Origin of the sequence: Massilia sp. CCM 8734 (assembly GCF_011682155.1) — a bacterium.
GTDB lineage: Bacteria > Pseudomonadota > Gammaproteobacteria > Burkholderiales > Burkholderiaceae_D > Telluria_A > Telluria_A rubra.
The window spans coordinates 113,422-169,977 of the sequence record NZ_WHJI01000006.1 but is presented as its reverse complement, the minus strand read 5'-3'; the positions used below and the strand labels follow the sequence as shown (position 1 = coordinate 169,977).

The 56,556-nt window shown below is 63.8% G+C and carries 52 protein-coding genes (1 of these 52 only partly in view); 23 read left to right on the top strand and 29 right to left on the bottom strand.

Translation table 11 applies throughout. The annotated features are described in order from the left end of the window. Positions 1–65: 65 nt before the first annotated feature. Both F2P46_RS08300 and F2P46_RS08295 read right to left on the bottom strand, forming a co-directional pair. Entirely contained in the window at positions 66–371 is a 306-nt protein-coding gene (locus F2P46_RS08300; protein ID WP_166887397.1) for a hypothetical protein, read from the bottom strand. Next, a complete protein-coding gene (locus tag F2P46_RS08295) occupies positions 365–1,126 on the bottom strand; it encodes a hypothetical protein (RefSeq protein WP_166887396.1) in 762 nt (253 codons plus the stop codon). Before F2P46_RS08295 ends, F2P46_RS08300 begins: the two co-directional genes overlap by 7 nt. Positions 1,127–1,501: 375 nt before the next feature. Between F2P46_RS08295 and F2P46_RS08290 the strand changes: the two genes are divergently transcribed. After that, positions 1,502–1,960, top strand: coding sequence for a hypothetical protein (locus F2P46_RS08290; protein ID WP_166887393.1), 459 nt, complete (start codon positions 1,502–1,504; stop codon positions 1,958–1,960). A 290-nt stretch (positions 1,961–2,250) separates the two neighbouring features. Here F2P46_RS08290 and F2P46_RS08285 read toward each other — a convergent pair whose 3' ends face one another. The 6 genes from F2P46_RS08285 to yjgA all read right to left on the bottom strand — a co-directional run bounded on the left by F2P46_RS08285 (position 2,251) and on the right by yjgA (position 5,880). Then, entirely contained in the window at positions 2,251–2,448 is a 198-nt protein-coding gene (locus tag F2P46_RS08285; protein ID WP_054268373.1) for a hypothetical protein, read from the bottom strand. A 48-nt stretch (positions 2,449–2,496) separates the two neighbouring features. Further along, a complete protein-coding gene (locus F2P46_RS08280) occupies positions 2,497–3,597 on the bottom strand; it encodes a saccharopine dehydrogenase (RefSeq protein ID WP_166887391.1) in 1,101 nt (366 codons plus the stop codon). A 10-nt stretch (positions 3,598–3,607) separates the two neighbouring features. Next, positions 3,608–3,874 carry a hypothetical protein gene (locus F2P46_RS08275; protein WP_166887388.1) on the bottom strand — a complete coding sequence of 89 codons (267 nt, stop codon included), beginning with the start codon at positions 3,872–3,874 and terminating at the stop codon, positions 3,608–3,610. Between the two features lie 80 nt (positions 3,875–3,954). After that, positions 3,955–4,623, bottom strand: a complete 669-nt coding sequence (locus F2P46_RS08270; protein ID WP_166887386.1) for an alpha/beta hydrolase — start codon at positions 4,621–4,623, stop codon at positions 3,955–3,957. Next, positions 4,620–5,282, bottom strand: coding sequence for a molybdopterin adenylyltransferase (mog, locus tag F2P46_RS08265; RefSeq protein WP_166887383.1), 663 nt, complete (start codon positions 5,280–5,282; stop codon positions 4,620–4,622). The genes F2P46_RS08270 and mog overlap by 4 nt, the downstream gene beginning before the upstream one ends. Continuing rightward, entirely contained in the window at positions 5,260–5,880 is a 621-nt protein-coding gene (gene yjgA, locus F2P46_RS08260; protein WP_166887380.1) for a ribosome biogenesis factor YjgA, read from the bottom strand. The genes mog and yjgA overlap by 23 nt, the downstream gene beginning before the upstream one ends. 92 nt (positions 5,881–5,972) lie before the next feature. On the opposite strand from yjgA, the gene pmbA reads away from it, so the two are divergent. The 3 genes from pmbA to F2P46_RS08245 all read left to right on the top strand — a co-directional run bounded on the left by pmbA (position 5,973) and on the right by F2P46_RS08245 (position 9,350). Then, entirely contained in the window at positions 5,973–7,325 is a 1,353-nt protein-coding gene (gene pmbA, locus F2P46_RS08255; protein WP_166887377.1) for a metalloprotease PmbA, read from the top strand. A gap of 213 nt (positions 7,326–7,538) precedes the next feature. Further along, complete coding sequence (locus F2P46_RS08250) at positions 7,539–8,624, top strand: TRAP transporter substrate-binding protein (RefSeq protein ID WP_166887374.1); 1,086 nt, start codon at positions 7,539–7,541, stop codon at positions 8,622–8,624. A 78-nt stretch (positions 8,625–8,702) separates the two neighbouring features. After that, complete coding sequence (locus F2P46_RS08245) at positions 8,703–9,350, top strand: glutaredoxin family protein (RefSeq protein WP_166887371.1); 648 nt, start codon at positions 8,703–8,705, stop codon at positions 9,348–9,350. A 79-nt stretch (positions 9,351–9,429) separates the two neighbouring features. Here F2P46_RS08245 and F2P46_RS08240 read toward each other — a convergent pair whose 3' ends face one another. Then, a complete protein-coding gene (locus tag F2P46_RS08240; protein ID WP_166887368.1) occupies positions 9,430–10,044 on the bottom strand; it encodes an OmpW family outer membrane protein in 615 nt (204 codons plus the stop codon). A gap of 113 nt (positions 10,045–10,157) precedes the next feature. Further along, on the bottom strand, positions 10,158–11,288 hold the full coding sequence (locus F2P46_RS08235; RefSeq protein ID WP_166887365.1) for a M14-type cytosolic carboxypeptidase: 1,131 nt from the start codon (positions 11,286–11,288) through the stop codon (positions 10,158–10,160). 149 nt (positions 11,289–11,437) lie between these two features. Here F2P46_RS08235 and F2P46_RS08230 point away from each other — a divergent pair, with 149 nt between their 5' ends. Beyond that, positions 11,438–11,722, top strand: a complete 285-nt coding sequence (locus F2P46_RS08230) for a GFA family protein (RefSeq protein WP_306667677.1) — start codon at positions 11,438–11,440, stop codon at positions 11,720–11,722. Positions 11,723–11,960: 238 nt separating this feature from the next. Here F2P46_RS08230 and F2P46_RS08225 read toward each other — a convergent pair whose 3' ends face one another. The 3 genes from F2P46_RS08225 to paaX form a co-directional block, all read right to left on the bottom strand. Beyond that, positions 11,961–12,221: a DUF2442 domain-containing protein gene (locus F2P46_RS08225; protein ID WP_166887362.1), complete on the bottom strand. Its 261-nt coding sequence runs from the start codon at positions 12,219–12,221 to the stop codon at positions 11,961–11,963. A 101-nt stretch (positions 12,222–12,322) separates the two neighbouring features. Further along, on the bottom strand, positions 12,323–13,408 hold the full coding sequence (locus F2P46_RS08220; protein WP_166887359.1) for a TRAP transporter substrate-binding protein: 1,086 nt from the start codon (positions 13,406–13,408) through the stop codon (positions 12,323–12,325). Positions 13,409–13,499: 91 nt separating this feature from the next. Beyond that, on the bottom strand, positions 13,500–14,462 hold the full coding sequence (paaX, locus tag F2P46_RS08215) for a phenylacetic acid degradation operon negative regulatory protein PaaX (protein ID WP_166887356.1): 963 nt from the start codon (positions 14,460–14,462) through the stop codon (positions 13,500–13,502). Positions 14,463–14,662: 200 nt separating this feature from the next. On the opposite strand from paaX, the gene paaA reads away from it, so the two are divergent. The 12 genes from paaA to paaZ are packed head-to-tail and all read left to right on the top strand — an operon-like array spanning position 14,663 to position 26,416. Further along, the gene (gene paaA, locus F2P46_RS08210) at positions 14,663–15,649 is read left to right on the top strand and encodes a 1,2-phenylacetyl-CoA epoxidase subunit PaaA (RefSeq protein ID WP_166887353.1); all 987 of its coding nucleotides are present in this window, start codon (positions 14,663–14,665) and stop codon (positions 15,647–15,649) included. Between the two features lie 24 nt (positions 15,650–15,673). Further along, complete coding sequence (paaB, locus tag F2P46_RS08205; protein WP_054268390.1) at positions 15,674–15,958, top strand: 1,2-phenylacetyl-CoA epoxidase subunit PaaB; 285 nt, start codon at positions 15,674–15,676, stop codon at positions 15,956–15,958. A gap of 20 nt (positions 15,959–15,978) precedes the next feature. Next, the gene (gene paaC / locus F2P46_RS08200; protein ID WP_166887350.1) at positions 15,979–16,731 is read left to right on the top strand and encodes a 1,2-phenylacetyl-CoA epoxidase subunit PaaC; all 753 of its coding nucleotides are present in this window, start codon (positions 15,979–15,981) and stop codon (positions 16,729–16,731) included. Continuing rightward, positions 16,731–17,249: a 1,2-phenylacetyl-CoA epoxidase subunit PaaD gene (gene paaD / locus F2P46_RS08195; protein WP_166887347.1), complete on the top strand. Its 519-nt coding sequence runs from the start codon at positions 16,731–16,733 to the stop codon at positions 17,247–17,249. The genes paaC and paaD overlap by 1 nt, the downstream gene beginning before the upstream one ends. An 18-nt stretch (positions 17,250–17,267) precedes the next feature. Beyond that, positions 17,268–18,344: a 1,2-phenylacetyl-CoA epoxidase subunit PaaE gene (gene paaE / locus F2P46_RS08190; RefSeq protein ID WP_166887344.1), complete on the top strand. Its 1,077-nt coding sequence runs from the start codon at positions 17,268–17,270 to the stop codon at positions 18,342–18,344. Positions 18,345–18,382: 38 nt separating this feature from the next. Then, a complete protein-coding gene (gene paaG, locus F2P46_RS08185; RefSeq protein ID WP_166887341.1) occupies positions 18,383–19,174 on the top strand; it encodes a 2-(1,2-epoxy-1,2-dihydrophenyl)acetyl-CoA isomerase PaaG in 792 nt (263 codons plus the stop codon). A 2-nt stretch (positions 19,175–19,176) separates the two neighbouring features. After that, positions 19,177–20,724 (top strand): 3-hydroxyacyl-CoA dehydrogenase PaaH, encoded by a 1,548-nt coding sequence (gene paaH / locus F2P46_RS08180; protein ID WP_166887338.1) that lies wholly within the window; start codon positions 19,177–19,179, stop codon positions 20,722–20,724. 3 nt (positions 20,725–20,727) lie between these two features. Then, positions 20,728–21,165, top strand: coding sequence for a hydroxyphenylacetyl-CoA thioesterase PaaI (gene paaI / locus F2P46_RS08175; protein WP_166887335.1), 438 nt, complete (start codon positions 20,728–20,730; stop codon positions 21,163–21,165). 11 nt (positions 21,166–21,176) lie between these two features. After that, on the top strand, positions 21,177–22,493 hold the full coding sequence (gene paaK / locus F2P46_RS08170; RefSeq protein ID WP_166887333.1) for a phenylacetate--CoA ligase PaaK: 1,317 nt from the start codon (positions 21,177–21,179) through the stop codon (positions 22,491–22,493). 26 nt (positions 22,494–22,519) lie between these two features. Continuing rightward, positions 22,520–23,734, top strand: a complete 1,215-nt coding sequence (gene pcaF, locus F2P46_RS08165) for a 3-oxoadipyl-CoA thiolase (RefSeq protein ID WP_166887330.1) — start codon at positions 22,520–22,522, stop codon at positions 23,732–23,734. A gap of 10 nt (positions 23,735–23,744) precedes the next feature. Beyond that, complete coding sequence (gene paaY, locus F2P46_RS08160) at positions 23,745–24,353, top strand: phenylacetic acid degradation protein PaaY (protein WP_166887327.1); 609 nt, start codon at positions 23,745–23,747, stop codon at positions 24,351–24,353. 11 nt (positions 24,354–24,364) lie between these two features. Beyond that, positions 24,365–26,416, top strand: coding sequence for a phenylacetic acid degradation bifunctional protein PaaZ (gene paaZ / locus F2P46_RS08155; RefSeq protein WP_166887324.1), 2,052 nt, complete (start codon positions 24,365–24,367; stop codon positions 26,414–26,416). A 143-nt stretch (positions 26,417–26,559) separates the two neighbouring features. On the opposite strand, the gene F2P46_RS08150 is transcribed toward paaZ, so the two are convergent. The 6 genes from F2P46_RS08150 to argH form a co-directional block, all read right to left on the bottom strand. After that, complete coding sequence (locus tag F2P46_RS08150; protein WP_229509161.1) at positions 26,560–27,963, bottom strand: DUF1501 domain-containing protein; 1,404 nt, start codon at positions 27,961–27,963, stop codon at positions 26,560–26,562. An 8-nt stretch (positions 27,964–27,971) separates the two neighbouring features. Then, positions 27,972–30,101 carry a DUF1800 domain-containing protein gene (locus F2P46_RS08145; RefSeq protein WP_229509160.1) on the bottom strand — a complete coding sequence of 710 codons (2,130 nt, stop codon included), beginning with the start codon at positions 30,099–30,101 and terminating at the stop codon, positions 27,972–27,974. Between the two features lie 228 nt (positions 30,102–30,329). Further along, positions 30,330–31,571 carry a Xaa-Pro peptidase family protein gene (locus tag F2P46_RS08140; protein ID WP_306667676.1) on the bottom strand — a complete coding sequence of 414 codons (1,242 nt, stop codon included), beginning with the start codon at positions 31,569–31,571 and terminating at the stop codon, positions 30,330–30,332. After that, positions 31,568–33,256: a TRAP transporter large permease subunit gene (locus tag F2P46_RS08135; protein WP_166887321.1), complete on the bottom strand. Its 1,689-nt coding sequence runs from the start codon at positions 33,254–33,256 to the stop codon at positions 31,568–31,570. Before F2P46_RS08135 ends, F2P46_RS08140 begins: the two co-directional genes overlap by 4 nt. 62 nt (positions 33,257–33,318) lie before the next feature. Further along, a complete protein-coding gene (locus tag F2P46_RS08130) occupies positions 33,319–33,903 on the bottom strand; it encodes a TRAP transporter small permease subunit (RefSeq protein WP_166887593.1) in 585 nt (194 codons plus the stop codon). A 110-nt stretch (positions 33,904–34,013) separates the two neighbouring features. Beyond that, positions 34,014–35,411 carry an argininosuccinate lyase gene (gene argH / locus F2P46_RS08125; RefSeq protein ID WP_166887318.1) on the bottom strand — a complete coding sequence of 466 codons (1,398 nt, stop codon included), beginning with the start codon at positions 35,409–35,411 and terminating at the stop codon, positions 34,014–34,016. A gap of 145 nt (positions 35,412–35,556) precedes the next feature. Between argH and F2P46_RS08120 the strand changes: the two genes are divergently transcribed. Beyond that, positions 35,557–35,994: a GNAT family N-acetyltransferase gene (locus F2P46_RS08120; protein WP_208296550.1), complete on the top strand. Its 438-nt coding sequence runs from the start codon at positions 35,557–35,559 to the stop codon at positions 35,992–35,994. A gap of 135 nt (positions 35,995–36,129) precedes the next feature. On the opposite strand, the gene F2P46_RS08115 is transcribed toward F2P46_RS08120, so the two are convergent. Then, positions 36,130–37,515, bottom strand: coding sequence for a putative basic amino acid antiporter YfcC (locus tag F2P46_RS08115; protein WP_166887315.1), 1,386 nt, complete (start codon positions 37,513–37,515; stop codon positions 36,130–36,132). Further along, positions 37,512–38,588: a succinylglutamate desuccinylase/aspartoacylase family protein gene (locus F2P46_RS08110; RefSeq protein WP_229509159.1), complete on the bottom strand. Its 1,077-nt coding sequence runs from the start codon at positions 38,586–38,588 to the stop codon at positions 37,512–37,514. The genes F2P46_RS08115 and F2P46_RS08110 overlap by 4 nt, the downstream gene beginning before the upstream one ends. A 230-nt stretch (positions 38,589–38,818) precedes the next feature. On the opposite strand from F2P46_RS08110, the gene F2P46_RS08105 reads away from it, so the two are divergent. Continuing rightward, positions 38,819–40,060, top strand: a complete 1,242-nt coding sequence (locus tag F2P46_RS08105; RefSeq protein ID WP_166887309.1) for a cyanophycinase — start codon at positions 38,819–38,821, stop codon at positions 40,058–40,060. Between the two features lie 3 nt (positions 40,061–40,063). Here F2P46_RS08105 and F2P46_RS08100 read toward each other — a convergent pair whose 3' ends face one another. The 3 genes from F2P46_RS08100 to F2P46_RS08090 form a co-directional block, all read right to left on the bottom strand. Next, positions 40,064–41,209, bottom strand: coding sequence for a DUF1624 domain-containing protein (locus tag F2P46_RS08100; protein WP_166887307.1), 1,146 nt, complete (start codon positions 41,207–41,209; stop codon positions 40,064–40,066). A gap of 8 nt (positions 41,210–41,217) precedes the next feature. Beyond that, positions 41,218–43,323 carry a TonB-dependent siderophore receptor gene (locus F2P46_RS08095; RefSeq protein ID WP_166887304.1) on the bottom strand — a complete coding sequence of 702 codons (2,106 nt, stop codon included), beginning with the start codon at positions 43,321–43,323 and terminating at the stop codon, positions 41,218–41,220. 153 nt (positions 43,324–43,476) lie between these two features. After that, on the bottom strand, positions 43,477–43,905 hold the full coding sequence (locus F2P46_RS08090; RefSeq protein ID WP_166887301.1) for a transcriptional repressor: 429 nt from the start codon (positions 43,903–43,905) through the stop codon (positions 43,477–43,479). 108 nt (positions 43,906–44,013) lie between these two features. Here F2P46_RS08090 and F2P46_RS08085 point away from each other — a divergent pair, with 108 nt between their 5' ends. Then, positions 44,014–45,438, top strand: coding sequence for an IgA Peptidase M64 (locus F2P46_RS08085; RefSeq protein ID WP_208296541.1), 1,425 nt, complete (start codon positions 44,014–44,016; stop codon positions 45,436–45,438). 240 nt (positions 45,439–45,678) lie between these two features. Further along, the gene (locus tag F2P46_RS08080; RefSeq protein WP_166887298.1) at positions 45,679–46,155 is read left to right on the top strand and encodes a hypothetical protein; all 477 of its coding nucleotides are present in this window, start codon (positions 45,679–45,681) and stop codon (positions 46,153–46,155) included. A gap of 163 nt (positions 46,156–46,318) precedes the next feature. Here F2P46_RS08080 and parC read toward each other — a convergent pair whose 3' ends face one another. The 4 genes from parC to F2P46_RS08060 all read right to left on the bottom strand — a co-directional run bounded on the left by parC (position 46,319) and on the right by F2P46_RS08060 (position 53,702). Beyond that, positions 46,319–48,640 carry a DNA topoisomerase IV subunit A gene (parC, locus tag F2P46_RS08075; RefSeq protein ID WP_166887295.1) on the bottom strand — a complete coding sequence of 774 codons (2,322 nt, stop codon included), beginning with the start codon at positions 48,638–48,640 and terminating at the stop codon, positions 46,319–46,321. A 79-nt stretch (positions 48,641–48,719) separates the two neighbouring features. Continuing rightward, complete coding sequence (locus F2P46_RS08070) at positions 48,720–49,790, bottom strand: hypothetical protein (protein ID WP_166887292.1); 1,071 nt, start codon at positions 49,788–49,790, stop codon at positions 48,720–48,722. Further along, positions 49,787–51,496, bottom strand: a complete 1,710-nt coding sequence (locus F2P46_RS08065; RefSeq protein ID WP_166887289.1) for a molecular chaperone HscC — start codon at positions 51,494–51,496, stop codon at positions 49,787–49,789. Before F2P46_RS08065 ends, F2P46_RS08070 begins: the two co-directional genes overlap by 4 nt. Before the next feature lie 208 nt (positions 51,497–51,704). Continuing rightward, positions 51,705–53,702, bottom strand: coding sequence for a DNA topoisomerase IV subunit B (locus F2P46_RS08060; RefSeq protein WP_166887286.1), 1,998 nt, complete (start codon positions 53,700–53,702; stop codon positions 51,705–51,707). A 196-nt stretch (positions 53,703–53,898) separates the two neighbouring features. On the opposite strand from F2P46_RS08060, the gene F2P46_RS08055 reads away from it, so the two are divergent. Beyond that, a complete protein-coding gene (locus F2P46_RS08055) occupies positions 53,899–54,690 on the top strand; it encodes a PleD family two-component system response regulator (RefSeq protein ID WP_229509158.1) in 792 nt (263 codons plus the stop codon). Between the two features lie 68 nt (positions 54,691–54,758). Further along, on the top strand, positions 54,759–55,769 hold the full coding sequence (locus tag F2P46_RS08050; RefSeq protein ID WP_229509157.1) for a type 1 glutamine amidotransferase: 1,011 nt from the start codon (positions 54,759–54,761) through the stop codon (positions 55,767–55,769). Positions 55,770–55,872: 103 nt separating this feature from the next. Here F2P46_RS08050 and F2P46_RS08045 read toward each other — a convergent pair whose 3' ends face one another. Further along, a protein-coding gene (locus F2P46_RS08045) for a YbdK family carboxylate-amine ligase (protein ID WP_166887281.1) crosses the window boundary here: on the bottom strand, positions 55,873–56,556 show its 3' portion. Its footprint extends 438 nt past the window's final position; 684 of the gene's 1,122 nt are visible here — the last part of the coding sequence; its start codon lies off the right edge, out of view — the gene reads right to left on this strand; it ends in the stop codon at positions 55,873–55,875.

Sequence of the window (56,556 nt, the reverse complement as noted above, 5' to 3'; positions counted from 1 at the left end):
AGCGCCTGTCCTGGGGACGCGCCGCAGCCAGCCTGCAATGGCAGCCAAGGCGGGCAGCGCCGATTTCAGCTGCCGTCGTCGGCAAGTTCCCGCATCACCGAGGGGGAAAATGCCGATTCGCCGAACAGGGCTTTTTGCTGATCAGCATTTAAGGGCTTGCCGGTCAGGGTCAGGTGAATTCTTCCGTTCACAGGAAGGATTTCGCGCCCGTCAGGAACTGCGGCGGCGGCAATTTTCTTTCGTAGTGTCGCCGATGCACGCTTGTATGTAGCAAGCTCATCTGCTTGCTGTTTACCTGGTGTCTTCATGGTATTCACTTTAAGTGTCGTTGCAGGAATAGTTGCTTTTATGTTTGTAAAAGCGGCTAACATGCTGCCAGTGTCTTCCAAATATAGTTTAGCAAAATTGACCATGATGGACTGTTCGCGCGCAAATGGAACTGCATTGGCCGCGCGCTACCGTATGTTTCCCACCACTCGGGACAGTGCGCAAGGACTTCTTGGACCGTGCGCAGGCCGTGCATCGTAGTATCCCGATGCCGGGTCATTTCCGCAACATGGACCGGGGCATCGAAACCGAGCTTGGGCCAGACCCAGTAGCCGATCAGCGCATCCGGATCGCCGGGCCGTAAAGGCCCGCGTCCGGCGCCATACAGGTGGATGCCGGAGAAGCCGAACCGATAGGCCGTGACCGCCATCAATCCGAACGCAACAGTACAAAACCTGGGCGGCGTTTCCGGGGACAGCATCATGCTGCCGATATGCAGCGCATCACACCAGACGCCCGGCGCTTGTTCCGATCGAAAAGCAATCACACTGTTCTGCTCGCCGTCCTTGACGAACGAGTTGATGAACTGAACGTTCATGCCGGGTGGTGCATTGCCATGTTCGTTCACTCGCAACGCCCATGCCGCCGACCCATCCGGAATCATGAAAAGGTGTGCGCTCTGTTTTTCAATGAGTTCAAGTATCGTGCCATCGTGTCGCTCCAGCGTGAAGCCATCGGACCGTTGCCCCCGCTTGTCATACAGTTCGCCCTGGAAGTAGTCGCGTGCGATGGGGTGGCCGAGCAGGATGGTCTCGATTTTCCTGATATTGTGTTCGTCGAACCGTGGCTCGATAATCATGATAGGGCCTCTGATGTGGTGTCGATGGGTGAGTTCATCAGCGCAGTACCGTAACGCTCGGGCGCGAATTTCAGAGTGGGAAAGTGAGTTCGCGGCAGCGCCGATTGCAGGGATGAGTTCAGCCAGCGTACTCGCCATTGGCGCGGGCGCACAGGGCGCTTTTGGGGAAACGGGCGGTCACTGTATCGTGGTCAATGATTGCCCGATCATATTGAACTTTCGTCGTGCGAGGCCCGATACGCCATCATCCGGACCCGGCAGTTCGGCGGATCCGTGATAGCAAAAAACCTGCGCATCGAAGGCACTTGGCAATCATGTCGGGAGTCGCATTCCCTGGCACTGGAGGCCCATGGGCAAGCCAAAAGAAGGAGATAAATGAGATTGGATCATCTTCTGACCGTCAACGCATATTATGACGGCGCACTGCTGGGTATCGCGGAACTCGACGGGGTCCCGCACATCTACCAGAATGGATCCATGTACGCGCTCGATGACGACGAGGCGGTGTATTTTCTGTCGCCGGTCGCGCCCGAGTTGCTGGCGCTGGTGATGGAAGACTGGGCCATCTGGCGCCGCTATCTCGCGGCGAGCGGAGCACCGGAAGCGGCCGATGCGCGGCACCCGGCGCTGGCCTGCGACCGTGAACGGCATGATGCTCTCGAACTGGCCATTGGGGACCGTCTCACGACCGATCCGCACAATCACAAGCGCTTCAAGGCCGATTTCTGGCCGCCGGCATCGCCAGCGGACCCGGGTGCCTTGTGGGACGGCCAGCGCGTCCGGTGGACACCGTGTGGCACGCCAGACATGCCGAAGCATCCGGTGCCTCGTTAAGCGAGCGCATGTTCCGCAGCGTCATCGGACTCAGGACAACGCAAGCTGATCGGTGAAGCAGCCGGCATGGCGCGTGCATGCAGTGCGCGGTGAGAGTCCGGACAGCGTACGCGGCGTCATGACGCGAACACAGAGCGCGCGCACGCCAAGTGGCGACGGCTGGAGATGGCTCAACGATTGAGCGGGGATAGTGAACTTATGCGGCCTGCGGGTCGCCGTCTTGCCGTGGAAGGGAACGGACCAGGCGGCCGATGCGTGGCACCGGCCGCGTCAAACAAGGAAGCGCCGCTTTAAGCGAGCGCTTCCTTCGCCGCTTCTTCCGGCGTCAAGCCATCGTAGAACTGGTCGGTAAACCACTCGACCTGTTCCTCGATATGGTCCTGCGCCTGCTTCTGGGTTGCGCCGCCGGCGACCAGGAAGCCTTCCACCTCGATGCACCAGTGAATCAGCGCCAGGGTTTCTTCGTCGAGTTCTTCTTTCTTGGCCATGTTGGCACCTCTTTCAGCATTTGTTGTCCGAGAAAGGATGATAACCGATCACTCGCCCAGGTCGGTGACCATGCCCCACTTGGCAAACTCCGGTTCGAACTCCGCCAGGGTCAGCTGGCCGACGCTGGTATGCGCCCCGACCGCCTCCAGCGTGCCCGCCTCCAGGCGACGCGCCAGCAGCACCGCCGCCATGCACGGAATTTCCGGCCCATGGTCGTTGTCGGCCGCGATATGCCAGGCGCGCTGCGCGGGCGCTCCGGCGGCGTCCACGCCATGCACGCGCACCACCATCCCGCCCAGCGCCGAGCCGAGGAAATTGAGGCCGTCGGCGGCGCGGTTGAGCAGGCCGGCGAAGCGCTCCGGATGGCGCACCAGCCCGAGCCGGCGCAGGCCCGCCAGCGCCGCCATGCCGCGCTGGCTGATGCCGGTTTCCAGCGCGGCGCGAAACATCACCGTCCGCACCCCTGCATAGTGGGCCGGAAACAGTTCGAGATCGGGAATGTCGCACAGCGACCCCAGGCGCGGGCGCAGGCGCGCATAGGCCACCATGACCGGCGCCGCCCAGCCCAGCTGGGTGGTCCAGCGCCCGTCCTGCCAGACCTGGATCGGCGCGCCACAATAGCTCAGCACGGCGGACATAGTCGCCACCCCGCGCGGCGCGGTCTGGGCCGGGGCGATGCACATATCGATCGAAGCAATGCTGCGCCAGCCCGCGCTCAAGTGGTCGACCACGGCCGAGGACATGGCCGGCACGCTGCTCGCGCCGGTGATCGCCGTGCGCTGCTGGCGGCGGAATGCATCGTCCAGCGCGGCCGGGAAGTCGCACACGAAGCGGCGGCCGTCGGCCAGGTCGATGTAATGGGCGCCGGCCGCGGCCGTGGCCAGGGCGGTGCCGTAATCCTGTTGCTGGAACGGGCCGGCGGTATGGATGACGAGCTCGGCCCCGAGCGCGCGCAGCGCTTGTGTCAGTTGAGGATCGTGGATGTCGATGCGGGCGGCTGCCGCGCCGTGTGCGCAGGCGCGGGCCAGGGCGCCGGCCTTGTCCAGGTCGCGCCCGGCGACGATCAGTTCGATGCCCGGGCTGGGCGCCAGGGCACGGCAGATGCGGGTCCCGAAGTTACCGTATCCGCCGAGAACGACCGTTTTCATGCTGGGTGGATCAGGCTGCGAGGGCCTTGGCCAGTAATTCGGCGACGACTTCATTGAGGTCGGCGTCGCGTTCCTTGGCCAGGGTTTGCAGTTGCAGCACCAAGTCGCTGTTGAGCTTGACGGCGAAGGGAACCAGGCCGAGCGCCTGGTCGCGCTTGCGCTGTTCGCGGCGGTCGACGATGGCGTTGTCGGCGTTGCCGAAGCCGGCCGCGCCGGGGGCGACCATCTTGCCCATCAATTTTTTGGCGTCACTCTTTGCCATGCCGGTTTTTTTCATTGTCTGCCTTTGCTATCAAAGAACGCATTCTACGCGCTCTTGGGGGTGCGGACGACGGCGCAGCCGATGGCGCGCGAAAATCAGCCCAGGACTTTCTTGAGCCAGACGCCGATATGGTCGACTTCTTCCTGGCACAGCGAATGCTGCATCGGGTAGTCGTGCCATTCGACCTGGTAGCCCAGCGCGGTGAGCAAGTCGCGCGAAGCCACGGCGCGGGTCATCGGAATCACGCCGTCGTACTGACCATGCACCTGGAAAATCGGGGTCGCCAGGCTCGCTTCCGAACGCTCGGCGGCGATCTTGTCGGCCAGCGGCACATACCCGGACAAACACATCAGCCCGGCCAGCTTTTCCGGATGGCGCAAGCCGGTCTGGAGCGTCATCGCGCAACCCTGCGAAAATCCCGCCAGGATGATGCGCGAGGCGGGAATGCCACGCGCTTTTTCACGCGCGATCAGCGCTTCGATCTGCACTTGCGAAGCGCGCAGGCCGGCTTCGTCTTCGCGCCGGCCAATGTCGGCGTGGACGATGTCGTACCACGAGCGCATCACGTAACCGTTGTTGATGGTCACCGGCATCGTGTTGGCATTGGGGAAGACGAAGCGGATACCCGGCAAGCCCGTCAGGTCGAGTTCGTTCGTCATCGACACGAAGTCGTTGCCGTCCGCGCCCAGGCCGTGCATCCAGATAATGGCCACCGTCGGGTTCGGGGCAGTGACGACTTCGATCGTTTCTAACAGTTCGCTCATGCGTTGTTCTCGGTGGGCGGCGCCGGACGCAGCGCCGATTTCGGCCGGAATGCCTTGCACACGGCCGGGTTGGTGTCGATATACGGTCCGCCGATCAGGTCGACGCAGTAAGGCACGGCCGCGAAAATGCCGCCGACCAGTTGCTTGCCGTCAGCATCTTTCAAGCCTTCGAGGGTTTCCTTGATCGCTTTCGGCTGGCCCGGCAGGTTCATCACCAGCGCGCTATGGCCGTCGGTTTCGCGGATCACCGCCGTCTGGCGCGACAAAATCGCGGTCGGCACGAACTGCAGGCTGATCTGGCGCATCTGCTCGCCGAAACCGGGCATTTCTTTGGTGCCGATGGCGAGCGTGGCTTCGGGCGTGACATCGCGCCGCGCCGGGCCGGTGCCGCCGGTGGTCAAGACCAGGTGGCAGCGCGCCACGTCGACCAGTTCGACCAGGGTCGCTTCGATGCGCGCCCGTTCGTCGGGAATGAGGCGCGTTTCGAGGCGGTACGGCGTGGCGAGGGCGGCAGCCAGCCAGTCGGCCAGCGCCGGCAAGCCCTTGTCTTCGTAGACGCCGCCGCTGGCGCGGTCGGAAACCGACACCAGGCCAATGATCAGCTCAGGCGCCAACTCAACCGCCAGCTCGGCCGGATTACGCGTCGTCGGACTCGTCATCGATCGGCTCGCCGTCTTCGTCCTCGTCCTGGCTGGCCGGCTTGGCGGCGGCCTTGCGCTTCTTGTCGATATCCTTGAGGATCTGGTAGATCTCGCGGTAGGCTTTCGGCGGCTTGTTCTCGGCCTGTTCCTTGCGCGCGTTGCGGATCAGGGTGCGCAGATGCTGCACATCGAGTTCCGGATTTTCTTCGAGCAACACGGTCAGGGCCTTGTCGTCGGCCAGCAACTTGTCGCGGCGGCGTTCGAGCGCGTGCAGGGCCGCGGTATCGGCCTTGGACATGCCTTTCCAGCTGTCGATGGTGCGCTGGATGACGGCCACTTCTTCCTCGTCGAGGGTGCGCATTTTCTTGCCGACGAATTGCATCTGGCGACGCCGTCCCTCGTGGTTGGTGATCAGCTGGCACGCCAGGATGGCGTCGCGCACGTCTTCCGGCATGGGCACGCGCTTGACGCGGTCGCGCGCTTCGGCGACCAGTTCTTCGCCGAGCTTTTGCAGCTCGCTCATCTGGCGCTTGAGCTCGGACTTGGAAGGGCGTTCGTATTCTTGTTCGAACTCGGAGGATTGGAAGCCGCAGGCGCCCCGGTTTGGATTTGGCATGATATGGTTCCGATAGGCGTAAAGCCGACCAGTAAAAACTGTAAACGACTGCTATCATACCCGTTTAACCGGACAGCCGAAGAAAACCACACATGAACGACTCCGTCTTTATCCACACCCAGGATCAGCTGCAGCAGCTGGCGCGCGACGTTTTGGCCTTTGCCAGGGAGATCGGTGGCACCGATGCCGCCGTCGATATCAGCGAGGGAAGCGGGCTGGCGGTGTCGGTCCGGCGTGGCAAAATCGAGACGATCGAGCAAAACAAAGACAAAGGCATGGGCGTGACCGTGTATATCGGTCAAAAACGGGGCAACGCCAGCACGTCCGACTTTTCCCCGGCGGCCCTGCGCGCCACCGTCGACGCGGCCTACAACATCGCCCGCTTCACGGCTGACGACGACTGCGCCGGCCTGGCCGACGCCGACATGCTCGAAACCAAGCCGCGCGACCTGCGCCTGTGCTACCCGTGGATGATCTCGACCGAAGACGCCGTGGTTCTGGCGCAACGCGCCGAAGCGGCCGCATTCGACGTCGATGCGCGCATCACCAACAGCGAAGGCGCCAGCGTGCACGTGCAGCAGTCGCACTTCGTGTCGGCCAATTCGCGCGGTTTCGCGGGCGGCTATCCGTTTTCGCGCCACACCCTGTCGGTGGCGCCGATCGCCGGCAAGGGCGCCAAAATGCAGCGCGACGACTGGTACACCTCGGTGCGCGATCCGAAAAAGATGGCCCAGCCCGAAGCGGTGGGCCGTTACGCGGCCGAGCGCGCGCTGGCGCGCCTGAACGCGCGCACGCTCGATACGCGCACCTGCCCGGTGTTGTTCGAAGCGCCGCTGGCGGCCGGCCTGCTCGGCTCCTTCGTGCAGGCAACGTCGGGCGGCGCGCTGTATCGCAAGTCGACCTTCTTGCTCGATTCGCTGGGGCAGTCGGTCTTCCCCTCGCATATCCAGATCCTGGAAGACCCGCATGTCATCGGCGGGGTCGGTTCGGCCCCGTTCGATGAAGAAGGCGTGCGCACCGTGCGGCGCGACGTGGTCAAGGATGGCGTGGTGCAGGGCTATTTCCTGTCGTCGTATTCGGCGCGCAAGCTGGGCATGAAAACCACGGGTAACGCGGGCGGGTCGCACAACCTGACCATGAGCTCCACGCAAACCAGGCGCGGCGACGACTTCGCCGGCATGATCAAGAAAATGGGGCGCGGCCTCCTGGTGACGGAACTGATGGGCCAGGGCACCAACTACGTGACCGGCGACTATTCGCGCGGCGCATCGGGTTTCTGGGTTGAAAATGGCGTGATCCAGTACCCGGTCGAAGAAATCACCATCGCCGGCAACATGAAGGATATCTTCCAGCAGATCGTCGCCATCGGCAACGACGTGCTTATCCGTGGCAACAAGCAGACCGGCTCGATCTTGATCGAAAAAATGGTCGTCGCCGGCGGCTGAACGTCCTCATGTTCTTCCCGCGTGGGCCACAGTGCCCACGCTTTACCCCTTCCGCATCCCACGCTTTACCCCTTCCGCATCCCGCGCCTGCTCCTGTAAGACTGCTGTAAGATAAATTACGTTGCATGCTTGCCTAGACGCAAATACACTAGCCCAGGCACCATGACACTGGTGGTATTTCCGTGACGTAAACCCTTCAGGAGACACAGACATATGGAACGTCGTTCCTTTATTAAAAAAGCGGCAGTCGGCGCTGCCGCCGGCGCAGTCGCCGCACCGGCGCTGGCCCAGTCGCTGCCAACGATCAACTGGCGTCTCGCCAGCAGCTTTCCCAAGTCGCTCGATACCATCTTCGGCGCGTCCGACATCCTGACCAAGCGCGTTTCCCAGCTGACCGGTGGCAAGTTCAACATCCGCTCGTTCGCGGCCGGCGAAATCGTGCCGGGCCTGCAAGTGCTCGACGCGGTCCAGGCCGGCACTGTGGAAATCGGCCACAGCGCGTCCTATTACTATTTCGGCAAGGACGCCACCTTCGCCTTCGACTGCGCGGTCCCGTTCGGCCTGACCTCGCGCCAGCACACCGCCTGGTACCAGGAAGGCGGCGGACGCGAACTGACGCGCAACTTCTTCAAGGGCTATGGCATCGTCAACTTCCTGGGCGGCAATTCCGGTACCCAGATGGGTGGCTGGTTCCGTAAAGAAATCAAGTCGGTGGAAGACCTGAAGGGCACCAAGATGCGCGTCGGCGGTTTTGCCGGCAAGGTGCTCGAGCGCCTCGGCCTGGTGCCGCAGCAACTGGCCGGTGGCGACATTTATCCCGCGCTGGAAAAAGGCACGATCGATGCGGCCGAGTGGGTCGGTCCTTACGATGACGAAAAACTGGGCTTCTACAAGGTCGCGCCGTATTACTACGCGCCGGGCTGGTGGGAGGCGGGCGCGAGCTTCTCCTTCTACGTCGGCATCAAGGAGTGGGAAAAGCTGCCCAAGGAATACCAGGCTGCGCTCGAATGCGCCACCTACGAGGCGCACGTCGGCATGCAGGCCGAGTACGACGCCAAGAATCCGGCCGCGCTGGCGCGCCTGATGAAGAACGGCGTCAAGCTGCGCACCTTCTCGAAAGACATCATGGATGGCTGCTACAAGGCGGCGCAGGACGTGATGAACGAGGAAGCGGCCAAGAATGCCAAGTTCAAAACCATCTACGAGCCGTGGAAGCGATTCCGCCAGGACCAGAACATGTGGGCCTCGGTGTCGGAAGCGGCCATGCTCGACTACATGATCAAGGCCGGCAGGAAATAAGTCCAGCGGACTCCTCGTCGTTCCCGCCAAGGGTTGCCTTGGCGCGGGAACGACATCGGCTCACCCAATTCATCAACTATGAAACGAATCCTCTTCCTCGCCCTCCTCGCCGGTGGCGCCATGTATGCCTGGAAAACCGGGCGCCTCGGCGGCGGCGGTGACGGCGCGTTCGACAAGGACGGCAAGCCGGCCGTGATGCTGTTTACCAGCGCCGAGTGCGGCGACCCGTGCGACAAGATCCGCAGCGAGCTGAAAAAACGCGTCGCCAGCTTCGAGGAGGTGATCCTCACCGAGCCGAACAGCAAATACCGCGTCAACGCCATGCCGACCGTCATCGCGGGCAAGCAGCGCAGCGTGGGCGACGATGTGCACAAGCTCGCCGGCATGCTTGGCGAGGTGCTGGGCAAGGAGGCGCTGACGCGGCGCGAACGCATCGTGCTGGCCAATCACTTCGACGCGCAGGACAAAGCCAAGGTGGTGTTGTACGGGACCAAATGGTGTGGCTACTGCAAGGCGCAGCGCGAACTGTTCGAGGAAAAGAAGATCCCCTTCGAAGATGTCGACGTCGAGGCGTCCGAAGCGGGCCTGATGGCCTACAACGCACTTGAAGGCAACGGTTATCCGCTCACGTATGTGGGCTACCGGCGTTTCGGGGGATTCAACGAGTCGGAGATCCTGACGGCGGTCAAAGAACTCAGCGACAAGCCGCAGGCCGGTCTGCGCTGAGCGCGAACGGGCCAGAGGAAAGGGCGCCCTGCAACGGCAGGGACGCCCTACGGGACGCCCCTAAGGGACGCCCGCTCAATCAGAAGCGGTAACCGACACCGACGGCGATCAGCACAGGATCGACTTTCACGGTGCTCACTTTGGCGCCGGCGATCATCACATCGCTGCGGATGTTGATGCGCTTGACGTCCAGGTTGAGCGACCAGTTTTTATCGATCTTGAAATCCACGCCGGCTTGCACAGCCAGTCCCACGCTGTCGCTTTCCAGGTCGCCCGCGCCGTTGAGCAGTTTGACCTTCGAGATGCGCGTGTAGTTGATACCGGCGCCCAGGTAAGGCTTGAACTGGCCGATCGGGTTGAAGTGGTACTGGCCCAGCAGGCTTGGCGGCAGGTGCTTGAAGGTGCCGATCTTGGCGCCGTCGAGCATCACGTCATGTTTTTGCGGATAGGTCAGCACCAGTTCGGCCGCCAGGTTCGGCGTAAAGAAATAGCTGACATCGAGTTCCGGAATCGTCTTGTCGGACACCGAAATACGGTCCGATGCGCCCACGCCACCAACCGGCGAGGACTTGTCGGCCGGGCTCAGGTGCGCGGCGCGCGCGCGCACCAGCCATTGTCCATCTTGCGCGTGAGCTTCAACGCCGACCAGGCCCAGCATGCTGACTGCTACTGCTGCTAACAATTTGCTCTTCATCACAACTTCCTTCTTCGTTTGTCATTGGGTATGACTGAAGTTTATTGATTGGCCTCAACAAAATCGTTGATGTGAATCAAAAAATCGAAGCAATGATGAAAAGCCGTATCGGGTCAGGCCGGCTGGCGCAGCGCCTGCAAAATCGGTTGCAGCACTGCCGCGCCAAGGCGTGCGCTGCGCGCGCCGTCCCAGCCGCAGATCGGATCGGGATCGTTGGCGTTGTCCTTGAACGGCAGCTCCAGCGTCAGCGACAGGCAGCCGAAGGCGTGCGTGATGTGCGGCGAACCCATGGTGATGGTTTCGTCGGTGTAGGGCGAGTCGCCGTAGCCGTGCACGTCCTGGAAGTCCGGGCTGGCGATCTTGAAGTCGTCGGCGAAGCGCTTCTCTTGCGCGGCCTGGGCCGGTGTAAAGGTCGGCAGGGAGGCGCTGCCGGCCACGAACACGTACGGCAAGCCTTCATCGCCGTGCACGTCGAGGAACAGGTCGCAGCCGGTTTCCAGCATCTTGTTCTTGACCACGAACACTTCAGGGCTGCGCTCCATGGTCGGCGTATTCCACTCGCGGTTGAGATTGGCGCCGGCCGCGTTGGTGCGCAGGTTGCCATGCACCGAGCCGTCCGGATTCATGTTCGGCACCACGTAGAACACGGCTTCCTTGAGCAGCTGGCGTCCAAAAGCGTCGGCCGGGTCGAGCAGGGCGTCGAGCATGCCCTCGACAAACCACTCGGCCATGGTTTCGCCCGGATGCTGGCGCGCGATGACCCAGACTTTCTTCTTTGCGGCCGGGTCGCCGATCACCAGCACGTTCATGTCGCGCCCTTCCACGCTGCTGCCCACGTCTAGCATGCGCACCTGTTCCGAGAGCTGCGCGCGGTCCAGCAGTTCAAGGTGGCGTTCCCACGAGTAGGGTTCGAAGTAGGCGTAGTAGACGCTGTCCATCTCGGGCGTGTGGGAAATCGTCATGACCTGGCCGTCGAAGCTGGTGGGCACGCGGAACCACTCCACGCGGTCATAGCTGGCCATGGCCTGGTAGCCTTCCCAGCCGGCCGGGTAGGCGCTTTTTCCCGCGTTCAGGAAGCGGATGGTGCACGCCTCGCCCTGCGCGCCTTGCAGGCGGAAGTAGAACCACTGGGTGATGTCGGCGTGCGAGTCGCGGCGGATGTTCAGGTCGATCGAAGAGGCGCTGGTGGCGCTCACGATATCGATGGCGCCAGCGTCGAACTGGCTGCTGATTTTGATAGACATGGTGTGTCCTTGGCTGGTCAATGAGAGGCGCGGCGGCTGCGCGCGCGAGGCGTCATGATACGCCTTCGGATTAAACACGGTTAATAGGGCGAAAATCGCCCGCATTGCGCCTTACGCTGTTGTTTTGAAAACAGCGAAGGAAAACAGCGATGAACAAGACCTATCACGGCAGCTGCCACTGCGGCGCGGTGCGCTATGAAGCCGATATCGACCTGAGCCAGGGCACGAGCAAGTGCAACTGCTCGATCTGCGCCAAGACGCGCAACTGGAATGCAGTGATCAAGCCCGACGCGTTTCGCTTGCTCACCGGTGAGGATCAGTTAAATACGTACCAGTTTGCGACCAAGAGCGGGCATTATCTGTTTTGCAGGCAGTGCGGCGTGCACTCGTTCGGACGCGGATACGTGGAGTACCTCGGTGGGGCGCTCGTGTAGGTCAATGTGATGGCGCTCGACGATGTGACGCCGGAAGAGCTGATCGCGGCGCCGGTGGCGTATCTGGATGGCTTGAACGATAACTGGGCCAATCCGCCGGCGGAAACGCGGCATTTGTAGGGCTGGCCCCGATCGGCAAGATTCGCACTACCGCGTCGGTCCTCGCTGAAGGCCGCCCTGGCGCGCGGCGAGGTTCATGCGTTCGGCTCTGGTTCGGGTGCTGCGTTGCCGGTCCTTCTCAGCAGTCGTAATTCATGCTGTCGCGCGGGTACGCCATCGGATTGCGGATCGCCTCCAGCGTCAGGTCCAGGTCGAGCTCCGGCCAGTACACGCGCCCGGTGCTCACGCACTTGACCCGGCAGATCTGCGCAATGGTCGCGTGTTCGAACAGGGGAAACTCCACGAACGGCAAGTACAACTCTTCCTCGCCGCATTGCAGCCAGAAGCCGTGCGGGCTCAGGCTCGTCACTTCGGCGCAGGAAAAATAGATGCCATTCATAGTCAATCCCCGTTAAGTATTTTACCCAGGCAGGGTTGCCCGTATCGAAGGTATCAAATGCGCCAGGCGATTCGTTTGACCTGGCTCAAGTGATCCTGAATTTACTTCCGACCTATCGAAATCAGATAGTTTTGCATCGTCTGTTCCGACACCGAGGCCCACATGTTCTGGTCCTGGCGGAACCGCTTCCACGGCTCGTACACCTTTTTGAATTTGGCGTTCCTGGCCGCTTCCTCTTCCATGACCGCGGTGGAGATCTTGTACGCCTCGTCCATGATCGCCTTGGAAAAGGTATGCAGCTTGGCGCCGTTCTTGATCAGGCGCGCCAGCGCCGACGGATTTTTGGTGTCGTAGGCGGCCTGCATCGTCACGTGGCATTCGAAGCTGGCCGTTTCCACCGCCGCCTTGTACTGCGCGGGCAGCTTTTCCCATTCCTTGATGTTGATGTAGAACGACAGCTGCGGCCCCGCCTCCCACCATCCCGGCGTGTAGTAGTGCGGCGCCACCTTGGCCAGGCCCAGCTTTTCATCGTCGTACGGACCGACCCACTCGGCCGCGTCGATCGTGCCTTTTTCGAGCGCCGCATACACGTCGCCGGCCGGAATCTGCTGCGGCACCGCGCCCATGCGCTCCATCACGCGGCCGGCGAAACCGGCGATGCGGATCTTCATGCCCTTGACGTCTTCCAGCGACTTGATCTCCTTGCGGTACCAGCCGCCCATCTGCGTGCCGGTGTTCCCGGCCATGAAGTTGATGATGCCGTAGCCCTTGAAGAAATCGCGCATCAGTTCACGCCCGCCGCCCTGGTCGAACCAGGCGGTCTGCTGGCGCGAGGTGAGGCCGAACGGCACCGCGCAATCGAACGCGAACGTCGGGTCCTTGCCGAAGTAGTAGTACGACGGCGTGTGGCCCATCTCCACCGTGCCCGCCTGCACCGCGTCCATCACCTGCAAGCCCGGCACGATGTCGCCGGCGGCGAACTGGCGGATCTGGAAGCGACCGCCCGTCAGTTGCGACACGCGCTTGGTGAACGCTTCGGCCGCGCCGAAAATGGTGTCGAGCGACTTGGGAAAGCTCGACGCCAGGCGCCATTTGACTTCAGGGTTGATCTGCGCGAACGCCGGCGCGGCGATGACGCCTGCCGTCGCGCCGATGGCGCTCTTGGTGAGGAAGGAACGACGTTGCATGACAGTCTCCGAGTTTTTTAGTATGTCTGAGGGACGTGCGACCCATTGTAGCCGCATGTGCGCGTCAAAGTTTCGTGTAATTGTAGCGTCGCTAGCGCGATGCGGGACTTACATTTCCCGGCGCGTCGCCGGCCAGCCCGCCGAAGCGCTGGAAGAAGCCGGCATCAAGCTGCGGCACGCTGTCATCTTCGCGCCGCAAGGTCGCCATGATGTGCGCTTCGGCGAGCGCGTATGTACGCGCATACAGCGCGCGCGCCAGTTCGTAGGCGCTGCTGCCGGGCCAGGGGTTGGGCAGCAGTTCGATCGGCAGCATCGGGTCGTGCAGCTGCACGCGGCGGTACGCGTGGACCAGCAGGGTGCGGATCACGAAGGCTTGCTCGGGTGCGAGCGCGTCAGCGCTGCTCAAGAGCTCCAGCAAAGGCCCGAAGCGCTCGATGAAGTGGCTATAGCCGTTGACCACGCCCGACAAATCCCAGCCATCGTGCACCAGGTCCTGCAGCGGGCGGCTCGACACGCCCGGCAGCGCGCTGGCGCGGCACACGAACAGCTTGTCCTTCACGCCCACGCGCGCCAGCAGTTCTTCGAGCACGCCGGCATCGCTGGCCGGGTGCCCGAACATGCCCGGCGCGATCATGGCGTAACCTTCCCACAGCATTTCCTTGCGCAGCAGCGCGCGCTCGGGCGCGTCGATATTGCCGGCGCCGGACAGCACCAGGGTCCAGTTGCCGTCCCAGTGCGCGGCCAGTGGCGCGTAAATACGCCGGTTGGCGCGCTCGAAGCGGGGCAGGGCCTGCGGCAGGATGGCGTAGGAACTGCGGCGCCCGTCGCGGTTGGCCACCAGCCAGCCTTCCTGCGCCAGCCGGAATACGCTGGTGCGCAGCAGGCGGTCGTTGACCCCGAAAGGCGCCAGCAGTTCGATCAGGCTGCCCAGCCAGATGGCGCCGCCGTGCGGGGCGATGGCGTCGCCGAACATCGTCATCACAAGCGACTTGGAACGGGGCGGATCGCTGGCGAGAAACTCGGCGATCCATGCTGTGCTGGTAAGTTGTTTCATGGATGCATGGTCTGGCGCGGTGGGGGTGATTGTCAAGCAAAGCAGCCGTTTACTTTACCGCGAGTTGGGCGCAGCATGGTTTTTGCCATCGAGTTAGGCTTAACGAGATACGGATATACAATACGACTCAATTAAACTGTGTACATCTGATTTTACGTATCGTATTATCACTTGATCGCCTTTGCAATGGGAGAAGCACCATGTACGCACAACTCGTAGAAACCGGCCTCAAGAAAGTCCAGGGCGCCGAGGACATGGATGAGCAGGAGCGCGAGTTCCAGGCGCGCATCGATGCCGGCGTCAAGATCGAAGCCAAGGACTGGATGCCCGAGGCCTACCGCAAGACCCTGATCCGCCAGATCTCCCAGCACGCGCACTCCGAAATCGTCGGTCAACTTCCCGAAGGCAACTGGGTCACGCGCGCCCCCACGCTCAAGCGCAAGTCGATCCTGCTGGCCAAGATCCAGGACGAGGCCGGGCACGGGCTGTATTTATATAGTGCGGCCGAAACCCTGGGCGTGTCGCGCGACGAGCTGCTGGCCGCCCTCCATTCGGGAAAGGCCAAGTATTCGAGCATTTTCAATTACCCGACCCTGTCGTGGGCCGACATGGGCGCCATCGGCTGGCTGGTGGACGGCTCGGCCATCATCAACCAGATCCCGCTGTGCCGCTGTTCGTACGGTCCGTACGCGCGCGCCATGATCCGCGTCTGCAAGGAAGAATCGTTCCATGCGCGCCAGGGCTACGACATCATGATGAGCCTTGCCCAAGGCACGCCCGAGCAAAAGGCGATGGCGCAAGATGCGCTCAATCGCTGGTGGTGGCCGTCGCTGATGATGTTCGGCCCGTCCGACGCCGAATCGGTCAACAGCGCGCAGTCGGCGCAGTGGCGCATCAAATTGTTCTCGAACGACGAACTGCGCCAGCGCATGGTCGACCAGACCGTGCCCCAGGCCGAGTACCTGGGCTTGACCGTGCCCGATCCCGACCTGAAGTTCAACGCCGACACCGGCCACTACGAATTCGGCGAGATCGACTGGAGCGAGTTCCAGAACGTCTTGAAGGGCAACGGCCCGTGCAACCGCGAGCGCCTGCGCACCCGCGTCAAGGCGTATGAAGACGGCGCCTGGTTCCGCGATGCGCTGGTCGCCTACGCCGACAAGAAATCCGCACGCGCAGCGGCGTAATCAAGAACCACACCGGAGAACAACATGAGTAAAGAATGGCCCCTGTGGGAAGTCTTCATCCGCAGCCAGCACGGCCTGGCGCACAAGCACGTGGGCAGCCTGCACGCGTCCGACGCCGAAATGGCGGTCAATAACGCGCGCGACGTCTACACGCGCCGCAACGAAGGCGTGTCGATCTGGGTCGTGCGCGCCGCCGACATCGTCGCCAGCAGCCCGGGCGACAAGTCGGCCCTGTTCGAGCCGTCCAACAGCAAAGTCTATCGCCACCCGACCTTCTTCCCGATGCCGGAAGAAGTCAAGAACCTGTGAGCGTGCCAGTGACCGACGCCGTGAACAATAAAATCGCATACCTGCTGCGCCAGGGCGACAACGCCCTGATCCTGTCGCAGCAGTTGTCCAAACTGTGCGGCAAAGGGCCTGCGCTCGAAGAAGACATGGCGCTCACCAACGTCGCCCTCGACCTGCTCGGCCAGACCCGCATGTGGCTCACCTACGCCGGCGAACTGGAAGGGAGCGGCCGCGGCGAAGACCAACTTGCCTTCCTGCGCGACGTCCACGAACTGCGCTGCTGCCTGATCGTCGAACAGCCCAACGGGAACTACGCCGACACCATGGTGCGCCAGTTCTACTTCGACACCTGGCACTACTTCCTGATGCTTGGCCTGACCACCTCAAGCGATGCGCGCATCGCCGAGATCGCCGAAAAATCGCTCAAGGAAGTCACCTACCACCTGCGCCGCAGCGGTGACCTGATCGTGCGCATGGGCGACGGCACGCCGGACAGCCACGCCAAAACCCAGGCCGCCGTCAACGAACTGTGGATGTACAGCGGCGAGATGTTCCTTTACGACGACATCGACAACGCCATGGTGGAAGAGGGCGTCGCCCCCGCCGCCGAAGGCTTGCGCGCGGCCTTTGTTGAACACGTGTCCGAGATCTTTGCCGAAGCCACGTTGACGATGCCCGATCCGGCGGCCTGGATGCAGCGCGGCGGCAAAACCGGCCGCCACAGCGAACACCTGGGTTTCATCCTGGCCGAGATGCAGTTCCTGCAGCGCTCCTACCCCGGGGCCGAGTGGTAATGAGCACGCAGCCGGCCAGCACGGAACAGGTTTGGGCCTGGCTGGGCGAGGTCAGCGACCCCGAGATCCCGGTGATCTCGGTGGTGGACCTGGGCATCGTGCGCGCCGTCGAATGGGAAGACACCACCTGCGTCGTCACCATCACGCCGACCTATTCCGGCTGCCCCGCGATGACGGTGATCGCCGACTCGGTGAAGGGCGCGCTGCACGGCCACGGCGTGCTTGATGTGCGGCTGGTGAACCAGCTTTCGCCCGCGTGGACCACCGACTGGATGAGCGAGGCCGGCAAGGCCGCCCTGAAAGGCTACGGCATTGCGCCGCCGGCGCAGCAGGTCATCGACATCAGCGGCCTGCACGCGGGCGTCAAGCGCGTCGCCATGCCGAAGCTGGTCGTCATCTGCCCCAATTGCGGCTCCAGCCACACGGAGCTGACCAGCCAATTCGGCTCGACGCCGTGCAAGGCGCTCTACAAATGCCTGGACTGCCGCGAACCGTTCGATTATTTCAAGTGCCATTGAGTTATCACTAAGGCTGTTATGAGCAAATTCTATCCCCTGACCGTCGCCAAGGTGCGCAACGAAACGCGCGACACCATCGCCGTCACCTTCGCCGTGCCGGACGAACTGGCCGCGAGCTTCGCCTACCAGCAGGGCCAGCACCTGACCTTGCGAGCCCTGATCGGCGACGAAGACGTGCGCCGCTCGTATTCCATCTGTTCGGCGGTGCAGGACGGGACGCTGCGCGTGGCCATCAAGCGCACCCAGGGCGGTCTGTTTTCGAGCTGGGCCAATGAACACCTGAAGGCCGGCGCGGTGCTCGACGTGATGCCGCCGATGGGGCACTTCAACGTGCCGCTGGCGCTTGAGAACGCGCGCCACTACGTCGCCTTTGCGGCCGGCAGCGGCATCACGCCGATCCTGTCGATCATCAAGACGACCTTGCTCAGCGAGCCGAAAAGCCGCTTTACGCTGTTCTACGGGAACCGCGCCTCGTCGTCGGTGATCTTCAAGGAAGAACTGACCGACCTCAAAGACAGCTACATGGAGCGCCTCAACCTGGCCTACGTGATGAGCCGCGAACAGCAGGACATTGAGCTGTTCAACGGCCGCATCACCAAAGAAAAGGTCGAGCAGTTCATCAAGCACTGGATTCGCATCGAGGATCTCGACATCGCCTTCATCTGCGGCCCGGAAGACATGATGCACGGCGTCTCGGCGGCGTTGCAGGAAGCCGGCATGCCCAAGCAGAATATCAAGGTCGAGCTGTTCGCCGCCAGCATCCCGAAGCACCAGCACAAGGCGCGCCAGTTCGACGCGCTGGTGCGCAACGAGACCGAGGTGACCGTCATCCTGGACGGCAACCACACCAGCTTCACGATGGACAAGGACAAGGAATCGATCCTCGACGCCGGCCTGCGCGCCGGGATCGACATGCGCTACTCGTGCAAGGGCGGCGTGTGCTCGACCTGCCGCTGCAAACTGGTCGACGGCAAGGTCGACATGGACGTGAACTACGCGCTGGAAGACTACGAAATCGCGCGCGGTTTCGTCTTGAGCTGCCAGAGCTTCCCGGTGACAGACAAGGTGGTCGTCGATTTCGACCAGGCCGAATAATCCAACTCACAACGCATTACACAACCCCAGGACGCGCCATGAACTACGAAAACATCACGTTCCAGGTCGAACGCGGCATCGCCACCCTGACCCTGAACCGCCCCGACAAGCTCAATAGCTTCACCCAGGCGATGCACCTGGAGGTGCGCTCGGCGCTGGCCGCCGTGCAGGCCGATCCCACCGTGCGCGTGCTGCTGCTTACCGGCGCCGGGCGCGGTTTTTGCGCCGGCCAGGACTTGTCGGACCGCGCGGTCGAACCGGGCGCCGAAGGCGTGGACCTGGGCCACTCGGTCGAAACTTACTACGCGCCGCTGGTCATGACCCTGCGTTCGCTGCCGATGCCGGTCATCTGCGCCGTCAACGGCGTGGCCGCCGGCGCGGGCGCCAACCTGGCGCTGGCCTGCGACATCGTCCTGGCCGCCAAGTCGGCCTGCTTCGTCGAAGTATTCTGCAAACTGGGTTTGATTCCCGACACGGGCGGCACCTGGCACCTTCCGCGCCTGGTCGGCCACGCGCGCGCCATGGGCATGGCCATGTTGGGCGAAAAAATCCCGGCCGAACTGGCCGAGCAATGGGGCCTGATCTGGAAGTGCGTGCCCGATACCGCCCTGATGGAGGACGCGGTGGCCATGGCCGAACACTTCGCGGTGGCGCCAACCAAAGGCCTGGCCTTCACCAAGCGCGCCATCCAGGCCAGCTACGCCAACAGCCTGCCCGAACAACTCAAGCTCGAAGGCGAGATGATGCGCGAACTCGGTTACAGCCACGATTACCGCGAGGGCGTGAGCGCCTTTATCGAGAAGCGCACGCCGCACTTCATGGGAGAATGAGCATGGCAGCACTGGAACAAGGCAGCATCGTCGCCGTCATCGGCAGTGGCGCCATGGGCGCCGGCATCGCGCAGGTAGCGGCCGCCGCCGGCTACCCGGTCAAGCTGTTCGACACGCGCCCGGGCGCGGTCGACAAGGCGATTGCCGATATCGGCAAGGTGTACACCACCCTGGTCGAAAAAGGCCGCATGAGCGGCGAGGCGGCGATTGCCGCGCGCGCCCGCCTGCACAGCGTGGCCACGCTGAAAGAAGTCGATGACGCCGCCCTGGTGGTCGAAGCCATCGTCGAAAACCTCGATGTCAAGCGCATGCTGTTTGCCGACCTCGAAAACGTGGTTGGCGACGACTGCATTTTTGCCACCAATACCTCGTCGATTTCGGTCACGGCGATCGCCGCGCCGCTGCGCCGCCCGCAACGCCTGGTCGGCATGCACTTCTTTAACCCGGTGCCGCTGATGGCGCTGGTGGAAGTGATCAGCGGCCTGGCCACCGATCCGGCGGTGGCCGACACGGTGTACGCCACCGCGGCGGCCTGGGGCAAGAACCCGGTGCACGCCAGGTCGACGCCCGGCTTCATCGTCAATCGCGTGGCGCGCCCGTTCTACGCCGAAGGCCTGCGCCTGCTGCAAGAGCAGGCAGCAAGCGCCGCCACGCTCGACGCGGTCATGCGCGACTGCGGCGGGTTTCGCATGGGGCCCTTCGAGCTGATGGACCTGATCGGCCATGACGTCAATTTCTCGGTCACGCAATCGGTGTTCAACGCCTACTTTGGCGATCCGCGCTTTACGCCATCGGTGCTGCAGCAAGAGATGGTCAACGCCGGCTTCTTCGGCCGAAAATCGGGCCGTGGCTTTTACCAGTACGGCGAGGGTGCGGCCAAGGCGACGGCCAGCCAGGAAGCGGCGCAAGTGCGCCCGGAAGTGGTCAGCATCAGCATCGACGCCGACGTTCTTGACACCGTAACGCAGCCGCTCGAACAGCGCCTTGCCACCGCCGGTTTTACGGTTGGCCACCGCAAGCCGCTCGAGCATGCGGGCGAAAACGAAGCGCCCGCGTTCCACTGCAACGGCGCCGCCATTTTCCTGACCGACGGGCGCAGCGCCACCGAGCGCGCCAGCGCCAATCACCATCCCGACACGGTGCTGTTCGACCTCGCGCTCGATTACGGCAAGGCGACCCGCATCGCGCTGGCGCGCGCGGACCAGTGCAGCGAGGCGGCGTACAGCGCGGCGGTCGGCCTGTTCCAGGCGGCCGGCTTTGCGGTCACGCGCCTGGACGACGTGCCGGGCATGGCGGTCATGCGCACGGTGGCCATGCTCGCCAACGAAGCGGCCGACGCGGTCAACCAGGGCGTGTGTACTGCGCCGGCGGTCGACATTGCGATGCAAAAGGGCGTCAACTACCCGCGCGGGCCGCTGGCGTGGGCCAGTGCGGTCGGCATTCCACACATCGTGACGGTGCTCGCCAACCTGGCCGCCGCGTATGGAGAAGACCGTTACCGCGTCTCGCCACTGCTGCGCCGCAAACTCGCCAATGGAAGCGGCTTCTGACCCATGCAGATTGACACTCAAGCGCTGGCCGAACTGGCCGGCAAAACCATGTTCGAGCGCGATCCGGCCAGCCGGGCGCTCGGCATGCTGCTCGCCGAAATCCGTCCCGGCTACGCGCGCATGACGATGCCGGTGCGGCGCGATATGCTCAACGGCCACCAGACCTGCCACGGCGGCTACATCTTCATGCTGGCCGACAGCGCCTTTGCCTTCGCCTGCAATTCGCACAACCTCAACACCGTGGGCGCGGGCTGCACCATCGACTACCTGTCGCCGGGGCGCGAAGGCGACCTCTTGATGGCTGTCGCGATCGAGCAGGCGTTGTCGGGCAAAACCGGCGTCTACGACATCATCGTCACCAACCAGGACGGCCGCACGGTCGCCCTGTTCCGGGGCAAATCGCATCGCGTGACGGGCAACGTGGCGGAACTGCCCCAATAAGGAGGAACACCATGGTCCAACGCACACCAGTCCCCGCCGACCTGGAGCCGATCGAACGCGCCAGCCGCGACGAACTGCAAGCCTTGCAGCTCGAACGCATGCAATGGTCGCTGAAGCATGCGTATGAGAACGTGCCGCACTACCGCGCCGCGTTCGACGCCGCCGGCGTGCATCCGGACGACCTGCGCACCCTGGCGGACCTGGCCAGGTTCCCGTTCACCGACAAGAAAACCCTGCGCGACAATTATCCCTTCGGCCTGTTTGCGGTCCCGCGCGAGAAGGTGGTGCGCATCCACGCTTCGTCCGGCACCACCGGCAAGGCCACCGTGGTGGGCTACACGCAAAACGACATCGATACCTGGGCCGGCGTGGTGGCGCGCTCGATCCGCGCCGCCGGCGGGCGCGCCGGCGACATGGTGCATATCGCGTACGGCTACGGCCTGTTCACCGGCGGCCTCGGTGCGCATTACGGCGCCGAGCGCCTGGGCTGCACCGTGATTCCGATGTCGGGCGGGCAGACCGAAAAGCAGGTGCAGCTGATCTGCGACTTCAAGCCCGAGATCATCATGGTCACGCCCTCGTACATGTTGAACATCATCGAAGAATTCACGCGCCAGGGCTTGGACCCGGCGGCGTCCTCGCTCAAGGTCGGCATCTTCGGGGCCGAGCCGTGGACCGATGGCATGCGCAGCGAGATCGAACAGCGCGCCGGCATCGACGCGGTCGACATCTACGGCCTGTCCGAAGTGATGGGGCCAGGCGTAGCGAGCGAATGCATCGAGAGCAAGGACGGCCCGGTGGTCTGGGAAGACCATTTCTACCCCGAAGTGATCGATCCGGACACCGGCGAAGTGCTGCCCGACGGTTCGGAGGGCGAACTGGTATTGACCTCGCTGACCAAGGAAGCGCTGCCGATCATCCGCTACCGCACGCGCGACCTGACGCGCCTGTTGCCGCCGACCTCGCGCGCCATGCGCCGCATGGGGAAAATCAACGGCCGCTCCGACGACATGCTGATCATCCGTGGCGTGAACGTGTTCCCCAGCCAGATCGAAGAACTGATCCTGCAGATGCCGCTGCTGGCGCCCCATTACCAGCTGGTGGTCTCGCGCGACGGCCACCTGGACAAGCTCGATGTGCTGGCCGAACTGCGCGATGCATCGCAGTCGCAGGACGCCGTAGCGGCGCTGGCGCGCGACCTCGAACACCGCATCAAGACTTACGTGGGCGTGACCACGCGGGTGAACCTGCTGCCGGCCAACGGCATCGAGCGCACCCTGACCGGCAAGGCCCGGCGCGTGATCGACCAGCGTCCAAAATCGCATTGACTCAACGACATGACCCGGGAGCACCTGTGAACAAACCGACCGACGCCTTTATCTGCGACGCCATCCGCACCCCGTTCGGCCGCTACGGCGGTTCCTTGTCGGGCGTGCGCGCCGACGACCTGGCGGCGCTGCCGATCGCCGCCCTGATCGCGCGCAATCCCGGCGTCGACTGGACGGCCGTGGACGACCTGTATTTCGGCTGCGCCAACCAGGCCGGCGAAGACAACCGCAACGTCGCCCGCATGGCCGCGCTGCTGGCCGGCCTGCCGCCGGAAGTCCCGGCCAGCACCATCAACCGCCTGTGCGGCTCCAGCCTGGACGCGGTCGGCATCGCCGCGCGCGCCATCAAGGCCGGCGAAGCGAACCTGATCATCGCCGGCGGCGTGGAAAGCATGACGCGCGCGCCTTTCGTCATGGGCAAGGCCGACAGCGCGTTCTCGCGCGTTGCCAAAATCGAAGACACGACCATGGGCTGGCGCTTCATCAACCCGCTCATGAAGGCCCAATACGGCATCGACTCGATGCCCGAAACAGCCGAAAACGTGGCAAAGGAATTTGGCATCAGCCGCGCCGACCAGGATGCGTTTGCCCTGCGCAGCCAGCAGCGCTGGGCCGCCGCCCACGCCGCCGGCGTGTTCAGGGATGAAATCGTCCCGGTATCGCTGCCCCAGAAGAAGGGCGAGCCGCGCGTGTTCGACACCGACGAGCATCCGCGTCCCGACACCAGCATCGAGATGCTGGCCAAACTCAAGGGCGTGGTCACCCCAAGCGGCACCGTCACCGCCGGTAACGCCTCGGGCATCAATGACGGCGCCTGCGCCATCCTGATCGCCTCCGGCAGCGCCGCAGCACGCTTTGGCCTCACGCCGCGCGCGCGCATCGTCGGCATGGCCCTGGCCGGCCTGGAACCGCGCATCATGGGCTTTGGCCCGTCGCCGGCCACCAAAAAAGTGCTGGCGATGACGGGATTGAGCATCGGCCAGATGGATGTGATCGAGTTGAACGAAGCGTTCGCCGCGCAGGGCCTGGCGGTCACGCGCGACCTGGGCCTGGCCGACGATGCCGCCCACGTCAACCCGAACGGCGGGGCGATCGCCATCGGCCACCCGCTGGGCGCGTCCGGCGCGCGCCTGGTGCTGGCGGCCGTCAACCAGCTGCACCGCACGGGCGGGCGCTATGCGCTGTGCACGATGTGCATCGGCGTCGGGCAGGGCATTGCCCTGGTCGTCGAAAAAGGTTAAGGTGCGCGCCATGGTCAAGGTCTACGCAATCAATGGCGTCACGCCGGTGGTGCATCCCACCGCGTACGTGCATCCGAGCGCGGTGCTGATCGGCGACGTGATCGTCGGCCCGCGCTGCTACGTCGGCCCGCTGGTTTCGATGCGCGGCGACTTTGGCCGGCTGGTCCTGGAAGAAGGCGCCAACCTGCAAGACACCTGCGTCATGCACGGCTTTCCCGGCGAGGACACGGTAGTCGAAGTCGATGGCCACATCGGCCACGGCGCCGTGCTGCACGGCTGCCGCATCAAGCGCAACGCCATGGTCGGCATGAACGCCGTCGTGATGGACCGCGCCGTGGTGGGCGAGGAATCGATTGTCGCCGCCATGAGTTTCGTCAAGGCCGGCATGATCATCCCGCCGCGCAGCATGGTCATGGGCACGCCGGCGCGTATCATGCGCGAACTGACGGACCAGGAAGTCAAATGGAAAAGCTTCGGCACGAAGCAGTACCACGACCTGGCGGTGCGCTCGATGGAGACCATGCGCGAAGTGGAGGCTCTGACTGAAGTCGAGCCTAACCGCGCGCGCATCGACCTTGGCCCGGACCCGCACGCCCCCAAAGAACAGAAAGAGAACTAGGAGAAGACACCATGCAAACCATATCGACCCTGCAAAGCCTGATCGGCGGGCGCTGGCTCGGCGCCGAAGCGTCGGTGCCGCTGCACAGCGCACTCAATAACAGCCTGATTTACCACACCCACGCCGAAAAAATCGACTTCGACGAGGCAGTCACCTACGCGCGCAGCACCGGCGTGCCAGCCCTGATGTCGCTCGACTTCCAGAAGCGCGCCGCCTGCCTCAAGGCGCTGGCGCTGTACCTGATGGAGCGCAAGGAAGAGCTGTACGCGATTTCGCACCTGACCGGCGCGACCCGCCCGGACAGCTGGGTCGATATCGAAGGCGGCATCGGCACCCTGTTCGCCTACGCCAGCATGGGCAGCCGCGAACTCCCGTCGAGCAACGTGCTGCACGAAGGCCCGGCGCTCGCGCTGGGCAAGAACGGCGGTTTTGCCGGCACCCACATTTTGGTGCCGCGCGGCGGGCTGGCGGTGCACATCAACGCCTTCAACTTCCCGATCTGGGGCCTGCTCGAAAAATTCGCACCGAGTTTTCTCGCGGCGATGCCGTGCATCGGTAAACCCGCCACCGCCACCAGCTACCTGACCGAAGCCGTGGTACGGATGATGCACGAGTCAGGCCTGTTGCCGGCCGGCGCGCTGCAACTGGTCATCGGCAGCACCGGCGACCTGCTCGACCGCCTCACCGGCGCCGACGTGGTCACCTTTACCGGTTCGGCCGATACCGCCGCCAAGCTGCGCGTGAACAAAAACCTGATCGCCCATTCGGTGCCGTTTACCGCCGAAGCCGATTCGCTCAACTGCGCCATTTTGGGCCCGGACGTCACGCCCGACGATGTGGAGTTCGACCTGTTCGTCAAGGAAGTCGCGCGCGAGATGACCGGCAAGGCCGGCCAGAAGTGCACCGCGATCCGCCGCATCATCGTACCAAAGCAGCATGTGGAAGCGGTCGGCGAGCGCCTGCGCGAGCGCCTGGCGAAAATCGTCGTGGGCGACCCGTCGGTGAAAGAGGTGCGCATGGGCGCACTGGCGTCGATGGACCAGCACCGCGATGTGAGTGAGCGGGTCGAACTGCTCGCGCGCGGCAACGAGATTTTGTTCGGTGCCAAGGATGGCTTCAATCCGGTGGGCGAGGGCGCGGCCAATGGCGCCTTCTTCTCGCCGACCCTGCTGCTGTGCCGCGACGGCATGAACAACGACGCCGTGCATGACATCGAAGCCTTCGGCCCGGTCAGCACGATGATGACCTATTCCGATCTGGACGAAGCGCTGGCGCTGGCCGCGCGCGGCAAGGGAAGCCTGGTCAGCACGCTGGTGACCAAGGATACGGCGATTGCGGCGCGTGCGGTGCCGGTGGCGGCGGCCTCGCACGGGCGCGTGCTGGTGCTCGAGCGCGAAGCGGCGGTCGATTCGACCGGTCACGGTTCGCCGCTGCCGCAGTTGAAGCACGGCGGTCCGGGTCGCGCCGGTGGTGGCGAGGAGCTCGGCGGCATCCGCGCGGTGCGTCACTTCCTGCAGCGCGCCGCGGTGCAGGGATCGCCCACCATGCTGGCCGCGATCACGGGCGAGTACGTGCGTGGCGCGGCCGTGCGCGAGGGTGACGTGCACCCGTTCCGCAAGTATTTCGAGGAACTGCAGATGGGCGACTCGCTGCTCACGCACCGGCGCACGGTGAGCGAGGCCGATATCGTCAACTTCGGCGGCATCTCGGGCGACTATTTCTACATGCACTTCGACGAGATCGCGGCCAAGGATTCGCAGTTCGGCAAGCGCATCGCGCACGGCTACTTTGTACTGTCGGCGGCGGCGGGCTTGTTCGTCTCGCCCGCGCCGGGACCGGTGCTGGCCAATTACGGGCTGGATAATCTGCGCTTCATTACGCCGGTGGCGATTGGCGACACCATCCGCGCACGGTTGACGTGCAAGCGCAAGGTGGACCGCAACCGCACCGATGACAAGGGCGTGGGGCAGGGCGTGGTGGCGTGGGATGTGCAGGTCACCAACCAGCATGACGAGCTGGTGGCCAGTTACGATATTTTGACGCTGGTGATGAAGAAGGGGTGATCGGAGCCAATCCGTCATTCCCGCGGAGGCGGGAATCCAATTTCGTTGCTAAACGACGGTGCCTTGGATTCCCGCCTCCGCGGGAATGACGGAACATATGTCCGTGGTGCAGGCGAGCAGCTTCGTCCGCTCACTTCAAGCGATTATACAAACCCCATATTGCGCGTACTCGCGTTGTAATTCCCCAAATTCGGCAGCAAGGCCAGCAACTCGCTGTTCGACACCCCCAGCCACGCGCCCATGGTGGCCGCGAACTGGTCCACCGACGTGGTCGGCAGCAAGCGTCCCTGGCCTACATCATCCGGGCCGCCATTGGCCACGATCGGCGCAATGCCGTAAAAGCGCTTGCCCTTGACCGCCCCGCCCATCACAAAATGCATGCTTCCCCAGCCGTGATCCGAGCCGTCGGCATTGCCCGCCATGGTGCGCCCGAAGTCCGACGCGGTGAACGTGGTGACCTTGTCGGCCAAGCCCAACTCCACGGTGGCCGCATAAAACGCCGCCATCGCGTCCCCCAGCTTGGTCATCAGGACCGGATGGTTGGTGCCCATGCCGTCGTGCGTGTCGAAGCCGCCCATGGACACGAAAAACACTTGCCGCTTCGCCCCCAGGGTCGGGCCGGCGGCGATCATGCGCGCCACCAGTTTCAACTGGTCGCCCAGGTTGTTGCCGGTCGGGAACGCGGTTTTCGGCGCCGGCGTCGAGGTCAAGGCCCCGGTCAGCACTTCATTGGCTTCGATCGAGCGCTTGCTGATGCGGTTGTATTCGTTTTCCAGCACATTGCTGCGCTGCTGCGTCATCAGTGTGCGCAGTGCCGTCGAGGCCGCCGCCGAACTGAACAGCGAACCCTTCAGCCCCGTCAGCGGCACCGATCCACTGGTCGACACCTGATATTGCACAGCATTGTTGCCCGACAAGAAAACCGCGTTACTCGACACATTGATGCAGGTAAAGGTCGAGTGCGTGTTGCTGGCCTGGAACAGGTCGCCGATGCGACCTCCCCAGCCGGAGGTGGCGCCTTCCGGCGACGACGACGACTGGAACACCGATTGCTGGTCGTTGTGTGAAAACAGTTTCGGCGGCAAGCGGACGGTCTTCTGGGTGAACTGGAGCTTGGTGGTCGGCTGCACCAGGTTGCCCACGTTCAGGATCACGGCCAGCTTGCCGTCGTTAAACAACGGCACCAGCGGCGCCAGGTTGGGCGCCAGCGCGTACTGGTGCTGGAAACCGGCCGAATCGACCGGTACCACGGTCGGGGTCAGCGCGGTGGCGGCCAGTGCGGCGCGGCTGTGCGCAAAATTGGGACGGTAGGACTGGTACAGCGCGTGACTGCCGGCATCGTAGGGCGTGACGGTGTTGGCGTAGTCGTTGCCGCCGTACAGAAACACGCACACCAGCGCCTTGTAGTCGGTGGCCGTAGCCGCGCTCGCCTCGGACATGGCGGCGATGTTGATCGCCCACGGCGCGGCCACGCCGGCGACCGACAGGGCGGAAGCGCGTTGCAGAAAGGCGCGGCGCGATGCATTGGTTCCATTTTTGTTGTGCATGGCTGCTCCTATTTCTGAACGATAAATTCGGGTGAGGCAAGCACCAGCACCAGGGCGGCGTAGATGCGGTTCAGGCGCTGCGCCTGGGTGGTTTTCGGAATCGAATCGATCCCGCCCTTGATCAGGTTGAGCGTGGCCGGCGTCAGTTGCCCGGCCGCCAGCAGCAGGTTCAGCTCGTTGACCAGGTTGTCGGACACCTCCGCCAGCGGCAGCAAGGCGCTGTAGTCGGCCTTGACGTCGCCCACGCCCCGGCTGACCACGCCCTGCATGTAGTTGACATAGCCGACCACGGTCGATTCATTGGTGATCTGGAATTCTGGCGCCACCATGCGCGCGTTGGCAATGGCGCTGTTGGGTGGCACGTAGCCGGGACGGAAGAAATTGAATACCGTGCCGGAGCGGCCGGGGCTCTGTCCGAGGCGCGTGCCGGGGTCGGATGTGTTGCCGATCGCCCAGGCGTCCGATGGCGAACCGGCCTTGAACGCGCGCGCCCACGCGGTAAAGCGCAGCAGCGGCTCGCGCAGCTTGCCGAAGTTGGGATCGCTCAAGTGCTTGGGGTTGCGCGCCTCGTCGTCGAGCAGGATGGCGGAGACGACCTTGGCCAGGTTGCCCTTGACCCCTTTGCCATCGTTGTTGAACACGGCGACGACCCGGCTCACGTAGGCGGGCGACGGGTTGCTCGTAACCAGGCGCTGGATCAACTGGCGGCCGATGAATGGGGCCACATTGGCATGGCCGAAGATGATGTCGAGCGCGCGGGTCAGGCTGGTCAGGCCGTCGGTGCCGGCGGGAATGCTGCTTCCCAAGAAGCTCTTGGGGCCGGATTCGTGGCGGTTGGCCGAGACGGTCATTGGACGGCGCTTGTAGTCCGGCGAATTCATGTCGCCGCCGGCCAGGTCGTAGCCCCAGCCGGTGAACACGCGCGCCAGGCCGGTGATGTCTTCCAGGGTATAGGTTTCCTGCTGCAGCCCGCTGCTGAGCTTGGGCGTGCCGTCGTTGTTCAGCTGGACCAGGCCGATGGTAAACAACTGCATGACTTCGCGCGCATAGTTTTCGTCGGGCAGGGCGCCGGTGCTGGTATTGAGCTTGACGTTGCCTCGGTAGGTCAGGTATTCGCCCATCGCCGCGCTCAGCGAAACTTGCTGGAGCAGGGTGCGATAGTTGCCGAAGGCGTGGGACTCGAGCAAGTCCATGTGCGCGACGCCGGAAAAATTGCTCCAGCTGGCGCTGAAACCGGTGATCGACGCCACCACGATTTCGGACAGCGCCAGGGTGACGCGCTGGCGCAAGGTGTCGGGCGAGCTGATCATCTTGCGCCAGAAGGCCGCATCGTGGCCGTTTTCGGTGTTCTTGAGGTCGGACGTGTTGAATTTTTTGCCGACCAGGTAATCCCAGCGCGATTCGCCGCGCGGCATGGCCATCTGCTCGTTGATCCAGCCGGCGTAGCCGAGTTGCTGCACCTGGGCAATTTGCTCGCGCGTGGCTCCCATCGAGGCCTGGGCCAGGAAGCGCGAGGCTTCGGCGGGGGTGATTTTTGCGACGACCGGCGTGGGGGTTGGGGTCGGGGTCGGGGTTTGCGTCGGCGTCGGCGTTGGGGTTGGCGTCGGCGTCGGCGTTGGCGTTGGGGCCGGCGTTGGGGCCGGCGTCGGGGCCGGCGTCGGGGCCGGCGTCGGGGTCGGCGTTGGCGCGGTCGGGGTCGGCGCAGTCGGGAGGTCCGGGGTCGGCGTCATTGGCATCGTCACGTCCGGGGTCGGCGTTATCGGCGTCATTGGCGTCGTCACGTCCGGCATCGTCATGTCCGGGACCGTCATGTCCGGTGTCGGCACGGTCGGCGTCGGTGCGGGACCGGCCGTGCCTGGCACTGGGGTCGGCGCCGTCGGGAACGGCGTTGGCACAGCCGGTGTCGGCACGATGACCGGCGGGGCCGATACCCCCGTGGGAATCGCGGAGCTTTCACCGCCGCCACCGCAGCCTGCCAGCACGGCGCCGGAGAGGAGGGCGGTGGTCGTCGTGGCCAGCCTGACACCCGAAATCGATTCATCGCCAGCAACATCAAGCTGGATGGTTGACATGATTACGTCGAGATCGACGCCAGCGTCATCCTCGACACCTGCGTCGAATAGTTGTTGCTCTTGCATGAATTTGTTCCCGGTGTGTCCACGACCACAGATAATAGGTGATTAGTGGAAACAAATAAACGTCGTGTTTTGTTTATTTTGTAACAAGCGTGTGATTTTCACCTTGTTTGCAACACTGTTTCGGGCTTTTAGGTGTAAAGGCGTTGGTATATGAATATGACGGTTCATCAGCCGCCTTGCACAAATTGAATCATTGGGCGCCGGACCGGGCGGCGCCCATGACGCTGTTCAGCGGCTGGGGCCGAACGGATCGTCGATCGAGTGCGCCGGTTCGGTGAACCACTTCGGTCCCGTGGCAGTCATGTAAAAGTGGTCTTCATGGCGCACGCCGAACTCGCCGGGGATGCAGATCATCGGTTCGTTCGAAAAGCACATGCCCACGGCGAGCGGTGTGCTGTCGCTGCCGACCAGGTAGGGCCACTCGTGGATATCCATGCCGATGCCGTGGCCGGTGCGGTGCGGCAGGCCTGGCAGCTTGTAGCCGGGACCGAAGCCGTTCGATTCGAGCGAGGCGCGCGCGGCGGCATCGACCTCGCGGCACGGCACGCCCAGTTGCGCCGCACCGAAGGCGGCCAGCTGCGCCGCCTTCTCGGCATTCCACACAAAGCGCTGGCGCTCGCTGATCTCGCCGAACACATAGGTGCGGGTGATGTCCGAAATGTAGCCATGCACCTGGCAGCCGGTATCGATCAGCACCACGTCGCCCGCTTTCAGGGTTTGCGCATAACTGACGCCGTGCGGATACGCGGTCGCCTCGCCGAACAGCACGATGCAAAAGTACGATCCCGGCGCCCCCACCTTGCGGTGCGCACGCGCGATAAAGTCGCTCACCTCCACCGTGGTGATCCCTTCGTGCAGGATGCTGGCGGCGGCCTTGTGCACTTCCAGGGTCATGTCCTTCACACGCTGCATCAGCGCGATTTCGGCGGGCGACTTGCGCGCGCGGCAGAAGGCCGTGACGCTCTTGGCGTTTTCCAGCGCGTAGCCGGCGGCCAGCGGGGCAATACCGTCGGCGATGAAGAACGCGGCGCTCTCGCAGATGCCGATGCGCGGCGGACGCGCCGGATCCGGCTTGACGCCCATGCGCCCCAGCACGTCGATGAACAACTGGTAGGGACTCTCGTGCTCCTCCCAGCAATTGACCTTGCCCTTGACCAGCATGAAGTCGGTCAGCGAGCCTTCCTCGAACACCGGTGCGATGTATTCGAGCGCGCCGACGGCCGGCAAAATGGCGCCGACCATGCGTTCGCTGGCATACCACTTGGTGCCGGTGAAGTAGCGCATGTTGGTGCCGGCGTTGAGGAGCACCGCGCAGATGCCCTGTTCCACCATGAAGGCCTGGGCGCGGGCGATGCGCTCTTCGTGTTCCTGCTGGCCGATCGGGGCCATGCCGCCGGTCATGTCGGACAAGGCGGCCAGCGCCTCGTCCATGGTTTTACCGCCGATGTTCAATGCGTTCATTGTGCTCATTTCTTTTTCGCGTCTGCGTCGCTGTCGGTTGAAAAATTCAGTTCCGGCGTGCTGTCTTCATCCGTCTTGCCGGCGTCGCCGGACGGCAGTTGCAGCGGTTCGGCTTCGCCGGTCGGAGCGTCGATCTTCAGTTCGATCGATTCGTTCATGTCGACCTTTTTCTCGACCGAGACCAGGTGCGGGAACATGATGATGAGGGCGACCATGATCACCTGGATCACCACGAACGGGATCGCGCCCCAATAGATATCGGACGTCTTGACCTCTTTCGGCGCTACCGATCGTAAATAGAACAGCGCGAAACCGAACGGCGGATGCATGAAGGAGGTCTGCATATTCACGCCCAGCAGCACGCCGAACCAGATCAGGTCGATGCCCAGCTTGTTGGCCACCGGACCGACCAGCGGCACCAGGATGAAGGCCAGCTCGAAGAAGTCGAGGAAGAAGGCCAGGATGAAGAACATGACGTTGACCACGACCAGGAAGCCGGTCACCCCGCCCGGAAGGCTGGTCAGCAGGTGCTCGACCCACAGGTCGCCGTCCACGCCGCGAAACACCAGCGCAAACACGGTCGAACCGATCAGGATGAACATGACGAAGCACGACAGGCGCGTGGTCGAGTTCATGGCTTGCTTGAGCAAACTCCACGACAGGCGCCCGTTGAGCATCGCCAGCAGGATGGCGCCCATCGCGCCCATGCCGCCGCCTTCGGTCGGGGTGGCGATGCCGACGAAAATCGTGCCCAGCACCAGGAAGATCAGCGCCAGCGGCGGCACCAGCACGAATACCACTTTTTCGGCCATGCGCGAGAGCAGGCCGAGTTTGAACTTGCGGTTCGCCAGTGCGAACGCGAAGGCCAGCGCCACGCCGGCCGACGCGGCGTACACGCCCAGTTCATCCTTGCCCAGTTGCGGGTGGCTGGCGCCCCAGACCCAGGCGAAGGCATACGACACGGCGACCGTGCCGATCACCATCAACAGCAACGACGTTGCGCCGCTGTCGCCGTTCGGCTCGCTCAGGTTGCGCGCTTCGGGCGGCAGCGCCGGCACATGGTGCGGCTTGAAGATCGACACGGCCAGCACATAGCCGGCATACATCGCGGTGAGCATCAGGCCGGGGATGAAAGCGGCCTTGTACATGTCGCCCACCGATTTGCCCAGCTGGTCGGCCATCACGATCAGCACCAGCGAGGGCGGGATGATCTGGGCCAGGGTGCCGGAAGCGGCGATTACGCCGGACGCGAGGCGCTTGTCGTACCCGTAGCGCAGCATCACCGGCAGCGAAATGAGGCCCATCGAAATGACCGATGCGGCCACCACGCCGGTGGTCGCGGCCAGCAGGGCGCCGACGAAAATGACGGCATACGCCACCCCGCCGCGAATCGGCCCGAATAGCTGGCCGATGGTGTCGAGCAGGTCCTCCGCCATCCCCGACCTTTCCAGGATCAGTCCCATGAAGGTAAAGAAGGGGATCGCCAGCAGGTTTTCGCTGGCCATGATGCCGAAGATCCGGTTGGGCAGGGCCTGCAGCAGTTCTGGTTTGAGCAAACCGAGCTCGATGCCGACCAGGCCGAAAAACAGGCCGTTGGCGGCCAGCGAAAATGCGACCGGAAAACCGGACAGCAAGAAGATGACCAGCGCCCCAAACATGATGGGCGCCAGGTTGGCGATGATGAATTGTTCCATGTGTCCCTGACCGAAGTGGCTGTGTGCTGGATTGAAGCTTTAACCTTGCTGCTTTAACCGGATTAACCGATGTTATTGGCGGCCTTGATTGCGTCGATCTCGTCCTGCGGCGTGGTGACCTGCTTGGAGAACGAGCTGGCGTCGATGCGTCCGGCCAGGTAGGCGATGCGCTTCATGATTTCGGACAGGCCTTGCAGGATAATCAGCGCAAAGGCGACCGGAATGAGCAGTTTGGCGGGCCACACGATCAGGCCACCGGCGTTGCTCGACATTTCGCCGCTCTCGATCGAGATGCGCGCGAAGGGAATGCTGTACCAGAGGATCAGCAGCGAGACGGGCAGCAGGAACAGCAGGAAGCCGAGGATGTCGATCCAGACCTGGGTGCGTTTCGAAAAACGCCCGACGATGACGTCGATGCGCACATGCTCGTCGCGCTTGAGCGTGTAGGCCGAGGCCAGCATGAACATGGCGCCATACAGGTACCACTGGATTTCGAGCCAGGAATTCGAGCTGGTATGGAAGATATAGCGGATCAGGGCATTGCCGGCGCAGATGATCACTGCGGCCAGCAAGGCCCAGCTGACGACGCTGGCGATCTTCTCGTTGAGAGTATCGATCGCGCGCGACAGCACGACAAAAAGTGACATGAGCATGGTGCTGTTATCTCCGGTAGTTTTAAACAATAAGTTCAAAAACAAGCACAGTCGCCGGCGTCTTGCGCGCCGGTCGGATTAAATACTGCCCACTGCCAGTGCGGCTACCCCGCCAGCTGGGCGCGCACGCGGGCGATCGCGGCGCGCACCTGGCGCGGCGCGGTGCCGCCCACATGGTCGCGCGCCGCCACCGAGCCTTCCAGGGTCAGCACCGCGAACACGTCCTCGCCGATCAGGCTTGAGAATGCGCGCAGCTGGTCCAGCGACATCTCGGCCAGGTCGCATTTGAGGTCGTCGCAGGCCCGCACGGCGCGCGCCACGGCTTCGTGGGCGTCGCGGAACGGCAAGCCTTTTTTGACCAGGTAGTCGGCCAGGTCGGTCGCGGTGGCGTAGCCCTGCAGGGCGGCGGCGCGCATGTTTTCCGGCTTGACCGTGATCCCGCCGGCCATGTCGGCAAAAATGCGCAGGGTGTCGACCAGGGTGTCGACGGTGTCGAACAGCGGCTCTTTGTCTTCCTGGTTGTCCTTGTTGTAGGCCAGCGGCTGGCCTTTCATCAGGGTCAGGAGGCTCGTCAAGTGGCCGTAGACACGGCCGGTTTTACCGCGCGCCAGTTCCGGCACGTCCGGATTTTTCTTTTGCGGCATGATCGACGAACCCGTGCAGAAGCGGTCGGCGATGTCGATGAAGCCGACCCGTGGACTCATCCAGATCACCAGTTCTTCGGACATGCGCGAGATGTGCGTCATGACCAGGGCGCCGGCGGCGCAGAACTCGATCGCGAAATCGCGGTCCGAGACGGCGTCGAGCGAATTGTGGCAAACGTCGTCGAAGCCGAGCGTGCGGGCGACCCGTTCGCGGTCGATCGGGAAGGTGGTGCCGGCCAGTGCGGCGGCGCCCAGCGGCAGGCGGTTGACGCGCTTGCGGGCGTCCTGCATGCGTTCGACGTCGCGCCCGAACATCTCGACGTAGGCCAGCATGTGGTGGCCGAAGGTGATCGGCTGGGCCACCTGCATGTGGGTAAAGCCGGGCATGATGGTGTCGGCGTTCTGTTCCGCCAGGTCGGTGAGGGCGGCGCGCAGGCCGTTCAGCAGCACCACGATGTCGTCGATGGCGGTGCGTACGTACAGGCGGATGTCGGTCGCCACCTGGTCGTTGCGCGAGCGGCCCGTGTGCAGGCGCTTGCCGGCGTCGCCAACCAGTTCGGTCAGGCGTTTTTCGATATTCAGGTGAACGTCTTCCAGGTCGAGCAGCCATTCGAAGCTGCCGGCCTCGATTTCGCCCTTGATCTGGGCCATGCCGCGTTCGATTTCGGCGCGGTCTTCGGCGCTGATGATCTGTTGGGCGGCCAGCATTTCGGCGTGCGCGAGCGAGCCTTGGATATCGAACAGGGCCAGGCGTTTATCGAAAAAGACGGAAGCGGTGTAGCGTTTGACGAGGTCGGAGACGGGTTCCGAAAAGCGCGCCGACCAGGCTTCGCCCTTCTTTGAAAGTTGTGCTGTCATGTGAATAGTTCCTTTACGTTACCTGATTATAAACAAGGAAAGCGGGCTGCGGGCAATTCCTGTTGGGGGTTGTATGGGTGTTCCGAATTCGCGCGCGGGCCTTGCGCTCGCGGCGAACGAAGGTAGAATTGTTTCTTTTCACGGGATGCGTCCAGCCATGTCCAATTTACAGATCAGTACCGACCGCTCGCAGCTCGATGTTCCGATGATTTATCGCTTTCTGAGCGAGCAGTCGACGTGGGCGGTCGGCATTTCACGCCCGGTGGTCGAGCGTGCGATCGAAAATTCCCTGTGTTTCGGGGGCTACGTGGATGGCCGCCAGGTGGCGTTTGCGCGAGTGGTTACCGATTTTGCGACTTTTGGTAATTTGGTGGATGTCTTTGTGATTCCCGAATACCGCGGGCGCGGATTCAGCAAAGAGATCATGAAGGCGGTGCTGGCGCATCCGAGTTTGAAGGGCTTGCGCAGATTGACGCTGGCGACGGGGGACGCGCATGCCTTGTATGCGCAGTTCGGGTTTACCCCGCCGCAGCGGCCGGAGTCGCTGATGGAGCGGTATTTCCCGAATATCTACGTGAGCTGAACCCCGTCATTCCCGGCCTCGGCGGCCCCTTTGGCGGGAATCCATAGCACTGTTACCTTCAAAACCGTCGTTCCCGGCCTCGGCGGCCGCCGAGGCCGGGAACGACGGTTTTGGGCATAACAGAGACGATGCGCCTTAACTCCAATTCGTCAACGCCGGCGGAATCAGCAACAGCAGCGCCATCACAAAATACGCCAGTTGCAGCGGCACCATCCACTTGGCCCAGGTAATCCACGGAATGCGCGCCAGTGCCAGCACGCCCACCGTCACGCCCGACGTCGGAATCATCGGCAAGGTCAGTTCGCCCAGCTGGAACGCCAGCACCGCGGTCTGCCTCGAAATACCCACCAGATCGGCCAGCGGCGCCATGATCGGCATGGTCAGCGCGGCCTGCCCGGTCCCCGAGTGAATGAAGAAGTTAATCACCGTCTGGATAATGAACATCTTCTGCGCCGCGAATACCGGATTGGCCGACTGCACCAGCGGCACCAGCGCGTGCAGCATGGTGTCGATGATCTTGGCATCCTGCGCCAGGATCATGGTGCCGCGCGCGAGCGCAATCACCAGCGCGGTGCCGACCAGGTCGCGCGCCCCGTGCAGGAAGGCCGCCACGAATTCGTCGCTGTCGAGCCGCCCGATCACGCCGACCACGATCGCCATCACCATGAACAGTGCGGCGATCTCGTTGATGTACCAGCCGAAGTGGATCACGCCGACCACCATGGCCGTCATGAAGCCGACGAACAGCAGCAGCACGATCGCGTGGGTGGTCGTCATGCCGGACAGGTTGGCCAGGGCGGCACTGCTTTCCTTGCGCTTTTCGATATCGAGCGCGTAGGAGGGGCTGCGGGTCGGATCCTTTTTGATGCGCGCCGCGTACCACATCAGGAACCCGATGGTGAGGGCGGTGGCCACGAACCAGACGATGAGGCGGTAGCCGATTCCCGAGAACATCTGGATCCCGGCGATTTTCTGCGCCACGCCGACGTTGAACGGATTTAAGAACGCCGCCGCGAAGCCCACCTGCGCGCTCAGGAACGGAATCGATACGCCGATGATCGAGTCGTAGCCCAGCGCGAGCGCCAGCGGCACGAAAATGAGCACGAACGGAATCGACTCCTCGCTCATGCCGAAGGTGGCGCCCCCCAGCGAGAAGATGGTCACGAACACCGGAATGAGCATCACGCGCACGAAAGCCGAGTGGGTATGCGCGCGCGCCACGCTGCGGATCATGGCGTCGAGCGCCTCGGTCTTTTGCAGCACCGCAAACGCGCCGCCGACGATCAGCACGAAGCCGATGATCTGGGCCGCCTCGACGAAGCCTTTGATCGGCGCCATCATCAGCGCCACGAAGCCCTGCGGATTACTCTGCACGTACTGGAAGGACGCCGGGTCGATGCGCGGCTTGCCGTCGACCATGATGGTGCCGTACTGACCACCCGGCACCAGCCAGGTGGCCACCGCGATCATCGCCAGGATCAGGAACAGCAGGACGAAGGTATTGGGGATGCGCAGTTTCATTGGCTGAGCAGCTTTCCGGCGCGGTAGGCCACGGCGCCGGCGACCTTGCCGACCGCCATGCCGCGCAGCAGATGGCGGTGCGCGGTGCGCGCAAAAAACACGCCGTCGACACTGCAGCGCAAGGTGGTGGTGCGCCCGCTGCTTGGCTCGACCAGGTCGGCGATGGCGTCGCCGGCCTTGACCTTCTCGCCCAACTGCTTGAGGAACACCAGCACGCCGGCATGCGGCGCGGCGATCGGCTCCACCCCTTCGAGCGGGGTCGGTGCGCACAGTGCGGCGGGCAATGCGGCCAGCGGCACATCGAGCACGCCCGCATGCGCCAAAAACCGCAGCAGGGCGCGCGCGTCGCCCCCGGCCAGCTCGTAGTTCACATCGCGTTCGCCGCGCAGTTCCACGGTAGTCGACAGGCAGGCTGGCGGAATCGGAAACGCCGGGCCGAAGTGCGCCGCCAGGTCCCACCACAGGCGCGAACACGCTTCGTCGAACGGCTCGCCGCCCGCTTCCAGCGCCAGCAGCACGCTGTGCGCCTGCATCAGCGCGGCCAGCGGCGCCACCGCGTCGGCCAGCGGGGTGCCTGCGTAAATATGCAGCACCGCCTCGTTATCGCAATGCAGGTCGAGCACGATGTCGGCGTCGATCGCCATCCCGAGCAGGATTTTCTTGAGCGTGTCGGCGTCGGTTTTCGGCTCCCAGGTGGCGACCGAGTCGCGCGCGTGGGCGCGGATCAGGGCCACGTTGGCATCTTGGTCCGGACCGAGCAAGCCGGCCAGCGAGAGTTTCAGGTCCTCGGCCACGTGCTTGTAGGCGCGGTTGAAATTGGTCCCGGTGGACAGGTCGAAACGGCCGAACGGCGCGCCGTGGATGGCTTGCGCCAGCCCGATCGGATTGGCCGCCGGGACCAGGATGATCTCGCCGCGGATCTTGCCGGCCGCGTCCAGCGCCGCCAGCTCTTTGCGCAGGAACTGCGCCACCAGCATGGGCGGCACTTCATCGGCGTGCAGGGCGGCCTGGATATATACCTTCTTGCCGGCGCCCGGCGTACCGAAATGAAAACTGGTCAGTTGCGAGGACATGCTGCTGTCCTCGAGGGAGATGCGGTGGGTGTTTGCTTGCATGATCGGGACCGTGAAATGAAGTCAGCCGGAAGTGTGGCATAAAAAACCGCCGGCGCGCCGGGTGCCTTTCTGGAATACGACATATTATTTCTGAGCGGGGTATCATCTTGCCTGCAACTAACATCGGCTGCGCGCTGGCCTGTATTCGCCCGCGCAGCCCGACCTACCGAATAAAGGAAGAACCACCGATGCTGAACCTGGCCCGCCGATACTTACAGTTCCTGTTGCTCGTCCTGCTGGCGGCGGGTCAGGCGCAGGCAGCGACAGCGGCCGCGCCGGCCATCCCTCCGGGCGGGCCGAAAGGTTCGCTGGTGATCATCGGCGGCGCGCTGCGCGGCGAGAACGCGGCGGTGTGGAAGCGCATCGTGGAACTGGCGGGCGGCCCGGGTGCGCGCATCGCCGTCTTCGGCTCGGCCTCGGCCAGCCCGGACGTCGCGGGCAAGAACAATATCGAGGTGCTCAACTCCTACGGCGCGGACGCTTTTTTCGTTCCCGTGGCCGTCAAGCTCGACAGCCCCGACTACCGCATCGCCGCCAACGACCAGGCCATTGCGGATGCGGTGCGGCATGCCGATGGCGCCTATTTCGTCGGCGGCAACCAGGCCCGCATCACCGAAGCGCTGCGTAAAAAAGACGGCAGCAGCACCCGCGTGCTTGACGCGCTGTGGGCCATGTACCGTAACGGCGGCGTCATCGCCGGCACCAGCGCGGGCGCGGCGATCATGAGCGAGACCATGTTCTACGACGCCAGTTCGGTGCTCTCGACCCTCAAGCGCGGCGTGGCCGATGGCATGGAACTGTCGCCGGGCCTGGGTTTTGTGGGCAAGGATGTGTTTGTGGATCAGCACTTGCTGGTGCGCGGCCGCTTCGGGCGCATGCTGCCGGCCATGCTGGCCAAGGGCTACAAGACGGGACTGGGGATCGACGAGAACACCTCGATGATCATTCATGGCAACCGCGATGTGGAAGTGCTCGGCTACAAGGGCGCGCTGCTGATCGACTTGAGCGGCGCCACCTTCACGCCGGGCGACTTCAACGTCAGTAACGCCAGGCTCAGTTACCTCGATAACGGCGACCGCTTCAATCTGCAGAATGGGGTATTTACGCCGTCGCCCGAAAAGCTGGCCAACAAGCTCGATCCGGCCAAGCCGTATTATCGCGGCCCGCTGTTCTTTGCCGATATTCTCGGTAACACGACCGTGGTGGACCTGATGCACCGCCTGATCGACAGCGACCAGGCCGACGCCATCGGCCTGACCCTGGGCAGCCCGCGCGACCTGCAGCCGGAACTCGGCTTCGAATTTCGCTTCAGCCGCACCAAGGAAAGCATCGGCTACGTGTCCGCCATTTCGGATATGAACTCGGTTTTCAATATCCGCCTCGACGTGCTGCCGATCCTGATCCGCCAGCCGCTGTACCAGTACAAGTAAACGCTACAGGTAGCGCACCCAGGCCCGGGTGCTCGTCCGCTTGTAGCGCCCGAACCAGCGGCACGGATAGTACAGCGCCGCGATGACCGCCACCGACCAAAGCCACACTTCCCCGATGCCGCCCGCCTGGTGCGCCTGCCCGCCGGAGAGGGCGGCCGTCAGCTCGCGCAGCGCGAGCAGTAGGTACAGGTGGGACAGATAGTAGAACAGGGGTGCGCCGCCGAAGGTGGCGCAAAAGGCCACCACGCGTTCGTTGGCCACTTCCAGCCACGCCAACGCGATCAACCCAACCCCGAGCGTCATCAGTAAAAAGTTGAACGAGGGCGGGTACTTGGTCAGGTTCAGGAACGACATGACCGTGTGCAGCGGGTCGGCCTGCACGGTCCACGGCAACGCCTCGCCATAGATGTTAAAGCCGCGCAGCAGGGCAAGCAGCAGCAGGCAGGCCGCACCCGCCAGCAGCAGGATGCGGCACCGCGCGCCCGCTTCCACCTTGTTCGAGAACAGCGGGCCGGCCGCGTAGCCGAGCAAGATCACCCCGATCCACGCCAGCAGCGGATAACTGATCTTGACCCGCACCGGGCCATCGTTCACCAGGAAGCCGCGTTGTTCGAGCACTGTCCAGGCGCCGTGCGCCAGGCTGCCCGGTTCCAGGCCGGGGAAGGACAAGGCGTTGTGGCCGGCGACGATCACGCCGCCGAGCAGCGCGAGCCAGCGCAGCGGCAGTTTGTGCAGCAGGGCCAGCGCGATCATCGACAGGCCGATGACCCAGATCACCTGCAAATACAGCACCGGTGGCGGAAAGCGGCCCGACCACGCAAAACTGACGAACACCAGTTCCAGCACGATCAAGAACAGGCCGCGCTTGAGCAGGAAGCCGCGCGGGCTGCGCGGGCCGGACGCTGGATTGGCGTACAGCCAGGCCGACAGGCCGGTCAGGAATACGAACATCGGCGCGCAGAAGTGCGCCGCCACGCGGCTGAAGAACAGCGACGGCTCGGTCGTGGCCAGGTCGATCGGGTCGCTGACCTGGCGGTGCAAAAAGAAGGTTTCGCGCGCGTGGTCGAGCGTCATGATCAGGATGATCAGGCCGCGCATCGCGTCGATGGCGGCGATGCGCCTGGTGGTCGAGGCGGCGAGGGTGCTCATGGCGCGCCTCAGAAGCTGTAGCTGGCCGTCAGCGTGGCGGCGCGCTCGGTGCCCGGCGCCACCCACACCTGGTTGTACGAGCTCGTATAGTAAGCCTTGTTAAACAGGTTGTCGATATTGAGGGCGATGCGCAGCTTGCGGTACGGCGTGTAGGCGGCCACCAGCTTGACGGTGGTGTAGGCGGGTAGTTCGAAGCTGCTCGAGGCGGCCACGTCGCCCATGCGCTTGCCCACATAGCTGGCGCCGCCCCCGATACTGGCGCCGGCGTCGCCCAGCGTGAAGTTCGACACCAGCAGCACGTTGGCGCTGTGGCGCGCCACGTTCGGGAAGCGGCTGCCGGTGCGGATGGTCTTGTCGCCCCTGGTGACGGTGGCGTCGGTCCAGGCGTAGGCGGCCGACAGCTGCAGGCCGCGCGCCACGGCGCCCGACACGTCGAACTCCAGGCCGCGGCTGCCCACTTCCCCGGCGGGGATCGCAAAGTCGGCGTTGGCGGGATTGGTGGTCAGGACGTTCTTCTTGTCGATCTTGTACAGCGCCACGGTACTGCTGAGTTTGCCGTCCAGGGCGTCGACTTTGGCGCCCAGCTCATACGACATGCTCTTTTCGGCTTCGAACGCGCTGTTGTCGATGCTGATGCCGCTGTTCGGGCGGTAGGCGCGCGCCGCCGTGGCGTACAGCGACAGCGCCTTGCTCGGCTGGTACACCAGGCCCGCGCGCGGACTGCTCGCGTGCAGGCTTTGCGCGCTGCTCGCGCTGTTCGCTTTAAGGCGATTGTTGGTGACGCTTTGCTCGGCGCTGTCGTAGCGCACGCCGAGCAGGGCTTTCCACTCGCTTGTGAGATCGATCTGGTCCTGCGCGTAAAAGCCGTGCGCGCGCTGGCGTTCGAGCGTATCGATCGACAGTATCAAAGGATCGGCCACGGCGCCGTAGACCGGCTGGAAGATATCGATCGCGTACGGATTGGCGTTCGAAGGATTGCGGCGCATCTGCACGCGGCGGTCGTCGAAGCGATAGGCGTCGACGCCGAACAGCACACTATGGCGCAGGCCACCGGTGGTCAGCTTGCCGAGCAGTTCGACGCGGCCCGACATATCGGTCGCCGAAAAATCGCGGTGGCGGCGCTGGCGGCGCAAGGTGCGCCCGTCGGCCAGCAGGTTGTTGGCCTCCGTCGAAAAGCCGACCAGTTCACTGTCGCGGTACGACAGGCCCGATTGCAACGACCAGTCGTCGTTTATCGCATGCTGCACGAACAACTGCTGCCCGAGCGACTTGACGGTGACCCGGCCGTCGCCCGGCTCGCCAAGGAAGCGCGATACCGGCAGCGCACCGAGCTTGCCGTTCACCGCCGGCACGCCGCGGTCGAACGGGGCTTTTTGCTCGGTCGCTTCGATCTCGTACGAGACCGTGGTGTGCTCGCCCGCCAGCCACACGAACGATGGCGACAGCAGCAGCGTGTCGCGGCGGGCGGTGTCGCGGAAACTGTCGCCTTGCTGCCAGACGGCGTTGAAGCGGTAGGCCAGGGTGTCGCTCACGGGACCGGTGACGTCCGCCGCCGCGCGGTACGTATTGAAGCTGCCCACCGAGGCGCTGACGCTGCGCTGCGGGACGAAACGGGGCTTTTTGGTGACGATGTTGACCGTGCCTCCCGGCTCGCCACGGCCGTACAGGGCGGCGGAAGGGCCTTTGAGCACTTCGACCGACTGCGTGCTGGCGGTGTCGCGCAAGCCGTTGTAACCGCGGCTGGAACTGAAGCCATTGACCAGGAAATCGGAGCCGAAATTGGGGTCGCCCGTGAAGCCGCGCATGGCGTAGCTGTCCCACAGGCCGCCCAGGTCGCTCTGGCGCGCAATGCCGCTGGCCAGGTCGAGCGCCCCGGCCAGGGTGCTCACGCCGGCGTCGCGCAGCACTTCGCTGGTGAGCACGCGCACGCTTTGCGGCAAGTCCAGGAGCCGCGCATCGGTCTTGGTCGCGCCGGTGGCCGACAGGCTGCGATAGTGCTCGCGCTGGCCGCCGATGACGACCGTATCGGTGGGTGCGGGGGCGGCGTCGGCGGCGATGGCCGCCAGCGGCGTGATACTGGCGAGGAGGGCGGCGGTGGCGGTTTTGATGTACATGCGTGGATTTCTTCAGGCGTGGGAGGGCCGGGCAAGGCGGGGGATTAATGCAACTGAGTTGCTATAATAGGTCGGATGCCTCTTTAATGCAATAGGGTTGCGTTAGTGCTCCGGCCAATGCCGGCGGCGACACGGTGGAACCGGTGTTACTTGTTACTTGTTCGCGTTACAGATATTGCAGACGCCCTTGATCAGGAAGTCGACCTGCTTGCTGGTAAAACCGGTGGGCAGGGTAATTTGCGCAGGCAGGGCGATGTCGGTAAAACAGGTCACCATCTCGCAGCGGGTGCACTGGAAATGCGCGTGCTGGTGCCCGTGCTGGCCGGCGCCGGCGTTGAAGCGCCAGACCTGGTCGGCGCCGGCGATGCGGTGCACCAACTCGTGTTCGGTCAGCCATTCGAGCACCCGGTACAGGGTGACCGAATCGAGCGCGTCGCCGGCCAGGCCTTCCTGGATGTCGTGGTGGGTCAGGGGCTTGTTTTGCGCCAGCAGGTACGCCAGCACGCGCGAGCGCGGCTTGGTGAGGCGCGCGCCCGTATCGCGGATCAGTGACTCTGCCTGGCTTTCAATCGTTGTGACCATCTTGGCTGGGATTTCAAAGGAAGCGACATGCTACCACGCAGGCGCTGGCCGCAACCACAGCGCCCAGGTTTACAATGCGGGACGATCCACGCTTGCAAGGAAACCGCCATGCCGCTGTCCCCGTTTCGTTTCATGCGCCGCGCCGTCGGCTTGCTGGCGCTGGCCGGCGCCGCGCAGGCCCAGCCGCCGGCCACCGTCCGCGTCGACTACCAGCACAGCGGCAATGCGCTGCTTGAGCAGTACGCGCTCGAACGCGTGCTGATCGAACCGCTGCCGTGGCCCGGCGACCTGTCGCAAAATCTTGACACCAGCAACCGTGGCCAGAACATGGTCGAAGTGGTCGACGCCAAAACCGGCGACCTGCTCTATTCGCGCGGCTTCTCCACCATTTTCGGCGAATGGCGCACCACCGAGGAAGCCAACCGGATCAGCCGCGGCTTCCAGGAGTCGGTGCGCTTTCCGGCGTTCGGCAAACCGGTGAAGGTGCGGGTGCTCAAGCGCGACGAGCGCAATCAGTTTTCGGTCGTGTGGAGCGTCGAGGTGGACCCGGACGCGCCGGACGTGGTGCGCAAACAGGCCCAAGCGCCGGCCAGGCCGATCCCGATCCGCGTCAACGGGCCGTCGCCGGCCAAGGTCGACCTGCTGGTCATGGGCGACGGCTACAGCGCCGGCGAGATGAAAAAATTCGAGGCCGATGCGCGCCGCCTGGCCGATCATCTGTTTACCGTCTCGCCGTTCAAGGAGCGCGCCGGCGACTTCAATGTATGGGGCATCGCGGTGCCGACCATCGAGTCCGGCGTCTCGCGCCCCTCGACCGGCGTGCACCACGCGTCCGCACTGGGCACGCGTTACGACATCTTCGGCAGCGAGCGTTACGTGCTCACCCTGGACAACCGCGCGCTGCGCGACATCGCCCAGCATGCGCCGTACGAGTTCATCGAAATCCTGGTCAATAACGATACCTACGGCGGCGGCGGCATCTTCGGCCAGTTCAGCACCGCGGCGGCCGGCAACGACTGGGCCAATTACCTGTTCGTGCACGAATTCGGCCACCATTTCGCCGGCCTGGCCGACGAGTACTACACCTCGCCGGTGGCTTACCAGTCGAGTTCTGCGCGCATGGAGCCGTGGGAGCCGAATGTGACGGCGCTGCGCGACCCGTCCAGGCTGAAATGGCAGCGCCACGTCAAGGCTGGCACGCCGCTGCCGACGGCGTGGCCGAAAGCGCAGTACGAGGAGTATGCGCGCGCCTACCAGAAGCGCCGCGCCGCCCTGCGCGCCGCCAACCGGCCCGAGTCCGACATGAGCGCGCTGTTCCGCGAAGACCTGACCCACACCAACACCCTGTTCGCCAAGGCCACCCATCGGCACGACGTGGGCGCCTTCGAAGGGGCCAATTACGAGGCGACTGGCTATTACCGGTCGGAAATGCAGTGTTTGATGTTCGACCGAAGTGCAAGATTCTGTAAGGTCTGTAACGACGGCATCACCACGATCATCGATTTGTACGCAAAGAAGGGGGCCGGAAAATAGGCTGGGGCCTGCAACGGCGGGCGATCCGCGCATGTCGAGGGTCAGTTCGCCTAATTGTAAGTTGCTTTTTGTTAGCTTTATTCTGCGTGCGCTAGCGAACAGACCACATGTCCAGTAAGACATATTCTGGACACCGTTCCTTGACGAACTATAAAGTTGAGAACGATAGATGGCGAACGGACTTCGGTCCAAAACGTCCACGAATAAGAAACCCCAACCATTCTTCTAAAGGACTACACCATGAACAAATTACTCGTTACCCTGATCGCCGGCCTGTTCGCTACTTCGGTTTACGCACAAACACCAGCAGCAACCCCAGCGGTTGTGAAAGCTGAAGCCACCGCCAACAAGGACATCGCCAAAGCTGAAGCCAAAGAAGCCAAAGTTGTTGCCAAGTCGGACGAGAAAGTAAGCAAAGCATCCGCTGACGCTACCGAGAAAAAGACCAAAGCACACTCGAAAGCCGTTAAAGCGCACGCTGAAGCGACCACCGACGTGGCTAAAGCCGATCCGGAAGACAAAATGAAAGCCGAAGCCAAGGCCGAGAAAAAAGTCGCCAAAGCCAATCTGAAAGCCGAGAAAAAAATGATCAAGGCCGACGAAAAAGCTGAAAAAGTGGCTGTAGAAGCCGGCGCCGACAAGGCAACCGCTGCTGCGAAAACCCACGAAGCGAAAGTTGAAGCCGTTTCGGACGTGAAAAAAGCTGCTGCTAAGTAATTATCCAGTTCACCCTCTTGCAGGGTGATGGATGTGAAAGCGGGGCAAGCGTTGCTTGATTGGGGTCTGACCTCAATTAAGCAACACTTGCCCCGCTTTTGTTCGTGCACGTCCTTCCCGCTCGCGCGGGAAGTGGTCTCCGGCGCTGCCGGAGACGACGCTATCAGCCGATCGGTGTCAGCGACATGACCTTGATCTTGGCTGCCAGCGCCTTGCCCTTGCGCGCCCGCTTGCCGAAGTGGACCGCCAGGCCGGACGCCGACAAGTCGACCGCGCGCGGCTTGGCGCCCGCCCAGGTTCCGTGTACGGTCACGCCTTTTTGCGAAATCGGCTGCACCGCCAGCAGCTTTTCCTTCTCATCGAGCTCGATCAGGATCACGCCACGCCCGCCGTTGGTCAAGGTCTTGAGTTCATCCATCCCGAACACCAGCAGCTTGCCGTTTTCTGTCAGGCAGGCCACCGCGCTCGCATTGGCCGCGATCACGCGCGGCGGCAGCGGTTGCGCGCCTTCGTCGAGCGTGATGAAGGACTTGCCGCCTTTGAGCCGGCTGACCATGTCGCCCGCCTTGGCCGCAAAACCATAACCGGCGTTCGACGCCATCAGCAGCATGGTCTGGGCGCTGCCCGCAAAAAAGTGCGGGATGCGCGCGCCGTTCGGCACATCGACCAGGGTGGTAATCGGCACGCCATCGCCGCGCGCTCCCGGCAAGGCCGCCACCGGCACCGAATACACCTTGCCGTTGTCGCCGAAGCCGAGCAGGATGTCGGTGGTGCGGCATTCAAAGGCCGCGTACAGCGAGTCGCCCGCCTTGAAGGTGAACTGCGCCACGTCGTGTCCCACGCCGGTACGGGCGCGCACCCAGCCTTTGTCGGACACGATCACCGTCACCGGCTCGTCGACCACTTTTTGCTCGGCCACCGCGCGCTGCGCTTCTTCGATCAAGGTGCGGCGCGCGTCGCCGAACTGCTTGGCGTCGCTTTCGATCTCGCGGATGATCAGGCGCTTCATGGTCGACGGGTTCTCGAGGATGTCGCGCAGGCTGCCTTCTTCCTTGCGCAGTTCCGCCAGCGCCTGCTGGATCTTGATGGTCTCCAGGCGCGCCAGCTGGCGCAGGCGCAGTTCCAGGATGTCTTCGGCCTGGATGTCGGAGAGATTGAATTCGGCGATCAGCGCTTCCTTCGGCTCGTCCGAATTGCGGATGATGTGGATCACCTTGTCGATATTGAGCAGGACCGCTTCGCGTCCTTCCAGGATATGAATGCGGTCGTTGACCTTGCCCAGCCTGAATTCGGTCCGGCGGCGCACCGTCACGAAGCGGAAATCGATCCACTCCTGCAGGATTTCGGTCAGCCCCTTCTGGCGCGGCCGGCCATCGCCACCGATCATCACCAGGTTGATCGAGCTGGACGATTCGAGCGAGGTATGCGCCAGCAGCATCAGCATGAATTCGGTCTGGTCCTGGTTCTTCGACTTCGGCTCGAACACCAGGCGCACGGCGGCGGCGCGGCCCGATTCGTCGCGGATCGCGTCGAGCGAACCGAGAAAGGTCTGTTTCAAGGCCAGTTGCTCGGGCGAGAGCGCTTTTTTACCGAGCTTGATTTTCGGGTTGGTCAGCTCTTCGATCTCTTCGAGCACCTTTTGCGACGACACGCCCGGCGGCAGTTCCGACACCACCGCCTGCCACTGGCCGCGCGCCAGTTCTTCGATCTTCCAGCGCGCGCGCACCTTCATCGACCCGCGTCCGCTGGCGTACATGTCGGCGATCTGCGCCGGCGGCGTGATGATCTGGCCGCCGCCCGGGAAATCCGGCCCCGGAATAATCGCCATCAGTTCGGCGTGGGTGATCTTCGGATTGCGGATCATGGCCACCGTGGCGCGTGCCACTTCGGTCAGGTTGTGCGAGGCGATTTCGGTCGCCAGGCCGACCGCGATGCCCGAGGCGCCGTTCAACAGCACCATCGGCAGGCGCGCCGGCAGCGTTTTCGGTTCGGCGTGTTCGCCGTCGTAGTTGGGCTGGAAGTCGACCGTGCCTTCGTCGATTTCTTCGAGCAGCAGCTTGCCGATGGGCGTCAGGCGCGCCTCGGTGTAGCGCATCGCCGCCGCACCGTCGCCATCGCGCGAGCCGAAGTTACCCTGGCCGTCGATCAGCGGGTAGCGCAGCGAAAAGTCCTGCGCCATGCGCACCAGCGCGTCGTAGATCGACTGGTCGCCGTGCGGGTGCAGTTTTCCCATGACGTCGCCGACCACGGCGGCCGACTTGCTTGGCTTGGCGCTCGCGCCCAGTTTCAGCTCGTTCATGCGGTACAAAATGCGGCGCTGCACGGGCTTTTGGCCGTCGCACACGTCGGGCAGGGCGCGGCCCTTGACGACCGAGACGGCGTAATCGAGATAGGCGCGCTCGGCGAAGGTCGACAGGGTCAGCGTTTCGGTGTCTTCCGGCGGTGGCGGCGGTGGCGGGTCAAACAGATTGGTTTGTGAGGACATGTACGTAGGTGCTTATGCGTAGGTGCTAAGTAAAAAAGGAGTGTGTTGGTTCGGGTGCCTGCGTGGCGGGGGGCGACGCTTACGCCGACCAGCCCCTGCCGCGGACCACGGCGACCCAGTGTTCGACGATATCGGCATCGAGTTTGAGGTCGAGCATGTCGCCATGGTAGCAGTGGACATGTTCGAGCAGTTCGCGCATGCGCTCCGTGAAGGCGGCGTCCGGATACCTGCCGATGACGCCGCGCGGGTCGCCGTCGAGCAGTGCGCGCACCACCTCGTCTTCCAGCGCGAGCTGGCAGAAATGCTTGTACGAGCGCTGGGCGCGCAGGCGCGCCAGCATCATGCCGGTTTCGTCGGGCATCTGGCGGCCTACGAAGCCGGCGTCGTCGACCCAGTTGAAATGGCCCGCCATCGCCTCGCGGAAGTCGTCTTCGCAGCCTTCGCCGGCGCAGTACTGCACGGCGCACTCTTCGAAGTGGTCGCGCACGTCGATGTTGAGCAGTTCCTCGCCGGCGAACAGCTGCGCCAGATGCTCGCGCGGGTTGCTGTGCGCGCGCGTCAGGAACGCGGCCCAGACGCGGCGCGCCTGGATGATCGTGGTGTCGGGACCGGCGCCGGGCAGGGGCGCCGGCAGGATCTCGGGCAGGCGATATTGCTCGGGCTTCGGACGCGGGCGCGGCGGCGGCGCGGGCGGCTCGAACGCCGGCGCCGGTGGCTCGAACGCCGGCGCCGGCGCTTCGGGCGGCGGCGCGGACGGATCGACTTCGTAGCGAGCGCTGTAGACCGGCGCATCCGGATCGAATTCGTAGGCGGCCACGTACACCGGCGCCTCGTCTGGCGGCGGCGCCGGTGCGGGCGGCGCGTCCGGATCGAACTCGTAGGCCGCCACGTAGACCGGCTGCTCACGATCGTCCTGGCCTTGCCCGGTCTCGCGCGCCTCGACGCGCGGGGCCGGCTGCTCGTCGTCCGGCCAGTCCAGGTCATTGGCCTGGCGCGCCAGTTGCAGCGCGGCCTGGTAAGCGTCGTTGAGAATCTGGAAGGCGACCGGATCGTCCTCGGGACGGGTGACCTTCAGCCTGGCCGCGTAAGCGCGCTTGATCGCGCGCTCATCGCGGCTGGCCGTCATTCCGAGCACGCTCCAGACGTTCATAAAAAGGAACTCCCGCCCAGCTCACGCATGACTTTTGTCAGCGTTTCGTGGGCGCGCCGCATGGCCGTGGGCTGCTGCGTATTGAGCACGCCCGTAAAGGCGGCGATGTGCTCGGCCAGGTAGGCGCGTTCCTGGCCCAGCAACTGCTCGTAGAGACGGTCGGCCTGGGCCAGCAGGGTGCGGTTTTCGATCTTGTCGCGCGGGTGGATTTTCAGTTCGTTCAGTTCGGCCAGGCGCTTGGCCACTTCGGCCTGGGTCATCACGCCGGCGTTCTCGGTGATGACCAGGGTGTGCTTCTCCAGGCTTGGCTGGAGCGTGATTTCCGCTTCCAGCACGCCGCTGATGTCATACGTGAAGCGCACGTCGGCACTGACTTCGCCCGAGCGTTTCGACTCGATCGGGAAGGCCAGCTTGCCCAGGAAGACGTTGTCCGACACGCGGCGCGACTCGCCCTGGTAGACATGCACCACCAGTTCTTTCTGGTAGTCGTTGATGGTGGTGATCGACTCCACGCGCGAGACCGGCACGGTCGAATTGCGCTCGATGATGGGCAGGTAATGGCCGCCCTCGTACTGGTTCGGACCGATTTCGCGTGCGATCGAGATACCCAGCGAGTAGGGCGCCACGTCGGTCATCACCACTTCGGCAAGGGCCGCGTCGCGCGCCATCAGGCCGGCCTGCACGGCCGCGCCCAGCGCGATGGCCTGGTCGGGATCGAGATTGATCGACGGGAAGCGCCCGAACATGCGCGAGACCATCTTGCGCACCAGCGGCATGCGGGTGGCGCCGCCGGCCAGCACCACCGAATCGAGTTCGGACGCCTTGATGGTGGCGTCGCGCAGCGCGCGTTCGACCGGGCCGCGCAGGCGCTGCACCAGGTGGTCGCACAGCAGCACGAACAAGTCTTCGGTCAGGTCCAGGCTGTATTCCTTGCCGGCGCTGGTGTAGGCCATGCGCGCGCTCAGGCTGTCGGACAGGGCGCGCTTGGCGCGTTCGGCTTCTTCGCGCAGGCGCTGGCGCTGGGTGCCGTTCAGTTCCGCGCCGTTCAAGTCCTTGGACAGGCCGCTGCGCGACAGGAAGGCCTCGACCAGCACGCTCGCAAAATCTTCGCCGCCCAGGAAATTGTCGCCGGCGGTGGCGCGCACTTCCATCACCCCCTCGAACAGTTCGAGGATGGAGACGTCGAAGGTGCCGCCGCCCAGGTCGAAGACGAGGAATTTGGTTTCGCGCTTGCTGTCCTGGATGCCGTAGGCCAGCGCCGCGGCGGTCGGCTCGTTGAGCAGGCGCTCGACCCGCAGCCCGGCCAGCTGGCCGGCCACCCGGGTCGCCTTGCGCTGGGCGTCGCTGAAGTAGGCGGGCACGGTGATGATGGCTTGCGTGACCGTTTCGCCGAGCCAGGCTTCGGCGTCTTCCTTCAGTGCGCGCAGCACCATCGACGACAATTCCTCGGGGCGGAACTTGCGCGCCCCGAGCTGGGTTTCGCGCTCGCTGCCCATGTAGCGCTTGAACAGGGCCGCTGTCATGTGGGGGTGGGTCTGCAGGCGCGCGCGCGCCGCTTCGCCGGTCAGCACGGTGCCATCGTCATCCATGCCGACGCACGATGGCGTCAGGAAGCTGCCCAGTGCATTGGGAATGAGGTGCGCCTTGCCGTCGCGCCAGACTGACGCGAGACTATTGGTGGTGCCGAGGTCGATTCCGATAATCATGGTTCAGTGTCCGGGTGTTGTGTTGCAATGCTGGTTAAAAAACCGGGGTCAGACCCCGGTTTTGCTGGTTGGGGTCTGACCCCGGTTTTTCAACCAGCATTGCAAAACCGGCGTCAAAACGGGGGCAAACCGGGGTCTGACCCCCCAACTGAAAAACCGGGGTCAGACCCCATTTTGCCCCCGTTTTGCCCCCGGTTTTGCAACAAAATCAGATGTCGGCTTCGGTTTCGTTGCCGTGTTCTTCGATCCAGGCGCGGCGGGCGGCGGCTTCGCCTTTGCCCATCAGCATGTTAAAGCGCGCCGAGGCGTCAATGTGGCTGAAGTCGCCCAAGGATACCGGCAGCAAACGCCGCGTGTCCGGGTTCATCGTGGTTTCCCACAGTTGTTCCGCGTTCATCTCGCCCAGGCCTTTGAAGCGTGAAATGCTCCAGCTGCCTTCTTTCAAGCCTTCTTTCATCAGCTTGTCCTGGATCGCCACCAGCTCGCCATCGTCGAGCGCGTACAGCTTCTGGATCGGCTTCTTGCCGCGCGCCGGGGCGTCGACCCGGTACAGCGGCGGGCGCGCCACGCAAATGTGACCGGGCGCGAACAGGGCCGGGAAGTGCTTGAAGAACAAGGTCAGCAGCAATACCTGGATGTGCGAGCCGTCCACGTCCGCATCCGACAGGATGCAGATCTTGCCGTAGCGCAGGTTTGAGAGGTCGGGCGTGTCGCCCACGCTGTGCGGATCGACCCCGATCGCCACCGCAATGTCGTGGATCTCGTTGTTGGCGAACAGGCGGTCACGGTCGGTTTCCCAGGAGTTGAGCACCTTGCCGCGCAGCGGCAGGATGGCCTGGAATTCCTTGTCGCGCCCCATCTTGGCAGAACCGCCCGCCGAGTCGCCCTCGACCAGGAACAGTTCGTTACGGCCGATGTCGCTCGATTCGCAATCGGTCAGCTTGCCAGGCAGAACGGCCACGCCCGAGGATTTTTTCTTTTCGACTTTTTGCAGCGAGCGCAGGCGCGACTGGGCCTGGCGGATCACCAGTTCGGCCAGCTTGCGGCCGTATTCGACGTGCTGGTTCAGCCACAGTTCGAGCGGCGGCTTGGCGAAGGTCGAGACCAGCCGCACCGCGTCGCGCGAGTTCAGGCGTTCCTTGATCTGGCCCTGGAACTGCGGATCGAGCACTTTGGCCGAGAGCACGAAGGAGACGCGCGCGAACACGTCTTCCGGCATCAGCTTCACGCCTTTCGGCAGCAGCGCGTGCATCTCGACAAAGCTCTTGACCGCGCCGAACAGGCCGTCGCGCAGGCCCGATTCGTGGGTGCCGCCGTTCGAGGTCGGAATCAGGTTCACGTACGACTCGCGCACCACCGCGCCTTCTTCTGTCCACGCCACCACCCAGGCCGCGCCTTCGCCTTCGGCAAAGCCGTCCGACTCGCCGTTGGAATACTGGGCGCCTTCGAACACCGGAATGACGGTGTCGCCGCTGGTACTTTGCGCCAGCATTTCATTGAGGTAGCCGCGCAGGCCTTCGTCGTACTTCCAGGTCGTCACGTCGCCGGTCTTGGCGATGGTGAGGGTGACCGTCACGCCGGGCAGCAGCACCGCCTTGGAGCGCAGCAGGCGCGCAAGCTCGACCTGCGAGATCGCCGGCGAATCGAAATACTTCGGGTTCGGCCAGGCGGTCACGCGGGTGCCGCTCTTCTTGCCGTCGCGCGGCGCCGGGATCGACGCCAATGGCTCGATCACGTCGCCGTCGGCGAACACCATCTTGTGCAGGCCGGTGCCGTTGTCTTCCTTGCGCCAGACCGTGATTTCCAGGCGCGAGGAGAGCGCGTTGGTCACCGACACGCCCACGCCGTGCAAGCCGCCCGAGAAGGCATACGCGCCGCCCGAACCCTTGTCGAATTTGCCGCCCGCGTGCAGGCGCGTAAAGACGATTTCCACCGTCGGCACGCCTTCTTCGGGATGCAGGCCGACCGGGATGCCGCGGCCGTCGTCTTCGACCGTGATCGAGCCGTCCGCATTGACCGTCACGCCGATATTCTTGCAATGGCCGCCGAGCGCTTCATCGGAGGCGTTATCGATCACTTCCTGGATGATGTGCAGCGGATTTTCCGTGCGGGTGTACATACCCGGACGCTGTTTGACGGGTTCGAGTCCCTTGAGGACCCGGATGGAGGATTCGCTGTAGTCGGATGCAGGTTTTTTGGTGGCCATATCTAAGTTCTTTATGCGGATGCCTGCGCATTCTATCTTGTCAGCCGGAAAAGAAGCCAAATTTGAGCACGCTGAATGTGCTTGCCAGCCCGCACGATTGTGGTTAGATTTGTACGCACACCAACAGGTGTGGTCAAAAATATTCCATAAGTTGCTAAAAATGCATTCAAAAAGGCAGTCTCTGAGCGTTCGCCTGTTGGGCTTTCCTTCTTCCGAAGGGGCCGAGCTGGGGACGGCGCTGGCGCATCCCCCGCGCGACGGCCCGTCGTATTCTTGCTTGCTGGGCGATAGTTTGCAAGAGCCGGACCTGATGATTGCCAACGGCGACGACCTGAGCGCGCTGGCCGCCTTGCTGGCGTGGCAGCCGGATGTGCTGCGTCCCGGTGTGGTGATCGGCTCGGCCGGGATGGAATTTCCCTGCGCGCAGCTGGCACGGCCCCTGGACATGTTCCAGATGTTCAAGCTGCTCACCGAGCTGGGACGCAAACGCGCCGAGGCGGTGAAAAACATGGCGGCCCCCGTCGCGGAGCCGCAGCACGAGCGGCGCCGCCGCATCCGCCTCGATCTCGATGTCACCGACCCGGCCGAGTTTATCAAGATGCGGCGCCCGGCCCCCGCCGGCGCGGTGCTCATCGTCGACAAGCGCGGCGCGCTGCGCGACCATGTGGCGCGCCTGCTCGCGCCGCACCAGGTGGCGGTGGAGTGGACCGAAAGCGCGGTGGCGGCGGTGCGCCTGTGCGCCGAGACGCCGGTGGCGGTGGTGATGATCAATACCTCCACGCCCGGCGTCGATCCGTATGCGCTGTGCAGCGAGATCAAACGGCAGGACGGGGCCGAACGGATCGCCGTGGTGCTGCTGGTGAACCAGGCGTCCGGCTACGATACGGCGCGCGCGCGGGCGGCCGGGGTGCGCGGCCTGCTCGACAAGCCGATGGCCGACCGCCATCTGCTGGCGGCGCTCAAGAAGCTGCTGTCGCTGCCGGCTTAGGAAGTGGCAGTCACAATTTTGTTACAACTTTGAATCGTGCGCCCGCATGGGAGCGCTATATTTAGGGCATGCCCGATACCGATAAGCCCCTGTTGCCCACCGCCGTTCCCGATCCTTTGCCTGTTCTCCTGCCCGGCCAGGAGACCGACGCCGGTGTCCATGCTCCGCGCGTTCCCGACCGGCGCGCCGCCGACGCCCTGCCGCGCTACCAGAAAGACAGCGACACTCCGCTGGCCCTGGCGCGCCGCGTATTGGCCTCGCGCTGGCGCAACCTGCGCGACAAAATCGGCCGCGACTTCATGCGACGCACCTTGCGCATCGGGGTCTCGGCGCGGATTTTCCATCCCGAGCCTGGCTCGACCGGCCTGCGCAGCAAGAATTTGCAGTACCTGGAAGAGTCGATTGCGCAGTGGGTGATGTCGCGCGATGTGCTGGTGTTTATGATTCCCACGGTCAACACCAACGGCCTGCTCCATCCGAGTAACATCACCTTGCGTCATTACGCGCGCCATCTCGATGGGCTGGTGCTGCAGGGCGGGGCCGACGTGTCGCCGCAGACGTATTCGGAAAGCCCGACCCGGCCCGAATGGAGCGGCGACCGCGCGCGCGATGTGTACGAGCTCGAACTGCTGCACGAATTCGTCGATGCGGGTAAACCGGTGCTGGGCATTTGCCGCGGGTGCCAGTTGATCAATGTGGCGTTCGGGGGGACTTTGTACCAGGACGTGGCGACCAATGTGCCGGCCGCGCACGCGCACGTGCACAGCGATTACGACGCGCACCGGCACAAGGTGATTTTTCCGTCGGGGTCGTCGCTGGGGCGCATGTTCCCGGACGTGCGGCGGCCGGTGGTCAATTCGATCCACCATCAGGCGGTCAAGGACCTGGGGCGCGATATTTTGGTGGAGGCGATGTCGGACCCGGATGGGATTATCGAAGCGATCCGCTATCAACGGGCCAATTTCGTGATGGGATTGCAGTGGCACCCGGAGTTTCATCGGGCCGGCGGGGTCGATTTGTTGGATTGCACGCCGATCCTGGACGAATTCTTGCGGGCGGCGCGCGAGACGCGGTTGTAATCGATATTCCGTCGTTCCCGCGCCGCCGGGAACCCAAGTTTGTCGGTCTGCGTAGAAAATTGGGTTCCCGCCGAGGGCCGCCTTGGCGCGGGAACGACGAACGTTAGCGCTTGCCCCTGAAGCGCCGGATCGCCGCATTCACCATGCCTTCCGCGCTCCCCTGTTCCTCGTACTGCCTTCTCAAATACGTCGCGTCGCTGGCCTCCTGCGCCGCCGTCGACAAATGCCGCAGCGCCCCCAGGCTCCCGAGCGCCTCGCCATGCGGCTCCATCTTGCGCAACGTCGTCAAAATATCCTCGCGCAGCGACATCGTCTCGTAGGTCTTCGGATGGGTAATCGCCCCATCCAACCCGAAGCGGCACGCCTGGAAGCGGTTGAAGTTATACACAAGATAGTCATCCTCCACCGGCGGTTCTTCGCGCCGCTCCAGCAGATGGCGGCACAGCGCCTGCAAATACCCGGCCAGGGCCGCCGCCCGTTCCACCGTCAGCGGCGTGTCGCACACGCGCAGTTCGATGGTGCCGTACTCCGGCTTGGGCCGCACATCCCAGTAAAAATCCTTCATGCTCTTGATGATGCCGGTGCCTTCCATCTTCGCAAAGTAGACATTCGCAAATTCGTCCCAACTCAATGTAAACGGCGCGCGCCCGCTCATCGGAAACGCAAACACCGAATTCAAACGCGCCGAATCGAACAAACTGTCGTGCCCCTGCACGAACGGCGACGAGGCCGACAGCGCGATAAAGTGCGGAATATACCGGTTCAGCGAATGCAGCAAGAACATCGC

Bases quoted from the DNA above. Each gene is read 5' to 3' on its own strand.
- F2P46_RS08300 (WP_166887397.1), bottom strand. From the start codon at position 371: ATGTTAGCCGCTTTTACAAACATAAAAGCAACTATTCCTGCAACGACA.
- F2P46_RS08295 (WP_166887396.1), bottom strand. From the start codon at position 1,126: ATGATTATCGAGCCACGGTTCGACGAACACAATATCAGGAAAATCGAG.
- F2P46_RS08290 (WP_166887393.1), top strand. From the start codon at position 1,502: ATGAGATTGGATCATCTTCTGACCGTCAACGCATATTATGACGGCGCA.
- F2P46_RS08285 (WP_054268373.1), bottom strand. From the start codon at position 2,448: ATGGCCAAGAAAGAAGAACTCGACGAAGAAACCCTGGCGCTGATTCAC.
- F2P46_RS08280 (WP_166887391.1), bottom strand. From the start codon at position 3,597: ATGAAAACGGTCGTTCTCGGCGGATACGGTAACTTCGGGACCCGCATC.
- F2P46_RS08275 (WP_166887388.1), bottom strand. From the start codon at position 3,874: ATGAAAAAAACCGGCATGGCAAAGAGTGACGCCAAAAAATTGATGGGC.
- F2P46_RS08270 (WP_166887386.1), bottom strand. From the start codon at position 4,623: ATGAGCGAACTGTTAGAAACGATCGAAGTCGTCACTGCCCCGAACCCG.
- mog (WP_166887383.1), bottom strand. From the start codon at position 5,282: ATGACGAGTCCGACGACGCGTAATCCGGCCGAGCTGGCGGTTGAGTTG.
- yjgA (WP_166887380.1), bottom strand. From the start codon at position 5,880: ATGCCAAATCCAAACCGGGGCGCCTGCGGCTTCCAATCCTCCGAGTTC.
- pmbA (WP_166887377.1), top strand. From the start codon at position 5,973: ATGAACGACTCCGTCTTTATCCACACCCAGGATCAGCTGCAGCAGCTG.
- F2P46_RS08250 (WP_166887374.1), top strand. From the start codon at position 7,539: ATGGAACGTCGTTCCTTTATTAAAAAAGCGGCAGTCGGCGCTGCCGCC.
- F2P46_RS08245 (WP_166887371.1), top strand. From the start codon at position 8,703: ATGAAACGAATCCTCTTCCTCGCCCTCCTCGCCGGTGGCGCCATGTAT.
- F2P46_RS08240 (WP_166887368.1), bottom strand. From the start codon at position 10,044: ATGAAGAGCAAATTGTTAGCAGCAGTAGCAGTCAGCATGCTGGGCCTG.
- F2P46_RS08235 (WP_166887365.1), bottom strand. From the start codon at position 11,288: ATGTCTATCAAAATCAGCAGCCAGTTCGACGCTGGCGCCATCGATATC.
- F2P46_RS08230 (WP_306667677.1), top strand. From the start codon at position 11,438: ATGAACAAGACCTATCACGGCAGCTGCCACTGCGGCGCGGTGCGCTAT.
- F2P46_RS08225 (WP_166887362.1), bottom strand. From the start codon at position 12,221: ATGAATGGCATCTATTTTTCCTGCGCCGAAGTGACGAGCCTGAGCCCG.
- F2P46_RS08220 (WP_166887359.1), bottom strand. From the start codon at position 13,408: ATGCAACGTCGTTCCTTCCTCACCAAGAGCGCCATCGGCGCGACGGCA.
- paaX (WP_166887356.1), bottom strand. From the start codon at position 14,462: ATGAAACAACTTACCAGCACAGCATGGATCGCCGAGTTTCTCGCCAGC.
- paaA (WP_166887353.1), top strand. From the start codon at position 14,663: ATGTACGCACAACTCGTAGAAACCGGCCTCAAGAAAGTCCAGGGCGCC.
- paaB (WP_054268390.1), top strand. From the start codon at position 15,674: ATGAGTAAAGAATGGCCCCTGTGGGAAGTCTTCATCCGCAGCCAGCAC.
- paaD (WP_166887347.1), top strand. From the start codon at position 16,731: ATGAGCACGCAGCCGGCCAGCACGGAACAGGTTTGGGCCTGGCTGGGC.
- paaE (WP_166887344.1), top strand. From the start codon at position 17,268: ATGAGCAAATTCTATCCCCTGACCGTCGCCAAGGTGCGCAACGAAACG.
- paaG (WP_166887341.1), top strand. From the start codon at position 18,383: ATGAACTACGAAAACATCACGTTCCAGGTCGAACGCGGCATCGCCACC.
- paaH (WP_166887338.1), top strand. From the start codon at position 19,177: ATGGCAGCACTGGAACAAGGCAGCATCGTCGCCGTCATCGGCAGTGGC.
- paaI (WP_166887335.1), top strand. From the start codon at position 20,728: ATGCAGATTGACACTCAAGCGCTGGCCGAACTGGCCGGCAAAACCATG.
- paaK (WP_166887333.1), top strand. From the start codon at position 21,177: ATGGTCCAACGCACACCAGTCCCCGCCGACCTGGAGCCGATCGAACGC.
- paaY (WP_166887327.1), top strand. From the start codon at position 23,745: ATGGTCAAGGTCTACGCAATCAATGGCGTCACGCCGGTGGTGCATCCC.
- paaZ (WP_166887324.1), top strand. From the start codon at position 24,365: ATGCAAACCATATCGACCCTGCAAAGCCTGATCGGCGGGCGCTGGCTC.
- F2P46_RS08150 (WP_229509161.1), bottom strand. From the start codon at position 27,963: ATGCACAACAAAAATGGAACCAATGCATCGCGCCGCGCCTTTCTGCAA.
- F2P46_RS08145 (WP_229509160.1), bottom strand. From the start codon at position 30,101: ATGCAAGAGCAACAACTATTCGACGCAGGTGTCGAGGATGACGCTGGC.
- F2P46_RS08140 (WP_306667676.1), bottom strand. From the start codon at position 31,571: ATGAGCACAATGAACGCATTGAACATCGGCGGTAAAACCATGGACGAG.
- F2P46_RS08135 (WP_166887321.1), bottom strand. From the start codon at position 33,256: ATGGAACAATTCATCATCGCCAACCTGGCGCCCATCATGTTTGGGGCG.
- F2P46_RS08130 (WP_166887593.1), bottom strand. From the start codon at position 33,903: ATGTCACTTTTTGTCGTGCTGTCGCGCGCGATCGATACTCTCAACGAG.
- argH (WP_166887318.1), bottom strand. From the start codon at position 35,411: ATGACAGCACAACTTTCAAAGAAGGGCGAAGCCTGGTCGGCGCGCTTT.
- F2P46_RS08120 (WP_208296550.1), top strand. From the start codon at position 35,557: ATGCGTCCAGCCATGTCCAATTTACAGATCAGTACCGACCGCTCGCAG.
- F2P46_RS08115 (WP_166887315.1), bottom strand. From the start codon at position 37,515: ATGAAACTGCGCATCCCCAATACCTTCGTCCTGCTGTTCCTGATCCTG.
- F2P46_RS08110 (WP_229509159.1), bottom strand. From the start codon at position 38,588: ATGTCCTCGCAACTGACCAGTTTTCATTTCGGTACGCCGGGCGCCGGC.
- F2P46_RS08105 (WP_166887309.1), top strand. From the start codon at position 38,819: ATGCTGAACCTGGCCCGCCGATACTTACAGTTCCTGTTGCTCGTCCTG.
- F2P46_RS08100 (WP_166887307.1), bottom strand. From the start codon at position 41,209: ATGAGCACCCTCGCCGCCTCGACCACCAGGCGCATCGCCGCCATCGAC.
- F2P46_RS08095 (WP_166887304.1), bottom strand. From the start codon at position 43,323: ATGTACATCAAAACCGCCACCGCCGCCCTCCTCGCCAGTATCACGCCG.
- F2P46_RS08090 (WP_166887301.1), bottom strand. From the start codon at position 43,905: ATGGTCACAACGATTGAAAGCCAGGCAGAGTCACTGATCCGCGATACG.
- F2P46_RS08085 (WP_208296541.1), top strand. From the start codon at position 44,014: ATGCCGCTGTCCCCGTTTCGTTTCATGCGCCGCGCCGTCGGCTTGCTG.
- F2P46_RS08080 (WP_166887298.1), top strand. From the start codon at position 45,679: ATGAACAAATTACTCGTTACCCTGATCGCCGGCCTGTTCGCTACTTCG.
- parC (WP_166887295.1), bottom strand. From the start codon at position 48,640: ATGTCCTCACAAACCAATCTGTTTGACCCGCCACCGCCGCCACCGCCG.
- F2P46_RS08070 (WP_166887292.1), bottom strand. From the start codon at position 49,790: ATGAACGTCTGGAGCGTGCTCGGAATGACGGCCAGCCGCGATGAGCGC.
- F2P46_RS08065 (WP_166887289.1), bottom strand. From the start codon at position 51,496: ATGATTATCGGAATCGACCTCGGCACCACCAATAGTCTCGCGTCAGTC.
- F2P46_RS08060 (WP_166887286.1), bottom strand. From the start codon at position 53,702: ATGGCCACCAAAAAACCTGCATCCGACTACAGCGAATCCTCCATCCGG.
- F2P46_RS08050 (WP_229509157.1), top strand. From the start codon at position 54,759: ATGCCCGATACCGATAAGCCCCTGTTGCCCACCGCCGTTCCCGATCCT.